Genomic DNA, 57,671 nt, shown 5'->3' with positions numbered 1-57,671 from the left:
TAGAAATGTTGGAAAAGACTCTCCATTAAAAATTGACAGAGGTTTAAATAAACTTTGGAAAGATGGTGGTTTACAATATGGAGCACCAATTAGATAAAAAAAGTAGAAATACTTATTTTATTTAATACAAAAGAAGAAGATTTTCTTCTTCTTTTAATGACAAGGTAAAAAAATGAAAAAAATAAAAAAAGAACCTCAGGAAAATGTAGCCTTTTATAACAATCCTGAAAAAAGAGCTATCATTTATCAAATACTTGCACTTGCAGGGATATTTATATTTACATATTTTATTTTAAATAATATGTTTATAAATATTGAAAAACGTGGGATTAATACAGGGTTTGACTTTTTAAGTAGTGAAGCCGGATTTGGAATCGTACAATCACTTATTGAGTATGATGAATCAAACTCTCATGGAAAAGTTTTTATTGTTGGGTTATTAAATACTATTTTAGTTTCTGCTATTGGTATATTTTTTGCTTCAATACTTGGTCTTTTAATTGGAATTGGAAGACTTTCTAAAAACTTTATGATTTCTAAACTTTGTATGGTATATGTTGAAACGTTTAGGAATATTCCTATTCTTCTACAAATACTATTTTGGTATAATGTTGTATTAGCTTCACTGCCTAGTCCTAGGCAATCAATCAATTATTTTGATTCTATTTTCTTTAATAATAGAGGTCTTTATATTCCTAAACCTATTTTAGAAAGTGGTTTTATAGCTGTTATCATTGCTTTTATTTTAGCAGTTATTGCATGTGCGTATTTAGTAAAATGGGCAAGAAAAAAACATGATGAAACAGGAGAAGAGTTTCCTGTTGCATGGACTTCTTTAGCTATTTTAATAGCTGCACCAACTTTAGTATTCTTTGTAAGTGGAACACCTGCAACTTTAGAGTATGCCGAACTTAAAGGCTTTAACTTTACAGGTGGTTGGACTTTAATTCCAGAACTTCTTGCACTTGCTTTTGCTCTTAGTATTTATACAGCAACATATATTGCTGAAGCAGTTAGAGCTGGTATTGAAGCAGTACCAAAGGGACAAAAAGAAGCAGCTCATGCATTAGGATTAAAAGAGCATATAATCTTAAAAAAAGTTGTTTTACCACAAGCACTAAGAGTTATTATTCCACCTGTGATTAATCAATATCTTAACTTGACTAAAAACTCTTCACTAGCCACGGCAATTGGTTATCCAGAGTTAGTAACAATCTTCGCAGGAACTTCTTTAAACCAAGTTGGACAAGCAATTGAAATTATTCTAATGACAATGGCTGTTTATTTAACAATTAGTATAGTTATCTCAATTATCATGAACTATATTAATGAAAAAATAAAGATTAAGGAGAGATAGAGATGGCAATTTATGAAACAAAACAAGCTCGTCCTGCTCCTTCAGGAACAAAAGGATTAGTTCACTGGTTAAAAGAGAATCTATTTTCAGATATTATTAGTTCTATTTTAACAATACTGTCTTTTATCCTTTTATATATAACAGTTCCACCTCTACTTGATTGGATGATTTTTGATGCAACATGGAGTGGAACAAAAGAAGAGATTACAAAAGATGGTGCTAGATGGATTTTTATTTATGAAAAATTCAATCAGTTTATCTATGGTTTCTATCCAGAAGAACAATACTGGAGACCAAACTTAGTACTTGCAATCTTTATTTTATATACAATTGGATTTAGAAATATAAATAATACTCTTGCTAGAGCATTTATTATTATCTCTTTTCCTATTATCTCAGTAGTTTTACTTTATGGTGGCTTTGGTTTAGAGATTATTCCTACAACTAAATGGGGTGGATTACTACTTACTATTGTTGTAGCTGCTGTTGGTATTATTGTTTCTTTCCCTATTGGTATTGTCTTTGCTCTTGGTAGACAATCAAATATGCCAATTATTAGAACAATAAGTGTTATGTATATTGAGTTTATTAGAGGTGTTCCTTTAATTACTCTATTATTCATGTCATCAGTTATTTTGCCACTATTCTTTCCAGAGAATATGGACTTTGATAAACTTCTTAGAGCATTAATTGGTATTACACTTTTCCAAGCTGCTTATATTGCAGAAGTTATTAGAGGTGGTCTTCAAGCTATTCCAAAAGGTCAATATGAAGCTGCTGATTCAATAGGATTAAATTATTGGCAAACGATGGGGCTAATTATTTTACCTCAAGCACTTAAAATTTCAATTCCAAATATTGTTGGTTCATTTATCTCTTTATTTAAAGATACAACATTAGTATTAATTATTGGATTATTTGATGTTTTAGCAATGGTTACATTAACATCAACAGACCCAAATTGGTTAGGATTTGAAACAGAAGGATATGTATTTGTAACCTTTATTTACTGGGTTATTTGTTTTAGTATGTCTAAATATGCTAAATCAATTGAAGAAAAATTTAACACAGATCACAAATAGGAAAACATAATGAGTGAATTAGAATATATGATAGAAATGAACAATGTAAATAAGTGGTATGGTGATTTCCACGTTTTAAAAGATGTTAATTTAAAAGTAAAAAAAGGTGAGAAAATTGTAATTTGTGGACCTTCTGGTTCTGGTAAATCTACTACTATTCGATGTATGAATAGACTAGAACAATTCCAAGAAGGACAAATTGTTATAAATGGTTTAGAATTAACAGAAGATGTAAAAAGAATTAGAGAGATTAGAACTCATGTAGGAATGGTTTTCCAACACTTTAACCTATTCCCTCACCTTTCAATCTTAGAAAACCTGATTCTTGCTCCAACGTGGGTATCTAAAAAACCTAGAAATGAAGCTATTGAAACTGCAATGCACTATTTAGAAAGAGTAAAAATTGCAGAGCAAGCTCATAAATATCCAAATCAATTATCAGGTGGGCAACAACAAAGGGTTGCAATTGCAAGATGTCTTTGTAATAATCCAGAGATAATGCTTTTTGATGAACCAACTTCAGCACTAGACCCAGAGATGATTGGGGAAGTTCTTGATGTAATGGTTGAATTAGCAGATGAAGGTATTACTATGGTTTGTGTTACACATGAGATGGGGTTTGCAAAAAAGGTCGCAGATAGAGTTATCTTTATGGATGCAGGGCAAATTGTAGAAGAAAATACCCCTGAAGAATTCTTTGAAAATCCTCAATCTGATAGATTAAAACTATTCTTAGAACAAATTTTAGATCATTAAAACTTAATTCACAAAGAGTTTTTCTTTGTGAATTAAACTATTTATTTCTTAGCTTTATTCCATTCTTTTTCATAAAAATTAGCCATAAAAACCAAAAAACAAATGTCACACCTAATGCTGCATAAATAGCAGGCATAGGGTCATCAAGTTTTGAAATAGAACCTGCATATGCAATCACACATAAATATGGAATAGTTCCTAAAGACCAAGCAAAAAAGAATCTTTTAAAAGACATTTTACAAGTTCCAGCTAAACATGAAGAGATTTCAGGAAGCATAGGAACAGCTCTTGAAAGAATTAAAACTAAAACTCCATATTTATTAAAAAGTTCTGTCATCTCTAACTTTTGTTCTTCATCACTTGAAAGTTTATCTAAAATCTTTTTACCATGTTTTCTTGATAAAAAGTAACCTGTAAAAGAAGCTGAAAAAAGTCCTAAAAAAGTATAAAACACAGCCAATTCAAAACCAATAAAATACCCTGCAAGGATAATAATTGTCATAGTTGGAACGGCAATAAATAAATCTACAAAAAGAAGTAAAACAATTAAACCTCCTAAAATATAAGAAGGTTGTGACTTCAATGTAGCGAAGATTTCTTTTATATCTTCAACAGTTAAAACTCCACTAAACTTTATAATAAGAAGTGTTGTTGTAAAAATAGTTGCTAAAATTAGAATAGATTTGATTAGTAGTTTCATTTTACTCTTAACTAGAAGCTAGCCAAATTCCTATTCCTATCATCATAGTTCCTGCAATTTTATTTATTAGTTTTACATTATTACTATTTTGCAAAAGTTTTCTAAGAGTTGTTCCACCACTTGCATAGATAATCAAACACATAAACTCTAAGAACAGTATTATTAAAAGAAGAACTGAAAGCTGTGGAGCTAATTCTAAATTTTTATCGATAAAAGGAGGAAGTAAAGCAATAAAAAATGCCCAACCTTTTGGATTTGCAATTGCTGTTAAAAACCCTTGCAAAGCTAAGTTCTTTCTTGAAACACTATAAGAGCACTCATCTAAACTAACAGCCATTTTTCCCTTTGACATCCACATTTGAATACCAAGATAAGCTAAATAAGCTCCACCACCATACTTTAAAACTAAAAATATAGTTGGGTATTTTAGCATTATAGTTGCAACCCCAATAACTGATGCACTTGCAACTAACCCTACGCCAATAAGTTCTCCATACATCATAAAAAATGTTCTTTTTAAACCAATACTCATTCCCATGCTTAAAGCTAAGGTCATACACATACCAGGAGTAATAGAAACAATAAAAAATGTAGGAATAAAAACAGCTAATAATGTTAAGTTTAATAAGTCAAACAGCATAAATCCTTTATAAAAAGGATATTATACTTAAAAAGTAATTTTCATTTATTTAAGATTTTATATTAATTAGAGTTTGAGTCATCTCATCATGAGACTTTAATGCTTTTAATTGAGCTTCTGCAAGTCTTGCTGCAAAATCTTCCTCTACAAAAGCAGAGGTGAAATCAGCACTTTGCTGTGGTGTTATAGGATTTTCTTTATCATAGGCTCGATAAAACCCTTCTTGTATTCTACCTTGTGCTTGCCCCATATAACTAAGACTATTTTTAAAACCTGAAAATAAATCGTGATAACCCATTCTTTTCTCCTATGTTTCAACTTTAAGGATATATTCTTGAGTTGTTTTATTATTGTGAATATCTAAAGACTTTAACATAACATCAGTAATATTTGTTTGAGTCTGAAGCTTCTTAAAACCCAATTGTCTTTTTCTACTATCTTTTATAGTATCTAATGCAAAATCAAATAAAGAGTCATATTTTTCAATTAGTTTCTCTTCATCCTCTGTAAAAGGAAGTTCATGATTTAGACTATTTTTATTTAGAATATGAAAATTGATAATATAAAGTTCATCCTCTTTTAGACCTATTTCTTTTAAAACTTTAAGTGTTTCAAGGTGAGCTTGTTTTTCTAAATCACTCATCGTATCAAGGGTGTCATCTAGTAACTCTTGATAATTAACATTTTCAAAAAAAGAAGAAAACTCCTCTTCATTTTTCTGTGAAGTTTCTTCTTTTGTTTTTTTATCAGGATTAAAAAAAGTATTAAATAAACCAGATACAAGACTCATAATATAACTTATCCTTAAATATATAATACTATATATTATGAAAATAAGTTTTTAAAGAAGCTTAAAAATCCTTTCTTTTCTTCATTTAACATATTGTAGGCTTCATTTATTGAATCAACTCTATTTGCTGCAAATAGTAAAATAGCTACATTTAGCTTAGCTAATTTAATTGTTTCTTTATCAGGATTTTGAATAAATGCTATTGCTTGCTCTAAAGAGATATCTTCAAATTTTCTTGTATAGTTGATATCTAATTGTTTTAAATCAACGCTTTTTTCTTCGATTTTTCCATTTTCATTTACCCAATATTTGAAGTTAGAGAAAACTTCTGTTGTACCTTCATTCCCTTTTAAAATTAAAAGGTTTTCATAGTTGCTTCCAAAAAGTTTTGTGTATTTCTCTACATATGGTTTATGAAAAGCTGATGTAATTGAGTATTTAGAGTTTGCAGGATTTAAAAGTTTTTCTGTTGTATTAAATACTGTTCTCATATAAAGTTTTTTTCTAAGTTCAGTTAAATCAGATAACTCTTTGAAATAATCTTTTCTATCAAAGAAATGAATATTGTCTTCTAACTCAATATTTGTAGCAATATCTTTTACAGTAATTCCCTCTTTTGCTGGTTGACAGAAATCTCCACTAATTACAATATCAAGTGGTTTTATATGATTGTTTTTTTCAAAAAACTCTTTTAATATCTTTCCATATAAAGGGAAAAGATAAGGTTGTTTTGTTTTTCCATCATATGAAAAACCTAATTCAATAGATTCTGGAATATTTTCTCTTTTAATATATTTGTCAAAGGATTGTAAACAACCAGCTAACTCTTCTTCACTTTCAAGTTTCACTCTTAAAAGCATTAAAAAAGCTGCAGCTTGTTCAGGTTCACATTTTTGTTCTAATATCCCTTGAATAGCTTCAATTATTTCTTCTTTTGTTAAATCTCTATTTGATTTTGGTCCCGTTCCAACGGCTTTTATATATTTAAAAAAATTCATAAATGTCCTAGATAAAATATTTTTTGTATTTTAACACAAAAAGTTAATTAAATCACAAAAAATATGCAATTATATTGTAGAATAAACCATTATGAAAGTTTCATTATTACTATTAATACTTATTGGCTCAATTTTTGCCAACTCTAAAATCTATAATGCTTATGCTTTAGCCATTTATGATAAAGATGGAAACAAAGAAATTATAAAAAATAAAAGAGTTACAAATAAAGACTACAAAAATATTTGTATAACTGAAGTCTTTGTAAACTCTAGATTTAAAACTGATATTCCCCACGTAACTATTGGAAATTCAAGAGGTCATTATCAATCTTCAAAATCAGTTTACAATAAAAATAATATTAAAGTGGGAGAAATAATGAAGTTCAAGCACTATAATGTCATGAAAGGTTATTTAATAATAACAATAAATAATAAAATATATGACCGCAAGACATACATAAAGTGATTATTTATAAAATATAACTAAAAACTAACGTTTAATTTTGATTTTTATTTTTATTTTTTGTAGAATGTTTGATACAAAATATAAAAAGAGTAATAATGGTCAATAAATTACAGTTAGAAAATCTAATAAATGAAGCTAAAGACATCAAAGTTCTTTACGTAGAAGATGATTATGAAGTTAGGTTAAATATAGCAAAACTTCTAGAAACAATTTTTCCAACTGTTATACTAACTGAAAATGGTCAAGAAGCATTAGATATTTTTAAAGAAGACCCAACAATTGACTTAATTATTACAGATATAAATATGCCTGTGATGAACGGAATAAGTTTTATAAAAGAGGCTAGAAAAATAAACTTCAATATTCCATCGATTATAATAACTGCACATAATGACAAAGAACTTATCAATGATGCTATTATTGCAGGGATAGATGGTTTTATACTAAAACCACTTGAACTAGACCAACTTTACAATGCCCTTTTAAATGTAATCAATAAATGTAATCTTATAAAAGAAAATGATAGAAATATCGCCATACTAAATCAATATAAAGATATTACAAATAAAAGTTCTATTATTTCAAAAACTGACCCAACGGGAATGATAACTTATGTAAATGATAACTTCTGCGAAATCTCTGGTTACTCTGAAATTGAACTTGTAGGAAGACCACACAATATAGTTAGGCATCCTGATAATCCAAAAGAGCTTTTTGCAAGTCTATGGAAAACAATAAAAAAAGATAAAAAACCTTGGACAGGTATTATTAAAAACCTAACAAAAGATGGGAAAAGCTATTTTGTAAAATCAACTATAAAACCAATTTTTGATAATAGAGGTGAAATAGTTGAATATATGGCTTTAAGAGATGATATCACACAAATAATGAGTGAAAAGAAACAGCTTATTGCTAGTTTAGAATCATGTAGTAAATCATTTTTAGCTCTTATTCAAATTGAAAACTTTGATATTTTAGATAAGTTTTATGATACAAAAAGTGTAGAAAAGATAGAAACAACCCTAGCAAATGCAATTGTTGCATTACTTCCAAAAGATGGACAGGTTTTTGAGAAAATCTACAAGCTTGGAGATGGTTTATTTGCTCTAAGTTGTGATTATACAAGACTAGATAAAGCACAAAAAAAGATAGAGAATATCTTAAGTGAACTAATTATAAATACAAAACAAGAAACAATAAAACTTGATAATATTGAATACGATATCTCTTTAATAGTTAGCTACTGTGTAGGAGAAAAAAACCTATTTGAAAATGCTAAATATGGTATTGAAAGAGCTGTTGAAACAAATATGAATTTAATCTTTGCAAATAATCTAGTAGATGAAGCTCAAAAGAATGCTCAAAAAAATATTGAGACTATTCATATGGTAAAAAAAGCCCTTGATAACTTCAAGATTATCTCATATTTTCAACCAATTATTGATAATCAAACAAAACAAACGATTAAATATGAATCTCTTGTAAGACTTATCAATGAAGAAGGTGAAACTGTATCACCATTTTTCTTCCTTGATGTATCTAAAAAAGGTGCATACTACACAAAAATCACAAACAGAGTAATTGAGAGTTCATTTAATGTTTTAGATCATATTGAGCACAATGTAAGTATTAATCTTTCTGTTTTAGATATTGAAAACAATGCTATTAGAAACAAACTAATAGAGCTTGTTTCAAAGGATAAATACAAAGGTAGAGTAACCTTTGAATTACTAGAAGATGAAAATATTAAAGACTTCAATACAGTTAAAAACTTTATTTCAGATGTTAAGAAAGCTGGAGATGTAAAAATTGCAATTGATGACTTTGGAAGTGGTTATTCTAACTTTGAAAGACTTTTAGAATACACACCTGATATTTTAAAAATCGATGGAAGTTTAATCAAAAATATTGAAACTGATAGTTTTAGTAGAAACCTAGTTGAAACTATAGTAACTTTTGCTAAAAAGCAAAATATTAAAACAATTGCAGAGTATGTAGAAAATGAAGAGATATACAATATCTTAAATGAAATTGGAGTTGATTACTCGCAAGGTTACTATTTTGGTAAACCTGAGAAACTAATCTAAATAAAAATGAAGTATCTCTTTTTAGTTCTTCTTTTTTCTTTATCTGCCAATGCTAATTCCTATGGAAGTTTACTTCTTGAAGGAAACTGTACAACATGTCATCACAAAACAAAAAGTATATCAGCACCATCACTAAAGATAGTTGTTACTAGATACAAAGAAGCCTTTTCAGAGAAAAAAGAGTTTGTTTCATATATGAGTTCTTGGGTTTTAAAACCAAAAGAAGAGACTTCAATTATGTTAGATATGATAAAAAAATATGAGTTGATGCCTGAGTTAGGCTATGATAAAGATACACTTGAAATAATTTCAAGTTATCTTTATGATATGAAGTTTAATGAAGAAAATTAAAGTTCTTATAAATACTTTTTAAGAACTTCAGGAATTGCTACTGTTCCATCTTCTTGTTGATAGTTTTCCATAATAGCTAATAAAGTTCTTCCAACAGCTAATGATGAACCATTTAATGTATGAGCTAATACATTTTTCTTACCATCTTTATATCTGATTTTTGCACGTCTTGCTTGGAATTCTCTTGTATTTGAAATAGAAGAGATTTCTCTATATTTATTTTGACCAGGAAGCCAAACTTCTAAGTCAATAGTTGTAGCAGCACTAAAACCTAAATCACCAGTACATAATTGCACCTTTTGATGAGCAAGTCCAAGTGAACTTAATAAATCACTTGCACAAGAAACCATTTTTTCAAATACTTCTTGAGACTCTTCTTGTTTTGTAATAGCAACCATTTCAACTTTGTCAAATTGGTGTTGTCTGATTAGTCCTCTTGTATCTCTTCCTGCACTTCCTGCTTCTTTTCTAAAACAAGGAGTATAAGAAGTTAACATTAAAGGTAACTCTTCTGCTGGAACAATTTCATCATTATAAAGGTTTGTTAGACTTACTTCTGCTGTAGGAATAAGGTATAAATCTTCACCTTCAATTTTAAATAAATCATCTTCAAACTTTGGAAGTTGTCCAGTTCCTTGAAGTGTATTAGAGTTTGCCATAAATGGAACATACCACTCTTCAAAACCTCTTTCTCTGTTAAAATCTAACATATAGTTAATAAGTGCTCGCTCTAATCTTGCACCCTGCCCTTTTATAGCAGAAAATCTTGATTTAGCTAATTTAACACCTCTTTCAAAGTCTAACCAACCATTATCTAAATCCCAGTGTTCTTTTGGTTCAAAAGAGAACTGAGGTTTTTCACCAATAGTTTCTAACACTACATTCTCTTCTTCATCTGCACCATCTGGAACATTTGCATCTGGAAGATTTGGAACACCAAGTGCAATAGAAGTTAACTTCTCTTCTAAAACTCTTACTTCATCTTCCATTGATTGTTTTTTAGATTTTAATTCATTAATTGAAGCTTGTAAAGGTGCAATATCAAGACCTTCTTTTTTGTATCTACCAAACTCTTTAGATAATTTATTTTGCTCAGCAGTAACATTTTCCATCTCTTGTCTTTTTGCTTTTGCATCTTGCGCTAATGCTTTTAAATTATCTAAAACCTCTTGTTCTACACCCTTTCTTTTAAGTGCAGTTGCCATAGTTTCAAAATCTTTTTGTAGTTCTCTTACATCAATCATTTTAATCTTTCGCGTTTAATTTTTCGTGATTATATCTAATTTTTTCTATGTGGTTGCTTTGCAAGTTTTTATTAAAGGAATTTATTTTGATTTCTAACTTTTTTCAAATTTTAATTATGATAATATTTCTCAAAATCAAAAAGGATTTTATTTAACGTGCTTCAATATTATCAAGAGTTAGTATATTATGTTCAAAGAATGGTAGGTGACAAGGATAGAGCAAAGGATGTTATCCAAGAAGCTTATAGTAGATTATTATATGTAAACAAAAGTTCAAATATTGATAATGAAAGAGCCTACTTATACAAAACCTCAAGAAATATTGTAATAGACCAGTCAAGAAAAGAGAAAAGCTCATCTGAAACTCTTTATGAAGAAGAGGAACATAGTATTCCTCAAGAAGAGCAACCCCATGAACAAGTAGTACAATCAAACCAATATGAACAAATGATGAAAATAGTTCAAAGCCTTCCACCAAAATGCCAACAAGCCTTTATTTTACACGTAATTGAAGGATACTCTAGAAAAGAAATCTCTTCAAAGATGGGTATAAGTATCGCTGCAGTTGAGAAAAATATTCTTAGAGCCAGTGAAAAAATCAAAAACAAAATGAACAATTATTAGGAGCCAAATATGAAAAGTATCCAACAAATAGCTATATCTTGGCTTACAAGAGAAGAAGAAGGTTTAAATGAAAAAGAAAAAAGTGAATTAAACTTTTGGTTAAACTCAAATGAAAATCATAAAAAAATATACGAAGAAAATAAATCTATTAGAAAGGCATTTAAATCTCTTCCTTCCCAATTAAAAGACGAATTGGCCTGTAAAGCGAAAAAAGGAGCAAAAAAAACAAAGATAATTGAAAAAGCAAAACCATTAGCAGCAGCTGCAATATTTATTTTAGCCCTTGGTTTTGGAAGTTTCAAATACAATGATTTTGTTTCTCCTACTTATTCAAATCATCTAGTTTCACAAAATAGTATTAATAATAATATTCTTTTACCTGATAATACAAAAATAGTTTTAGATAAAAACTCTGATATAGAAGTTAACTATTTTAAAAACAAAAGAGAAATAAAGTTTAATGAAGGCCGAGCAATGTTTTATGTTGCAAAAGATAAAACAAAAGTCTTTACTATAAAGGTAAACGATACTCAAATAAAAGTTTTAGGTACAGCTTTTGAGGTTGATAAATTTGATAAAAAGATTTCTATAAAAGTAAAAGAGGGGCTTGTAAAAATATCAAAAGAAAACAATAATAAGTATGAAACAATAGCTTTATTAAAAAAAGAGGATTCTCTTTTATTAGATGAGAATTCAAACATATTATCTTTAAATAAAATTCAAACAAATAAAATAGCAAACTGGGAAGAAGGATATATTTTATTTAATAACACTCCTTTAAAAGAAGCTATTAAACAATTTTCAAGATACAATAAAATCGAAGCTAGCTTTGAAAATTATGACATTTCACAAACTGCTATAACAGGGAGGTTCCAATTAAATGAATTTGATTCTTTTATTAAAGCTTTACCAAAAATTTATGCACTTAAAGTAGAAAAGAAAAACAAAAAAATAAAATTTTTTGAAAATTGATGTCTGATTTTTTTTATTCATCCGTCTTATTATCGAAAAGAATAATTTTAATAATCATTCTTAATACTAAAAAGAAACTAAAGGACACAAATGATTAAAAAGAAATCAACATTGATTGCACCAATGTTAGCTCTTGCTTTATCAACAAGCTTATATGCAAAACAATATTCAGTTGAAAACCTATCTTTACAAAAAGCAATTGAACAATTATCAAAAGACTCAAACATGTCATATATGGTTGATGCAAAACTATTAAAAAATCAAAAAGCATCAAACTTTAAAAATATAGAAGGCATTGAAAAAGCTTTTAAAGAACTACTAAAAGATACAAATCTTGAAGCAGTTATTGAAGATGAGACTATTTTAATTAGAAAAAAAAGAGTACATGAAAAAGAAAATAGTGCTTCAAACAACTTAGGACAAGTGGAAGTTCAAGGAGATTGGATTGGTAATTCAAGTTTTGAAGATGTAAAAACTTACAGTGGAGCAAGAACAATTATTGATTCTGCGACATTAAATAAAACAGCTGCAAAAAATATTGAAGACGCTTTAAGAGTTGTACCAGGTATTCAAATTCAAGATGAAACAGGAACTGGTGTTTTACCAAATATCTCATTAAGAGGATTAAAACCAGGAAGAAGTGCAAACTTAAATGCAATGGTAAATGGAATTCCTGCAGCAATCGCTCCTTATAGTCACTCTAGTTTTTCATTATTTCCAATTACAATGGAAACTTTAGAAACAATTGATATTGTAAGAGGTGGAGCAGCAGTTCACTATGGTCCAAATAATGTTGGTGGAGTTGTAAATTTTGTTACAAAACCTATTTCAACAAAACCTTCTTCTACAATAAAAGGAACAGTACACTCAGCTGATAATGGAAATATCTTAACTGATACTTATTTTAGAACAGGTGGTTTTATAAATGACAATTTAGGATTACAACTTCAATACAATAATATAAATGGAGAATCATTTAGAGACCACTCTGATACAAATGTAAATAACTACATTTTTGATTTAGAGTATTTCCCAACAGATAATAGTGAAATCAAATCAAATATCCAATACTACAAAGCTGATGCCAACTTACCAGGTGCACAACTTCCAAAAGATTATAAAGATGATAAAAGCTCTTCACAAAGACCATATGATGAATTTCATGGAAAAACAAAAAGAGCTTCTGTAACATATAAACTTAATCCTACAGAAGATACAGAGTTTTACTGGATGAACTATGCACAAAAAAGTGAAAGAAGATTTGATTGGGGTTGGAATACATCAGGTTCTTCATTTACTCCAGGAACAGCTGATTCTGTAAGAGTTGCCGATAGAGAAATTGATGTTTTTGGAACTGAACCTAGATTTACTTTTGAAAAAGCTAATCACAAAGTTACTTTCGGAACAAGATATGTAAAAGAAGATGTTGATTACTTATTACACCAAACAAAATTTAGCGATGGAGTTCAAGGTACTATTAGAGATTGGAAAATCAAAACAGATGCAGTAGCAGCTTATTTAAGTGATACTATCTCTTTAATGGATGGAAGATTAAAAGTTACTCCAGGTATTAGATACGAAAAAATTGATACTGATTTTGGTGATAACCTAAGTAATGACCCACTTGCAGATAAAAGAAAAGATATGAGGTCTTGGCTTCCAGGTTTAAGTATTGGTTATCAAGCAACAAATGACCTGTTTTTATTTACAAATGCACAAAGATCTCTTAAATCTCCACAAGTAGCACAAGTAAGAAAAGATGGTGATTTAGCAGCTGAACTTGCGTGGAACTATGAAGTTGGATTTAGATATGAACCAAATAGTAAATTTAGTATTGGAAGTACACTTTACAGAATTGACTATGAAGACCAAATTGAGTATGTAGCTAGCACACAATCTTTTAAAAATCTTGGAGAAACTAGACACCAAGGTATTGAAACTCAAATCAATTTTAAACCAAGTGATAATACACAGTTTGCACTAGGATATACATATCTTGATACAGAACAATTAACAGGTGATAATAGAGGAAATCAACTTCCTTGGGTAGCTAAACATCAATTTAGTATTTCATCTGATTATGAATACAATAAAAATAAATTCAACCTAACAGGTCTTTATATTAGTAAAGCATTTTCTGATAGTGCTAATACAAAAGAAGAATCAGCAAATGGGCAATATGGAGAGGTTCCTTCATATACTCTATGGAATGCAAAAGTTTCAAGGGAAGTTAAATTAAACAGTGACTTTACAGCAGATCTTAGCTTTGGAGTTAACAATATCTTTGATGAAGATTATTACTTTAGAGGTGTTGATGTAAGTCCAATTGGTAGAGTAGCAGGACAAGGAAGAACATTCATAGTTTCTGCACAAATTAACTTTTAAAATTTTTAGTTGAGTCTACACCTTGTAGTACTCAACTAATTACATCTAAAACTACTTATCATGATAGCTTTAGTATTAAGTATTAATTTAACTTAAATGATTATAATTCTCAAAATTAAATAAAGGTATTATTGTTGAATTCAAAATTTAAAACTATTTATAAAAATCTCTCAACACCTGAAAATAGCGGAAAAAAGATTGGCTTATTTAGAACTTTGTGTTCTATCTTTGGTGGACTATTAGTCTCTTATTTATTTATGACTTTATTAAGCTTTTTAACACCTGTTCCCTTAGGAGAGTCCCTTGTTATTCCTATATACCTTTATACTTTATTATGGGCAGTTCTCTCTTTTTGGATAGCCCTATCTCACACAAAACTGATTGCACTTAAAAGGGTTTTTATTCCTAGTTTAATATGTGCTATTGGTATTTTATTTTTTATTTTAGGAAGTTAATCTATGGAAAATGCAAGTAAATTATTTAAACAAAGACTTCAAAGAATACATGTAAGTGTAGGAATTAGTGCCTCATTATTTATGTACTTATGTGTTTTCTTTGGTATTTTTGCAATCTTTTTACCCTATATTCAAACATGGGAAAAACCTTCAAGACATTTTGAAGCTGCAAATATCAAAGAGATAAACTACTCAAAGATGATTGACCCAGTTATTAGTGACCCAAACTTTCCTACAAACAATATTATTATTGAACTTCCTGGATACTTTAATGACCCAGCCTTAAAAGTAAATCATATGTTTGTAGAACCAGTTGTTTTTAATCCAAAAACTATGGAAAAAGTAAATGATGAAGGTGACAATTCTCAGTTAGCAAGATTTTTAAATCATATGCACTATGGAAGACCTTTTATGAGTGTTGGATACTTTGTATTTGGTCTTGTTGCAGTTTCAGTTATGCTTTTAATTATTGGTGGACTTATTCAAGTTTATTATTTAAAATACAACAATAACCCCAAAAACCATCAAGGAAAATTTTCAAAATACCATAGAAAAGTTTTTATGTGGTTATTTGCTCCTTTTGTAATAGTTACTCTTACAGGAGCTTATATGAATATTGGATATTCAGGCTCAACTTTAATGACATATATCTCTTCAAAAGGTGAAATCTCAAATACTTGGCAAGCAGTTGGTCCAGTATTAAAGCCTCAAAGAGCTTTAGTAGAAAAAAACAATGAACAAGCTTCCATGCTTCCAATTAGTGAACTTATTCAAAAAGCTGAAGATGTAAATCCAAGTATCAACTTTGACAAAATAAAACTTATCAACTGGAAAGATAGTTCTGCACAAGTTGAACTTACGGGATATAATCCAAACTTTCCATTTCTAAATGGAGTATTTAATAACCCAGTTGTTGTTTTAAGTGGAGTTGATGGAAGTTTAATTGAGTACAAAAAAGTATTAGATGGAAACTGGACAAGTATGTTTGCAGATACTTTATATTTCTTACACTTGCTTTTTGGAGTTGATATTTTTGTAAGAACAATCATTGCTATTATCATGGCTATTTGTGGAGTTGCAATTGGTTTTGGAGTGATGCTTTTCTTAGAGAAAAAAGCTAAAAAGTTTGATAATAAAATTCCCTTTTATCACTGGTTTGGAAAACTATCTTTAACAGTTATGATTGGAGTTATACCAGCAACTGGATTTATCTTTTTACTTCAATGGCTTTTACCATTTGATATGCAAGATAGGATGTTTTGGCAAAAAGGACTATTTTTTATTGCATGGCTTAGTACTTTAACTTGGGCTTTTTATAGAATTTGTTCTTTTAAAGCGGCTAAAGAGTTTTTAGTTTTAGGTGCAATTTTATTTATGATAACACCACTTGTTCATTTTTATGTATCTGGATTTTCTCCTATTGAACTATTTACAAACAATATGTTTATCATCTTAAATGTTGATATTGCCCTATTTATTTTTGGACTTTTACTTCTATTTATAGGATTCAAAATACCAAAAGATAGAGAAGAATTTAAACTTCTATTTTCTAAAAAAAAGGATAAATAATGAAAATAAAATCAATACTTGTTTTTTTACTATTAAGTTTAAACCTAAGTGCTCATACTTTACTTATGGATGTTATTGATAATGAAGACAATACAATAACAGTAGTTGGAGCTTTTAGTACAGGAGAGAAAACTGTTGGTGCTTTAGTTAAACTTGAGTCACTAATTTCAGGAGAAGTGTTATATCAAAAAAGACTTCCAGATGAAAGTGAACTTACAATTGAGATTCCAAAAGAGCAGTACCAAGTAGTTCTTGATGGAGGACCTGGACATACTGTGGTAAAAGAAGGTTTTGCTCCCCTTGAAGGTTTTACTAAAAAAACATCAATGGAAACTTCAAGTAAAAAACTTTCTCAAAATCAACATGGAGCATTAATTAGCACTTCTGTTATTGTACTGTTTTCAATAGCCTTTGTTCTTCTTGCTCTTACTTTATATTTTAGTGCAAGAAATACAAAAATATTAACTGCTCAACTAAAAAAATAAAACTTACATTGAGATAGATAAATAAAAATCTAAATCAAGAGTCTTATCATTTGTTAAATAAAAATCATTTTTATATATAACAAATGAAGGCTCAGTATTTGCTTCATATCCACTATTTATCAACCAATCAAAATAAACCCAGAAAATAAAATCAACAAACTCTTTTTTACTACCTTTAAAACTAAACTTTGCACAAATTTGTTCCGGCATAGTAAGATAAGGAAAACTATCATCTACTAACTCTTTATCAAAAGTAAGAGCAGAAACAAAACGACTTTTTTCAAACTCTTTTAAAACTAGATTATCATGAAAAAAATTGATTTTATTAAAATTTTTGTAGCCTTTTATCAAAGCCCAAGTATTTAACTTATCCCAAGAATTATCAAACTCTTGTTTAGTTCCTGTATGTCTTATATAATATGCTTTTCGTGATTTAAACCTAAATATTTCTGGTTTTATTTGAAACTTTTTAAGGCTTTTTCTAAGAAATAGCTCTTTATATTCTCCATTTCTCCAACGCTTTGGTGTAGTTTTAAACATCTCTTTAAATACTCGAATAAAAGCTGCTTGGGAAGTATAACCACAATTTCTTGCAACATTTGAGATAGTTGAACTTTTATTTGTTAAAAGTAAACTTGCAGCTTTTTGAAGTCTGATTGCTTTTATTGTTTCATAAATATTTTGTCCGAACTCTTCTTTAAACACTCTATGCATATGAAACTTACTGATATTTAGATTTATACTTAATTCATCAAGATTAATATCAGTACTAATATATCTATAAATATAGTGCATAACATCATTTGCAATTTGACTATGTCTTTTTTGAGTATCTTTTTTCATAAAATCATTATAACTTAATAAAATTATTTTAAGCAAGAATAGTAAACTTTTTAATCAATAATAGTAAAGAATAAAATTCTATTTTTATCTATAATTCAAGCAAAAAAGGAATTTTAAAATAGATATGAAAAAGATTTTATATTTAATTATTGGTTCATTTATTATTGCTTATGCTGCAACGGCTTTTTTAAATCCAAATAGTATTGTAACAGGAGGAGGAGTAGGATTAGCCCAACTTCTACATGAGATATTTCCCTTATTTACACTTGGTGTATGGATAGCTATTGTTAGTGTACCTTTAATTTTAATTGGAATGAAATATTTTGGAAAGAACTTTGTATTTAAAACTTTAGTTTCTATCTCTCTTATCTCTTTATTTACTGATCTTTTAAGAGAAGTTCTAAAAATACAACCAGCAACAAATGAAATAATTTTAGCAGCTATTTTTGGAGGATTACTAATAGGTTTAGGAGTTGGACTTATACTTTTAGCTAAAGCTTCTACGGGAGGAACAACTATTCTTGCAGAAGTTATAGCCCAAAAAAGTAGATTTAAAACTTCGCAAATTCTTTTAGTGATTGATGGTCTTATTATGTTTTGGTCTATATTTGTTTATAACGACCTTGAAAAAGCTTTATTTTCTGTGATTGGAATATATATAACTTCTAGAATAATTGATATTTTAATATCAGGAAAACCCGCTCAAAAATCTGTAACAATAGTTTCAAATAATATAAGAGAATTAAGTAAAGACATAGATGCAAAACTTGGAGAACATGGAACAATAATAAATGGATACAATCTAAAACAAGAAAAAAGCAAAACTTTAATTCTTGTAGTTGTAGATATTTCAAAGTTGCAACTTCTAAAAAGTATTACTAAAAAACATGATAAAGATGCTTTTTTAGTTATTCAAGAAGCTTCAGAACTTTATGGTAGAGAGGATTAAACCTCTATCGTAAAGCAGGCACCTTCTTTTTTATTTTCAACTCTTAGTTTTCCTTTAAAGTGAGAGTTGATTATTGTTTTAGACATATAAAGCCCTATTCCACTTCCACTGTCTTTTGTAGTGAAATATGGCTCAAAAATCTTATTTAAATCAGCTTTTTTTATTCCACCTGCATTATCACAAACAGTAGTGAAAGATTTATCAAAATAGCTATCTATGGTGATTTTTATTTTCCCATCCTCTATTTGCCTTTGAACTAAAACGTCTTTTGCATTTGTAATTAAGTTTAAAACTACTTGAGAATACTCATTTTCATAGGCATAAATTTTTTTATCTTTTCTAATATCAAGCTCTAATTCTATATTCTCTTTTTCTAATAAAACAGCCATAATATCAACTGCTTGTTTTACAGCCTTTGATAAATAAAAGTTTTCTTTCTCTTTTTGTGGCTTATAAAAATCTCGAAAACTATCTATTGTACTTGACATAAACTCCAACTGTTTATTTGACTCTTCAATTTTCTCATCTAAATACTCTTTTGAAAGTTTCTCATCATATGAAGCCATTTGTAAATTCATATTTATAAAACTAAGATGAGTAAGAGGCTGTCTCCATTGATGAGCGATATTATTTATCATTTCTCCCATTGAGGCTAGTTTTTCTTTATGTATTAGAAGTTTCTCTTTTTCGTTTTTCTCTTTTACTATTCTTCTAAGAGCAAAAGCTAAGGCTAAAGTAAAAATTAATGACTCCATTGGAGCTGCAAAGTGAATAGTATAAATACCACTAAAAGGTATTAAGTCCTTCTCTGCCATATATACAAAGCTAGCCATAAAACTCCAACCAATAGTATAAATAATGGCATTTTTATTTCCATTTATAATTGAAAGTAAACCTAATAAAGAAGGAATCAAAAAACTTATATAAAAAGGCATATACTCATATAGTAAGGAGTAATTTATTAAAAGAATAACCCCTATATCAATTGTATTTATCCATAAAAAAAAGTTTATTAAACTACTTGAAAAAGATAACTTATTTTTTGCATTTAAAATCTCTTTTGCAAAAAGTAAAGTAAATATAAAACTCAAGTTTTCAAGTATATCTATTAGTGTTTGCGCAAATGTTGTTGGATATGGTTTAAAACTTACTATCATAAAACCTATCAAAGATAACAAAACAAAAAGTTGCATAATTGAGTAGTAAAGAAAGTATTTTTCTCTTATGGAAAAGTAGATTATAAAGTAGTATAAAAAAGCACAAAAAATTATCCCATAGGCTACTCCATAGATTATACCTTCATAGGGTAACAAGTTTTCATATTCACTTTGAGAGATAACTTTTACTCTAAAACCTGGTCTTTTAGGAGTATCATATTCATACTCAAAATATAAAATATCAGGAGCAGTTTTATCAAGTTTGATAAGCATCATATGATTATAGTTTTTATAAATAGTATTTGTATGAGTCATGTTCTCATAATCAGAAATAGCAGTTAGATAATAGTTTTTACCAAGATAGTTTTTCTTTTTTAATTTTACTTTTATAGCAAACTGTTTAACTTTTTTATCTTTATATTCAAGATAACTTGCATTTTTAAAACTATTTAAGTCTTCAGAAATCTTTACAGACTCAATAACATTGAACTTATCAGCATACAGAAAAGAGAAGAAAAAAAGAAAAGAAAGAACTATTTTCATCTGTAAAGTTCTATCTTATATCCAAGCTTAGATATATTTTTAATACAGTTTGTAGGTAGTTTTTTTCTTAAGTCTCTTATTAAAAGCCTAAGTGCATTTTCACTCATATATTCATCTTGCCAAATATCACTTTGTAACTGTTCATAAGTAGCAGGTTTAGGATGCTGTTTACATAGCAATTCTAAAAGAGATATTTCACTTTTTGTTAATTTTATCTCTTTTTCTTCAATTCTTAAAATACTTTCAAAACTGTCATAATAAGCAGTCTCAGTTAAATACTTTTTGTTACTTTCATCTTCAAAACTCTCTTTTGCACACTGTAGAAGTAAAGGAAAAATAGTGTCATGCTTGATTGGTTTTGTAAGATATTTTACTAAACCTAAATCAATGGCATCAAGTAAATAGTTTTTATCTGTAAAAGCAGAAAGGACTATAAATTGTGTTTTTTTATCACTTTGTCTAACTTTTCTAACCATATCTAAGCCACTTAATTTTGGCATTTTTATATCAGTTATTACCAAGTGAGGTTTCTGTTTTTCTATAATATCAAGTGCAGTAAAAGCATCATTTGCTTCATAAACATTTTCAAAAAATCTTTTTAAATATGAGACTGCATTTTCTCTAATAAAATCTTCATCTTCTACATATAGAACTTTTAGTTTTTTGTACTCTTCTTTTAACATGGAAAGAATTATACAATATTCTTATTAAATATTAATAGTTATTATCATAATTGGAAGTATAACTAAAAAGGAAAACTCCTTTTTAGCTAATTATTTTAGAAAGTGTATTTATAAGTTAATGTTGCATTTCTTGGCGTACCATAAATCATAAGGTTATTTCCAATTCCTTCATAGTACTCTTTATCAAAGATATTATTTACATTTAACTGAAGACTAGAGTTTTTGTCAATTTTATATGATGCCATAGCATTTGCAAGTGTAAATGCATCTTGCGTAATCTTTTGAGCATCTGAACCAGTATAGTATTTACTTTTATAGTTTAGCCCTGCTCCCAGTTGTAACTTATCCATTGTATATTTTGCAAAAAGATTTGCAGTTGTTCTTGAAGCTTTAGTATTAAACTTATTACCTTCTGCATCCTCAGCTTTGAAGTTTGCAACTCCCATACTTAAACTAAAGTTATCAGTTACTTGACCATGAATATCAAACTCAAAACCTTTACTTGTAACTCCCTCAACAAATGTATAAGGTTGATAACCATTTATTTGAGCTCCATCACTTTCAGTACCATCTTGCTCAATTCTAAATACAGATAAAGAAGCATTTAATTTACCATCAAAATACTCACCTTTAATACCCGCTTCATAGTTTTTACCTTCTAATGGGTCTAAATAATTTCCACTTCTGTCTTTTTTATCATCTGGCTTAAAGATACTTGTGTAACTTGTATAAATAGAATGATTTTCATTTAAGTCATAAACTAACCCTACATAAGGAGTTAATTCATTATCAAACTCTCTATCGTTTACTCCACCATCTTCTGTATATTTCCAATTTGTAAGTCTTGCTCCAGCTATTAATTTTAAATCTTCCATTAAAGAAAATTTACCAACTAAATAAGCAGCTGTTTGTTTAATCTTATTTGGTGTTCCTGAATAAGAAGTAAGATTATCAAAACTATCTAAATTGATATTATTAAAATTAATTAAAGGATTTGCTAATGAAGATGCTCCTCCACCAGAACCCTTTTGATTATCATACTTTTTACTATCTGTATTATATGTATATCCTAAGATTACTTCATGGTCTAAATTTGCAAGATTAAAAGGAACAGATACATAAGCATCAATATTGTTCTCTTTTTTATAATCCTCATTTTCATAAGCAGAAATACTTCCAATTCCTACTCCTGTAGCTTTATCAACAGTTCCACCAAAATATAATAAGTTTGATTCACTTTTATATCTGTTATGAGATAAAGATAAATTAAACAGTATATTGTTTGCAAAATATTGTTTAAAGTCTACAAAAACACCCTTTGTTTCAGCATTCCAATATGTATCTTTATTTGAAACAATATCAGAAGTATCAAAGTTAGTTCTAGAACCGTCAGAATAAAAAGCAGGTAAACCTCCCCATCTAATACCACTTCTATCTAAATCTTGATAATTTGCACCAAATGATAAAAATGAACTATCAGATAAATCAACATCAACTACCCCATAAAGAATTTTATTCTCTTTTTCATAATAGTCCATATATGAGTCATTATCTTCATATTTTGCAATCAATCTTCCTCTTACAGAACCACTTTCATTTAGTTTAGAAGATACATCTACCATCCCACTATAAGAATCAAAAGAACCAGTTTTTAATGTAATATCAGCTGCAAACTCTTTACTCTTAGCTCTTTTTCTAATAAGATTTATACTCATTCCAGGATTTCCAGCTCCTGTTAATAAACCATTTGCACCCCTTACAATCTCTACTCTGTCAAAGATAGAAAGGTCTAAATCTCTTTCATCATAACTAGTATAAGTTGGCATTCCATCAACTTTATAATAGTCAATTGTAAAACCTCTTGCACTTGAGTTTAATCTTTCATCCCATCTACTCATTGAAACTCCAGTAACAGAAGCTAAGATTTCTTGATAAGAAGTAATTCCTAAATCCTCAAGTTTTTGGTGGGTAAATACACTTACAGATTGAGGTGTATCTTTTAGTGATAAACTTAGTTTTGTAGCAGATTTTGTTGAGTCTAGTGTATAAGAGTTCGTTGATTCAGTATCACTAGAACTTACAACATCTACTGTTCCAAGAGATGTTTTAGTTGTATCATTTTCAGCTGCGAATACTGAACCATGGATTAAGAAAGCTGCACAAAGTGACAGCCCTAATATTTTTTTATTTCTTATTTTCACAATATTTCCTTTATTGATAGTAATTATTAAAATTAAGATAAGCGAATTATTTCCTATTTATTCTTATAGAAATATTACAAAGAAACCTTACATGATAAGCAAAAAATAACATTAGTTAAAATCAATTTTGTACACACACTTTTCACATCTTTTTTTTATAGAATTAGAAATGGAAAATTTTGATATAGATAATAATTATTATATGAGAAACAAAAAAATAGATAACTCAACTATTGAAAATATTTGCAAATGCTTTGGGGAAGACCTTACTGCAAGTGAAGCCTCGATGAGAGTAAATATCAGTAGAGTCACTATAAATAAGTACTATAAACAACTTCGTACATATATTACAAATACTCAAGAGATTTCAAATAAGCAAAAACCAAAACATTGTTATATTAAATATTTTACACTCAATAAAAACTTTGTATTTTATATAGAGTATGACAATAAAACTATTTTGCTTAAGGATTGTAACTTTCCAATTGAAGAGGAAGTTAAAAATAGTTTAATCAGAAACAAAAAAATCAACTGCGCAAAACTACTACTAAATAAAAACAATAATAAATATATTGTTCTAGGTTATATGAATACAAAAAATACTCTAAATGAGTTTATTAATACTAGACTAAAAAAGTTTAGAGGGATAAATAAAACAAATATTGAAACTCATATAAAAGAATCAATTTTTAGATTTAATAACTCTAACTCTTCTGTATTCACAAATTTAACAACAGTTTTCTTATAGCATAATTTTATAAATTATTTATGTAATTTTGTATAAGTTTAATTTTATAATAAAATGATTATAATTCTCAAAATTAATACTAAAAGGGTAGAAATGAATAAGTTATTTAATACTATTTTATTTTCATTAGTCTTATCAACTTCTCTATTCTCTAACGAGATAGACAAATCGCTAGATATAATAGAAAAGACAAATAACAAACTAAAAAATTATCAAAATAAAATAGATAATTTAGAGTACCAAAGAGAAGAGCTTCTTAGCAAATATAAATATACAAATGCTGAACTAAAAAGTACTAGAGTATACAATGAGCAACTAAGAAAAATCCTTCAATCACAAAAAGAAGAACTTAGCAATATCAATCAACAAATTGTAGATATTGAAAATACTCAAAAAAATATTTTCCCTCTTATGTTAAACATGGTTGATAGCTTAAAAAAACTAGTTCAAATGGACACTCCTTTCTTACTTGATGAAAGAACAACTAGAATCGAAAACATAGAAAAAAGCCTTGATAAAGCAGATATTAAAACAGCTGAAAAATATAGAATTATTTTAGAAGCCTTTAAAATTGAGTATGACTATGCAAATAGTATTGAAACATACCAAGACAAAATTGATGCTACTACATATGATTTTCTTAGACTTGGAAGAACAGCTTTATACTATCAAAGTTTAGACCTTAAAACTTATGGATACTGGAATAATGAAACTAGATCTTGGGTTGAAGTAGAAAGTTCAAATGCAAAAGCGAATATCAGAAAAGGTATCAAAATTGCTAAAAAACATCAAAATGTTGATTTCCTAAATCTTCCATTCTTAACATCAAAGGATAACTAATGATTAAATATATATTAGCAACACTATTAATTATAAACTCAAGTTTTGCCCTTGATTTAGAAAATTTACTACATAGTGTAAAGCAAACATCAAATAAAGAAATCATTGATGAGAAAAAAAGACTAAAAGAGTTTGTTGAAAATAAAAACCAACAAAAAGCACTTTTTCTTCAAGCAAAAAAAGATTTAAAACTAGAAAATATTGAAACAAAAAGACTTAAAAAACTTATTGAAGCAAATGAAGAAGTTCTAACTTCAAAAGAAGCCGAACTAAATGTAAAGATTGGTGATTTAGGTGAGATGTTTGGAAGTGTAAGACAAACTTCAGCAGACTTTTTAACAAACTACCAAAGAAGTTTTACAGCATCAGAGTTTCCACAAAAAGAAGAGATTTTCACAAAATTCTCAAACTCTAAAAAACTTCCTACAATCGAAGAGTTAACTTCTTTTTGGCACACAATGCTAGATGAAATCATTCAAAGTGGACAAGTATCAACTTATCAAGCAAATGTTATTTTACAAAATGGTGAAAGAAATATTCAAGATGTAACTAGAGTTGGTGTATTTTCAGCCTTCTCAAATGGTAACTTCTTAAAGTATTCAAATGATATAAACTCATTAATTGAATTATCAACACAACCATCATCAGCATATACATCAAATGCACAAGATTTTGAGGAAAGCTCAAATGAAATAAAATCTGCACTAATTGACCCAACAAGAGGAACTCTTTTTGAAATGCTTGGTAACAATCCAACAATCATGGATAGAATTAACCAAGGTGGAATTGTAGGATATATTATTATTACTCTTGGTGTTTTAGGTTTATTATTTGCAGCATATAAAATTGTGTTTTTAAATCTTATTCATACAAAAATCAAAAAACAACAAAAGAATTTAGAAAACTACGATGATTCAAACTCTTTAGGAAAAATTGCAGGAGTATTTTATAAAAATGTAAATGACTCTATCAATGACTTAGAAATCAAAATTGGTGAAGCAATTTTAAAAGAGACGAATCATATCAAAAAAGGTCAAAGCTTTGTAAAACTTCTTGCAGCTGTAACTCCATTACTTGGATTACTAGGAACTGTTACAGGGATGATTGCAACTTTCCAAGCTATTACTTTATTTGGTACAGGTGACCCAAAACTTATGGCAGGTGGAATTTCAACTGCTCTTATTACAACTGTTTTAGGTCTTGTAACAGCTATTCCATTACTTTTTGCATATACATATATCTCTTCAAAAGCTGAAGCTATTGTATCTGTATTAGAAGAGCAAAGTATAGGAATGTTAGCAAAAACACTTAAATAACATGATTGATTTATATATAGATAACTTCTTTAACTTTTTTGACAAAGGTGGTTTTGTTTTATATATCGTATTTGCAATTGCCCTATTTCTTTGGGCATTGCTTATTGAAAGATATATTTACATTAGCTTTGAATATAAAAAATATGCAAAAGCTTTAAAGCAAGATTTATCACAAAAACAATTCAATCAAAAGTTTAAAGAAGAGATAAAAAAGTATTTAATTGAAGATTCAAATATCAAACTAAAATCAGGTCTTAGTTTTATCAAGACTTTGATTATTGTTTGTCCATTAGTTGGTTTATTAGGAACTGTTACAGGAATGATTGAAGTATTTGATGTAATGGCACTAAATGGTACTAGCAATGTAAAATCAATGGCAAATGGAGTATCAATGGCAACAATTCCAACAATGGCAGGAATGGTAGTTGCACTTAGTGGAATACTATTTGAGAAAAAATTAGAGCTATCAATAAAATACCATACAGATAAATTGTATTTAGAAATATCAAAGGTTTTATAAGATGAGAAGATTTTCACAAAAAAACAATAAAGAAGAGACTGAAATAAACTTAACACCAATGCTTGATGTTGTTTTTATTATGTTAATTTTCTTTATTGTTACAACCTCTTTTGTAAAAGAAGCAGGTATAGAAGTAAATAGACCAAGCGCAAAAACAAGTCAACAAAAAGCAGAAGCAAATATTTTAATAGCTATTAAAAATAATGATGAGATTTGGATTGATAAAAGAATGGTTGACATAAGAGCAGTTAGGTCAAACATAGAGAGACTAAAAGCTTCAAATACTCAAAGTAGTGTTGTAGTTCAATCAGACAAAGATGCTAGAACTGGTGTACTTGTAAAAGTCATGGACCAGGTAAGACTAGCTGGTATTACAAATATTTCTATTTCTACACTAAAGAACTAAGATGAGAATATTAATAGCTGTATCCGTATCTCTTGTTATCTCAATTGCGATGTTTGTGTTAATGCAAAAAATGACATCAACTCAAAGTGAGCATATAAAAAAAGAAACAAATCCCGTTCAGTTAACTTATTTAAGAGATAAAAAAGATACGGTTATTGAAAAGAAAAAAAGAGTTAAACCAAAAGAGCCTATTAAAAAAGTTGAGCCTAAAAAGCTAGAATTAAAAACAAAATTAAATCAACAACTAAATAAAAACGTAAAAATCAAGCCTTTAGATATTAGCCAAAATATTGATATCTCATCAATAAACTCTTTATCAGGAGCTAAAATAAATATTGGTTCAAATCTTTTAGATGCAAATATGTTAAATGCCCTAAAAAGAGTAAATCCAAGATATCCAAGACGAGCAAAAATAAGAAGACAAGAAGGTTTTGTACAACTAACATTTAAAATCGATTCTGGTGGTTTTGTATCAGGAGTTCAAGTTGTTGAATCAAACCCAAAAGGTGTATTTGAAGATGAAGCAGTAAAAGCAATAAAAAGATGGAGATTTAGACCTTCAAAAAATGATGTTGCAGGAAGCTTCAAAAATGCAACAATTACATTTAACTTTAGATTAGCAAGGTAGGAAATGATGTTAAAAAAAATATTGTTAATAATGTTCCTTTGTTTTTATACTAGTGCATTTGCCAAAATGCATATGTCAAAAAGTACATATAATAGCTTAATGAAAGCACAGAAACTAATAGAAAAAGATGATTATAAAACATCTAAAAAGATACTAGAAGAGTTGCTAAAAAGTGATTCTAAAAATGATTATGAAAAGTCATATATTCTACAAACACTAAGTAATATTTATATTCATGAGGACAACTATAAAAAAGTTGCAAAAGCTTATAAGCAAATCATTAAATATAATGCCTTTGAAAAAGATAGTATTGATAAAATCAAGTTCTCTTTATCAAAGATTTACTTATCACTAGAAAAATACAAACCTAGTATCAAGCTTTCAAATGAGCTTTTAAATAGTAAAGTTTTAAAGAAAAATGATGTTTATGAAACACTGATTTTGGCTTATTATTATGAGAAGAAATATAAAAAAAGTATCAGCTACTCAAAGAAATATTTCTCTTCTAAAAAAGAGATAAAAGAGTCATGGTATAAAATTCTTTATTCTTCTTATGTTGAAATCAAAGATTATAACAATGCCATAAAAACTATGGAAATCATGGTTAAACTTTTTAGTAAAAATGAAAGTTATTGGGTTCAACTTGCTTCTTTATATCAAGAAAAAAATAGACTAAAAGACTCTTTAGCAACATTAGAATTAGCCTACAAAAATGGTGTATTAAAAAACAAAAACAATATTTTATATTTTATAAATATCTCTTTACAAAATGGTGTTTATAAAAAAGCAAATGACTTACTTACAAAAGCTGTAGAAACTGGATTAGTAAAAGAAGATAAAAAGATATTTGAATTACTTGTTTCAACACATGTAAATGCAAAAGATATTGACCTAGCAATCAAAAAAATCAAATCTTCTGAATATGGAAAGGAGAATAAATACAAACTTATTCTTGCAAACTTATATTATCAAAAACAAGAATTCAAAGATAGTATTGCTATTTTAGATACTATGAAAACAAAAAGAAACACTAAAACTGCTGGAGAAAAAGAGCTTTTAAAAGCCTTATGTTTTTATGAATTAGATGACAAAAAAACTTCTATCAAAATTTTAAAACAAGTAGTTAAAAACCCTTATCAAAAGAAAAGAGCAAGAAGTATTTTAAAAAGCCTTGAGAGTTAACTCTCAAAGCTTATTATAAAACTAGTATTATCTTCTTGACACTTAGCGTTTAACTTTCCACCCATATTTTTTTCAATAATCATTTTTGACATATAAAGTCCAAGTCCTGTTCCCTTTGAATTAAACTTTGTAGAAAAATATGGTTCAAAAATCTTTTCTAAAATCTCTTCTTTTATAGCTCCACCATTGTTTTTTATTTCTATGATAATTTTTTCAGCTTTATATACTTTTATCTCTATAAATGGATTTTCAGTCTTATTTTGAAGGATTGCATCTTTTGCATTATTTAAAATATTTATCAATACTTGTTCTAGTTGACTTTTGTATGAATTTAACTCTAGGCTATCATCAATATCTAGTTTTAACTCAATCAAGTTATCCTTTAATGCACTTCCAACTATATTAATAGTACTTTTTATTGCACTATGTATTTTAAACAACTCTTTATTTTTTGTAGGTGTAAAAAAGTCTCTAAAATCATCTATTGTTTTAGAAAGATACTCTATTTGATTTTGAAGTTTAGAAGAGATTTCATCTACTTTCTCTTGGTCTAACTGTCCATAGGCAAACTTATATTTTAAGTCTGTAGATACTAGGTTTAAAATATTTAATGGTTGTCTCCATTGATGTGCTATATTTGAAAGCATTTCACCCATTGAAGCTAATTTTGATTGTTGGATTACTAAATCTTGCTGTTGTTTTATTTCTGTAATATCTTTTGCTATAAGTAATACTTTGTTTTGTTTTTTTATTTTGATTAAATTTACAAATAAGATTAGACTCTTATTTTTTATAGGCAAAATAAACTCAAACCTTTGTGTACTATTTTTTAAACTATTTTCAAAATTTGAAATAAACTCTTCACGCCCTACTTTTAAAAACTTATCAAGCTTTTCATGTATAAGCTCTTTTTCTTCAAAACCTGAAATATCAAAGGTAGCTTTATTTGAAAACTCAATAACTCTATTTTTATCTAAAATCATTACCATATCATTTGTAGTATCTAAAATAGTAGTAAACTTTTCATTTAATATATTTAGCTTTTTATTTAACCTTTTTGTATCATTTAAATTTTTATATAAGTTTTTTATTATCTTTAGGATAAAAAAACCAACAAGATAAGTTAAAGATAAAACCAATAAAGAAGTAAATATATACTGTAGGTTTTGACTTCTATTTAAACCAGTTAAATACTCTTCTTTAGGTTTTAATATCAAAATAGGTTCATTTGCAATAGGAACATCAAGTTTTCTTGAAATAAGAGTTCCACTTGTATAGTTTTTGTTTGTTAAAACCTCTTTATAGTTTTCATACTCTTGCTTAAAATTATAAGGCTTTTCTAAAAACAATCCCCAACTTCTTTTTTCATCATAATGAATCAAAGTATTACCATCTTTATCAACTAAAATCATGTTGTATAAAGTAATATCTTCAAAAGCTTTTAAAAACTCATCCATAAAAAAGTTTATGATTAGAATCCCATCAAATTCACCCTTATAAACAATTGGTAAAACTGCTCTTAAAGTTGGTTTATAAGGTTTTTCCACTTGTGCATTTTCTATATTTAAATCAAGGTTAGAAAACCAAACCTTTGCAGTGGGATTGTTTTTTGAATCAATAAAATAGTATCTATCTGATTTGTTTTGTAAGTTTGTTGATAAAAAGCTTTTAGTATTTTCTGATTGTTTATCAACCCTTACAATTTCATTTCCATTTTTGTCAATATATCTCAACTGCATAAAACTTGAATGAATATTTGAAGTTAACAAAAACATCTTTTTTAAATGCTCTAAGTTCTTTTCATTTGGTTCTTGTAAATACTTAGTAAAAACTTCTGTAGTACGAAGATTTTTTAAAACAAGTTCAGACCTATCAATAAATTTCTGAAGAAGTTTTTCTCTTTCGTCTATTTGATCTTTTCCATTTTTAACTATGAGGTTATTTATACTATTGTAGAAAAATATTTTATCAATTGCGATAAAAGCAACAAGTATAAATATTGAATATAAAAATAGTATTATTCTTGTTTTTATATCTTTTAATTCGGAGTTTTTTTTTATCAAGTGGCATCTTTAAAATTAATAAATAGTAATATAATTGTACAAAAAAACATTTTAAAAAATTATTAATTTCCATTCCCTTGGAATCGGCTTGGTCTTTAATAAAAACTTAACTAAAACTTTAATAAAATCTGTAATTTTTTTTTATAGGTGTATAGAAAGTGTTCAATAAAAAATTCAATATCTCTTTACTTTATGTTGAAGATGATATTCATACAAGAGAAGAGTTATCTTCTATTCTATCTTATCACATAGATGATTTACATATTGCAGAAAATGGAGATGAAGGCCTTAAACTTTTTGAAGAGAAAAAACCCGATTTAGTTTTAACAGATATCAAAATGCCACTTTTAGATGGTATTGCAATGAGTAAAAAAATTAGGGAACTTGATTCTAATGCCAAAATTATTTTATTAACTGCTTTTAATGAACCTGACTACTTAGTTGAAGCTATAAAAATGCATATTGACTCATATATCACTAAACCTGTAAATATTCAAGAACTACTTGAAAATATTGAAAAGCTAACAACACACATTGAACTAAAAAAAGAAAAAGAGAATATTGGAAACCTTTTAGAAGAGTACAAAAAAACAGTTGACTTAAGTTCTATTGTTTCAAAAACCAATGCAAAAGGAGTTATCACTTTTGTAAATGAACAATTTGAAACAATTTCAGGATACAAAAAAGAAGAGCTAATAGGAAAATCACACAATATCGTAAGACATGAAGATACTCCAAGTGAAGTCTTCAAAGATATGTGGAATACAATTAGAGTTTTAAAAAAGCCATGGCATGGAAAGATTAAAAACAAGAAAAAAGATGGTAGTCCTTATTATGTACAAACTGTAATAAATCCTATTTTAGACATAGATGATAATATCATAGAGTTTATTGCTGTTCGTTCTGATATTACAGAACTAGAAGAGACAAAACTAAAATTAGAGCAAGAGTACCAAAAGACTTCAATAAAATATAATGAGGCTTCATCACTATCAAGAATATATGAAGATGCTTTTGATAAGAGTAGTATTATTCTTAGAGTTACAAGTGATATGAAAATCAAATATATCAATGATATGTTTTGTGAACTAACAGGATACTCAAAAGATGAACTTGTAGGAAAATCTTACTGGACTATGACACACCCTCAAACGCAAAAAGAGCTTTTAGAAAAAGCTTTTGTTTATGCAAAAGAGAATGGCGTATGGAAAGGTCAGTTAAAAGGTATTACAAAAGACAAAAAAGATATTCACTATATTTCAACAATAGTTGCAATTAAAGATGTAAATAATAACCTACTAGAGTATCTTGGAATAAGACTTGATATTACAAAAGTAATTGAACTACATGAAGAACTAGAAGAGACTCAAAGAGAAGTAATTTATACAATGGGTGAAATTGGGGAAACAAGGTCAAAAGAGACTGGTTTTCATGTAAAACGTGTTGCAGAATACTCAAAACTACTTGCTCTTAAATTCGGTTTATCAAAAGATGAAGCAGAGATTTTAAGACTTGCAAGTCCTATGCATGATATTGGAAAAGTTGGTATTCCTGATTCTATATTAAATAAACCAGGAAAGCTTACAGCCCAAGAGTATGAGACAATGAAAGAACACGCTCAAATAGGTTATGAACTTCTTAAAAACTCTACAAGAGATATATTAAAAGCTTCAGCTATTGTTGCGTATGAACACCATGAAAAATGGGACGGAAGTGGCTACCCTAGAGGTTTAAGTGGTGAAGACATTCATATTTATGGAAGAATTACTGCTATTTGTGATGTTTTTGATGCCTTAGCCCACGAAAGACCTTATAAAAAAGCTTGGGAACTAGATAGAATTATTGCTCTATTTAAAGAAGAGAGAGCTAAACATTTTGACCCTACTTTAATTGATTTATTCTTAGAAAACTTGGATGAGTTTTTAGAAATTCAAAATGCTTATGAAGGAAGAGTTTAATAATACTTCCTTCTTTTTACTAAGTCTTTAGGTAACACACCAAAATACTTAAAAAAAGCAGTTGAGAAGCTTTGCTGATATTTGTATCCAATTATTTTTGAAACTTCTGAAATATTGTACTCTCCAGTACTTAGTAAAACTTTTGCTTTTTCCATCCTAGTTTTTAAAACTAAAGCCCCAGGAGTTGTATCAAAAAGCTCTTTAAAACCAAACTTTAATTTAAACTCATTTATTGCTACTTTTTTACAAAGCTGTTCTAAACTATAAAATTCATCTGCTTTTTCTATTAACTCTTTTGCTTTGTATAAAGCAAGCTTATCCTCATAATTTATTTTTGAACATCCACAATCACATAAATTATTATGCTCATTTACGATAGAGTTCAACTCTTCATATATTAACTCAAAAACTTTACTTTGAATATACAGGTTATTTAATTCCCCTTCAAAAGGTGAGTTATATAGCTCTTTTGCAAGAGAAACAATCTTATAGTTTTGAAACTGTTTTTCAAAGGTTGTTGAAACATTGTTTCTATAGTTTTTAAATAACTCATCTGTGTTTTCAATTTTATTTAAAAAGTATTTCTCTAAAAACTCATCCCTTAAAATAAGGCATAGGCTATTATTTTTTGAGTTTTTATCAAAATCCAATACAGAATCATATTCATTTATATATTTAGTGATTATTCTATTTTCTTTTATATTCAAAGTTTTATTGTTACTTTTATCTAGATAGTTAAACTTTCCTCCTAAATTAACAACTATAGAAAGACCTGAGACAAAAGACCTAGAGCTTAATGTTAATCTTTCATTGAAACTAGTCTCTGTTTTAAACATAAGAATGTCTTTACTTACAATCTCTTTTTTACTTACGAAAGAACCAAGATTCTTAGGTAGCTTAAAATTTATTGTTTCGGAACTATTTGATTCAAGCATAAACTCATCAAAATTTTCAAGATTTACTTTATATGACATTAAAAATACCTTTATATTAAAAAAAAATCCTTTTATATTAACTTTTGATTTGTTTTTAATTATGATTATCATTATAATTCTAGCATTTTAAAACATAATACATAATAAGACAAGGAAAAATTATGAGAAGAACTAAAAAGCTAGTATTTTTATCTTTAGTTTGTAGTACTTTACTATATGCAAACAATACTAAAAATACAAATGCAACAAATCTTGATAGTATTACAGTTACTGCAAATAAAGTAGAAGAAAATATCAAGGATGTTCCCCAAAGTATCACAGTAATTGATGGTACAGTAATTGAAGAAAAAGGGATTAAAAAAATCTCTGAAGTAATCAAGGAAATCCCAAATATGAATTTTCAAAACTCTACAAATGGAGGAATGAGTTCTTTTAGAGGGCTAAATACTTCAATGTTTACAAATAACAATCCCGTAGTAATATATGTTGATGGGGTGCCATATTATGATAGAGTTGACTTTAATCCATCACTAGAAAATATTGAAAGAATTGAAGTATTAAGAGGTCCACAAGGTACACTATATGGTAAAGATGCAATTGGTGCTGTTATTAATATCATAACTAAAGCTCCAACAAATGAATGGAGCGGAAGTCTTCTAGCAGAGTATGGAAGTGACAACCTTTATAAAACTTCATTCAATACTAGTGGAGCTATTATTGAAAATAAACTTTTTGCAGGGATTAATGGTTCTTTTAAAAAAGAGGATGGTTGGATTACAAATAATTATTCAGGAATGGATGAAGATGCAAATAAAAAAAGTGATAGAAAAACAAGTGCTTTCTTACTTTTTGAACCAAATGAAAAATTCTCTGCAAAAATAACTATGACAAATAATTATGAAAAAGACTATTTTATGGATGGTTTTAGTGCTGACCCATCTATTGATATAAATAAACTAAAACGAGAAGATGCTGAAAATGTAAGTTTTGATGTTCCAGCTTACGAAAGAACAAAGGTAAAATCAGAGAATTTAAACCTAAGTTATGAGTTTGAAAAAATGAGACTTGAATCAATAACAACACATAAAAGAGTTGATTTTGATGGAGAGTATGATACTGATAATTTTTCAAATACACCAAGTGATGGATTAGGTCAGTTTAACTATACTGAACTAAAAACATGGACTCAAGAGTTAAGACTTTCTAGTAAAAATCAGGATATCAAATGGATTACTGGTTTATATTTTGATAAAGAAGATAGATCGCAAGGTCCCTATGGAGCAGAACAACTATATATGGGAGGAGTTTTTACAGGGGATGCTAACTCTAAAGCAAACAGTAAGACACAAGCTATTTTTGGACAAACAATGATTCCTTTAGGTGAAGACTTTGAGTTAACTTTAGGAGGTCGATACCAAAAAATAAAAAAAGATATTGATGTAACAGCTAAATCTAGTTGGTCAGGTATGGCTAATCCTGATGTTAATTACAAGGATGAAAAAACTTGGAATACATTCTTACCAAAGCTTGCATTAATGTATCACATAAACAATGATACTACAAGTTATATCTCTGTTTCAAAAGGATATATGCCAGGAGGATTTAATTACTACCCTTCTAGTGATGATAGTTCTCAAAATAGCTTTGAAGCACAAAAATCAACTAACTATGAAATCGGTTTAAAACACTTAGGTGAAGACTATGCTATCAATTTTGCAATTTTTAAAATGGATATAAAAGATATTCATGTTTACAAACAACTTATGGGAGGAACTGTATTTGCTACAAGTAATGCAGAAAAAGCCCACTCACAAGGAATTGAGCTTGATGGTTCATACTATATCACAGACAACTTACAATTATCAGCAGCCTTTGGTTTAATAAATGCAAAATACGATGAATATGATAATGGAACAAGAAACTATGATGGAGAAAGAATAGAAGGAACACCTAGATATACAGCAAGCCTTGGTCTTGCATATATGCAAGAAAAAGGTCTGTATGGAAGACTTGATATTCATGCTCGAGGGAAAACAGCTTTTATTGATGGAGCAGATAATGACAATTTAGTTGAAGCAGATGGAGGAATCACTTCTAATATAAAAGTTGGTTACAAAACAAAAAGCTTTGATGTATTTAGTTATATCAACAATATAACAGATGAAGATTATGTAAGTTCATATATGTCTAAGCCCGGTACATCTTGGGTTGGATTTAATGAGCCTAGAAGATTTGGAATCGGTATTAAATATAGTTTCTAATCAATACCTCCTATAAAAATCATCCCACATAACTAATAGATATTGATAGGTTTATCAATATCTATTAAGCTCAAAACAATCTTAGGAATCAATAATGAATAAACAAACAAATAAAAAACATGGACTATGGGCTATTATGAAACCTGTAATGTTTGAGATACGTTTAGCAATGCTTTTAGCAGCAATTGGAAGCTTATCTTTAATTGCTACACTTATCATTTTATCTTTAACTTTAACAAATATTATGCAAGGCACTCCCCTAGAAATCTTTGATATAAAACTTGACCTTGTAAATACAATTGTATTATTAGCAATAATGACAAGTATAGCTTTTGTATCAAGATTTTATGCTTTTGTAGTTTCTCACTTAGGAGCATTTAGATTAGAACAAATTTTACGTACTAAACTAGCCCAACATTTAGCAGAAGTTCCTTTGGGATATATTATTTCAAATGGTTCTGGAACACTAAAAAAAGTAATGCAAAATGATGTTAGAAGTTTACATACTTTTGTAGCGGACAGTGTTCCTATGATAGCAAAAAGTGTACTTGCTCCTATTACAACACTAATAGTTCTATTTATAATAGATTTTAGACTAGCCCTTGCTAGTATCTCTATTTTAATTCTTGGTTGGCTTGCTATGGCTTATGCTATGAGAGATTCAAAAGAACTAAGAGAAAAATATGACCAAAGCCAAAGTGATATCAATAAAGCAGTAATTGAGTTCGCACAAGCTATGCCAGTAGTAAGAACTTTTGATGATGGAACAAGTTCTTTCAAACGATATAATAACTCACTTCATGCATATAAAGAGAACTTAAATAATTGGATGAAAATAAGTGCAATTCCTGCAAAACTAGGAATGATAATCTTAAGTCCACTTCCTACACTTTTAGCCGTTTTATTTACAGGAGTTATTCTTTTAAACGCTGGGTCATTAGAACTTTTTGCTTTAATTTCTGCACTTTTTTTAAGTACTGGTATGGCAGATGCCATGATGCCTTTAATGTGGCTTCAAAACTTTATCAAAAAATCTCAAGCCTCAGCATTAAAGATTCAAGAAGTATTAGATATCCCTACTTTGCCTGTATCTAAAAATGTACAAACTCCAACAAGTTTTGATTTAGAGTTTAAAGATGTATTCTTTAAATATGAAAATGTAGAAAAAAACTATGCTCTAAAAAATATAAACTTTAAAATAGAAAGTGGAAGTGTCACAGCTTTAGTAGGTCCAAGTGGTGCAGGAAAAAGTACCATTGCAAAACTTATTCCTAGATTTTGGGATGTAAGTAAAGGAGAGATTTGTATAGGAGGAGTAAATATTAAAGATATAGAGCCACAAGTTTTAATGAATACTGTCTCTTTTGTATTTCAAGATACCTTTCTTTTTCAAGACACAATCTACAACAATATTAAAATAGCAAATCAAAATGCAACCAAAGAAGAGGTAATAAAAGCAGCAAAAGCAGCCCAAATACATGATTTTATTGAAAGCCTTCCAAAAGCTTATGAAACTAAAGCAGGAGATAGAGGAACAAACCTTTCAGGGGGACAAAAACAACGTATCACAATAGCCCGTGCAATTTTAAGAGACACTCCTATTGTAGTACTTGATGAAGCAACTGCTTTTGCAGACCCAGAAAATGAAGAAGAGATAGTTAAAGCCTTAGCAAACCTAACTGTAAATAAAACAGTTATTATGATAGCTCACCGCCTTTCAACTATAAAAAATGCTGACCAAATAGTAGTGTTTAACCAAGGAGAAATAAGTGAAATAGGCAAACACGAAGAGCTATTAGAAAATAAATCTATCTACAAAAAGTTATGGGATAACTATGAAAAAGCAAGTCAATGGAACTTAGAAAAAGGAAAAGAAAATGAATAATGAAAAAGTATCTTCATTTAAAGAATCTTATGAGACAACTATCAATATAGCAGGAAAGAACGATAGATTAGTGAAAAGAAGTTTTTTATATTTTATTCTTGCTTATGTTTTTCAAGGTTTAGCTTTTGCTCTATTTTTCCCTTTATTAAATAATATTTTTACAAGTGAATTTAGTATAAAGAAAAGTCTATTTTGGCTTGGAGCAATTTGCATACTTAGTTTAATCTCTTTCTTTTTTCGGTGGTTAGGTTCAGGTTTTCAATACTCAAAAGATATTGTACAAATAACCCATGAACTAAGAATAAAACTTGGAGAAAAAATAAAAACTATGCCTCTTCAAAATCTATACAAATATAGAACTGGAGAATTAAACTCTATTTTAGCACAAAATGTTGATGAATCAATTCTTCATATGGGAATAGTTTCAGGAATGTTTTTTGAAGTTCTTATTGTGCCTCTTGTGATAATTTTAGCAACATTTTTTATAGACCCTAGTATGGCATTAGCTCTTCTTATTGCTATTCCTTTTGCTATTCCTGTTTATTATTGGAGTAGAAAAAAAACAAAATGGGATAAAACAGAAGGAATAAAAGCTCATGCAAAACTTGAAGCAGATACTATTGAATATATTCAAGGTTTACCTATTTTAAGAGCTGTAAACCAAGTAGGTGAAAATGCACAAAACCTTCAAAAATCTATAACTAATTTAAGAGAAGTACAAAAAAAAGGTGTTTTTGCTTCTACTCTTCCAATGATTATAATGAATACTCTAATTGAGTTTTTGTTTTTATTTGTTCTTGTTTTAGGAAGTATTTATATTACTAATGAAGAGTTTAGTATAGGAGCTTTAATTGCTTTACTTATTATTTTAGGAAGACTATCTGAACCTTTAGCAAACTTTTTAGCAGTTGCAAGTGTTTTAGATATTATGGAAGCTTCTTTTAAACATATTCGAAAACTTTTAGATATAAAAGAGTTTTTTATAAAAGAACCAAAACAAAAACCTAAAAAATTTAATATTAACTTTGAAAATGTAGATTTTGCTTATGAAGGAAATACAAAAAATAGTTTAGAAAGTTTAAATCTTGAAATCAAAGACAACTCACTTACTGCAATAGTTGGACCATCAGGAAGTGGTAAGACAACAATTACAAAACTAATTATGAGATATGATGACCCACAAAAAGGTCTAGTAAAAATTGGTGACGTAGATATTAGAAGCATGAAGCAAACTACTTTAATGAGTTATATCTCTGTAGTATTTCAAGATGTCTATTTATTTGATGACACTATTTTAAATAATATTCGTATGGGAAAACCAAAGGCAAGTGATGAGGAAGTATTAGCTGCTTCTAAAGCTGCATTTTGTCATGAGTTTGTTTCACGTCTTCCCCATGGATATGAAACAAAAGTTGGGGAAATTGGTGGAAGTTTAAGTGGAGGAGAACGTCAACGTATTTCTATTGCAAGAGCTATTTTAAAAGATGCACCTATTGTAATACTTGATGAACCCACCTCAGCACTAGACACAGAAAGTGAAGTAGCTGTTCAAAATGCTTTAGATGAACTTATCAAAGACAAAACTGTAATTGTCATAGCCCATAGACTTTCTACTATTGCCCATGCTGATAATATCCTAGTAGTAGAAGATGGTCATATTAAAGAACACGGTACCCACCAAGAATTATTTAACAAAAAAGATAAATATTATGCCATGTTCCAAGCGCAACAAAGAGTAAAAGAGTGGGATGTAAAAAGTAGTATCAAATGAAAAAAAAACTAACTTGGAATACTATATTTTTATTGTTTAGTCTTTATACTACTCAATTCTTAGGTTTAGGCTTCTTTATTGAAGCCTTCATTGGGATTTTAAGACAAAATGGAGTTTCATTAGAAAACCTTGGTTTTATATACATGCTAGGTCTTTTTTGGGTATTTAGGTTTTTATGGGCTCCATTTATAGATAAGATATACTTTAAAAAAATGGGGCATTATCGTGCTTGGATTCTTATTTTCCAGTCACTGATGGTTATTACACTTCTTTTTATTGCTTTATTACATATAGATAAAAATCTACCTCTAATAATAATTCTATCTGTATTTTTCGCTTTTTTTGCAGCATCACAAAATATTGCTTTAGATGCCTTTGCATTTAAAGTAACCTTTAAAAGACAACGCTCTTTAATAAATGGAATTAAAGCTGCGGGTGGACTTATTGGAATGATTTTAGGTGGAGGCTTTGGTTTAATTCTTTATTCAAAATTAGGCTGGCACCCTACTATGTTTATTATGGCTATATTAACAGCAATCTCTCTTATTCAAATATTTATTTATTCAGAACCAAAGATGAAACATGCAAACTTTATTGAGAAAGTAGATTATAAACAATATCTTACTTTTTGGAAAACAAAAGAAAAAAAACTATGGTTTATTTTACTTTTCCTTTATCCAATAACTATCTCTTCAGCTTTTGGAATAACTACTCCTTTACTAGTTGATTTAAATTGGAGTTTAGACAAAATAGGTTTTGCTGTTCACATTGTAGGTTATGGAATAGGTTTTTTAGCCTCATTTGCCACTTCCTTTTTAATAAACAAATTTGGAAGAAAAATCATCTTGATAGTTGCAGCAATAGGACAAATAGTTGGTATCTTAATGCTATTCTTAATTTTTAAATACCATGAAAATGAGTTCCTTGTGATGTTTATTGTAGGGTTTATATTTTTATTTTATACTCCATCACAAGTATTAATGACAACCTTAATGATGGACTTATCTTCAAATAAATCTCCCGCCTCACAATTTGCAATACAACATAGTATTTATATGTTCTCTGGAATTTTCTTTAGCTCTATGTCTGTTTCTTTATCAGGTGTTCTAGGTTATGAAAAGGTAATTATAATTTGTGCCTTTATAGGCTTATTCTCTATTTATTTTTCTACAAAAATTGAATTTATTTTAAAAAGGAATAAAAATGAAAGAAATCAAGCCTTTAATGGCAGTTAATATTTTATGTGTATCTTCTATGATGGCTTTTTTAGCTGTCGTAGGACCAATAATTAGAAAGTTAAATCTACAAGAGTGGCACGCAGGACTTATGGTCGCTCTTGCAGGAGTTGCTTGGGTTTTACTTTCAAGATTTTGGGGTAAAAAAAGTGATTATTATGGAAGAAAAAATATTCTAGTCTTTACAATATTTGGATTTTTTCTTTCTTACTTATTTTTAGCAGGCTTTGTAAACTATGCCATGATAACTCCACCTACTGTTATTATTTCACTTAGTGCTTTAGTTTTTGCCAGAGTTATGATTGGAGTATTTTATTCTGCTATTCCTCCTGTTTCAAATGCTTTAATTGCAGATAAAGTTGAACCTAGAAAAAGAACTTCTTATATGGCAAGCTTAGGAGCAGCAAATGGAATCGGAATGATTATAGGACCAATGGCTGGGGGAGCACTTGCTATATATGGATTAACTACACCTTTATATTTTGCAGCTATTTTGCCTCTAGTTGCTGTTGTAATTATATACTTTAAATTAGAACCAAGTAAAAAAAGAGAAAAGACTCAAGAAAAACCTATTCATTTTTTAGATAAACGATTAAGACTTCCTATGATAACTTCATTTTTTACTATGTATAGTATCGTAACCTCACAAGTTTGTATTGGCTTTTTTATACTTGATAAATTCTATTTAGGAGAGATTGAAGCAGCAAAAAGTACAGGATATATTTTAGCCGTTATTGGTGTTGTTTTTATAATAACACAAATTGCTGTTTCAAAATTAAAAAATATTTCTTCTTATACTTGGCTAACACTAGGCTCAATTCTTTGTGCTAGTGGTTATTTTTTAGTTAGCATTATTACAACACAACTTCAACTAACAATTGCATTTAGTATTGGAACTGTTGGCTTAGGAATGTTAATGCCTGCATTTTTAGCAATCACTGCAAATAGTGTGCAAGAACATGAGCAAGGAGTTGCAGCAGGAACAGTTTCTGCTGCACAAGGATTAGGAATAATTATAGGACCATTATTAAGTACATTACTTTATGAAATAAAACCTGAAATACCTTTTTTATTTTCAGCAGTTACTTTTTTACTTTTGACTATAATTTCACTTTCTTATAAAAAAGAGGACCTTATAAAATGTTAGAAGTTATTATCTTAAGTATTGCACTTAGTATGGATGCATTTGCTGTTTCTATTGGTTTAGGAATAAAAAACAAAGAAAAGATAAAAAGCCTTGCAATTGTTGCAGGTTTATATTTTGGTATCTTTCAAGCTTTAATGCCATTTATTGGTTATGCAGGTGGTGTTGGTTTACAAGATATTATTGGTGGCTATGATTTTTGGATTGCCTTTATTCTTTTACTTATAATTGGTGGAAAAATGATTTATGAAGCCTTTTCAGAACCAGTTGAAGAAGAGATAACAAAAGTTTCACACAAAATATTATTAACCCTTGCTATTGCTACAAGTATTGATGCTATGGCAGCAGGTTTTTCTTTACACTTATTTAATCTAAATGTATATTTATCATTAGCAATTATTGGTATTACTACTTTTATCTTTAGTATTTTAGGTGTTTACTTAGGAGTAAAAGGTGGAGCAAAATATGAAAGTAAAGCCGAAATTCTGGGTGGAGTTATTCTAATCATCATTGGATTTAAAATTCTATTACAAAACCTATTAGTTTAAAAAAGAAAAGAGGCTTTGCCCTCTTTTTATTTTTGTGTTTCTAAGTTATAATAATAAAAAATAATTAAGAGAAATACAAATGAAATATAAATTTTTTACAATCTCAATTCCTATTCTTTTACTAGTTATTGCTTCTTTTTATGTAACATCTAAATTTATTAAACCACCTCCCAAAAAAGAGATCACAATAGCTACTGGTTCTAAAAGTGGAAACTACTATAAAACAGCCCTAATTTACAAAGAATTATTAGAAAAAGAGAATGTAAAAGTAAACCTTTTAACTTCTGCTGGTTCTATTGAAAATATAAACTTACTAAAAGAGAATAAAGCTGATATAGCCTTTTTACAAAATGGAACTATCAAAAACAACCAAGAAGGAATAAAATCCTTAGCCTCTATATATTATGAACCTCTGTGGGTTTTTTATAGAAATGAAGGTTTCCCTATAAATTATGTTATTCAACTAATCTCAAAAAAAATATCAATTGGAAGAGAAGGTAGTGGAACTAAAGACTTGGCTTTAAAAGTTTTAAAAGACAATGGCATAAATCAAGACAACTCTCAAATTTTCAATTATGATGCAAGTAAAGCAAGAGAAGAGCTTGAAAAAGGAAACATCGATGCAATGTTTGTTGTTTCTTCTCATAAATCAGATACCATAAAAGAGCTACTTGCAAATCCAAAGATAAATATTTTAAGCTTTAAAAGAGCAAAAGCCTATAGTAGAAAATATCCATTTTTAGAGGCTCTAAATCTATATGAAGGAACCTTAGATTTATATAAAAACTTACCAGATGAGAATATTGGTCTTCTTTCTACAACTGCAAATTTAGTGGTTAAAGATGGTTTTTCTGAAGAGTTAATTAGACTAGTTCTAAAAAAAGTAAAAGAAGTACATAATAAAAAAGACCTTTTCGCAAAAGCTGAACAATTTCCAAATGCTTTAAATATGCAACTTGAAATGCACGAAGAAGCCCAAAGGTATTTTGAGTATGGAGATACTTGGCTTGAAAAGATTTTTCCTTATTGGATAGCTTCAAATATAGATAGGTTAAAACTTCTTATTATCCCTTTACTTACTTTACTTTTCCCACTATTTAAAGGTTTTTTCCCACTATTTAAAGGTTTTTTCCCACTATACACATGGACAATGCGTTCAAAAATATATAGATGGTATGAGGAAGTTAAAAACTTAGATAATAGTATAGATAGTTTAGAGTCTAAAGATTTAAGAGTTCAACTAGAAAAGGTACAAAAACTAAGACAAGAAATTCAAAAGGAGACAAAGGTTCCCCTTTCTTTTATGGGTGAATATTACAATTTGCAACTACATCTTGATTTGATAGAGAACAAAATAGAAAAGAAGCTTTCTTAATAGTTTAAAAAGCTATTATATTTACTTTAGTTATAATGCGTGTTTAAATAATTTTAAGGAAGTATAAATTGAGAATATTATCTGGAATTCAACCAAGTGGAACTTTACATATTGGTAACTACTTCGGAGCGATTAAGAAAATGGTTGAGTCACAAGACCAAGGTGATTTATTTGCATTTGTTGCATCATACCATGCTTTAACAACAGTTAAAGAAAAAGAGCTTTTAGAAAAAAACATTTTTGAAGCAGTAGTTAACTTTTTATCATTAGGAATGGACCCTGAAAAATCAACTTTTTGGGTACAAAGTGATGTAAAAGAGGTACTTGAATTATACTGGATATTATCAAACCATACATCTATGGGACTTCTTGAAAGAGCACACTCATACAAAGATAAAGTAGCAAAAGGTATCAATGCTAATCATGGATTATTTTCATATCCTGTTTTAATGGCTGCTGATATTTTACTTTATGATTCAAATATTGTTCCTGTTGGAAAAGACCAAATCCAACACGTAGAAATGACAAGAGATATTGCTAATAGCTTTAATCACCACTACAACACAGATATTTTTGTTCTACCTGAAGCAAAAGTTGATGAAGTTGTAGCAACAGTTCCAGGAACAGATGGAGCTAAAATGTCTAAATCATATGGAAATACTATTGATATGTTTGGAACAAAAAAAGGTGTTAAAAAACAAGTTATGGGAATCGTAACTGACTCAAAAGAGCTTGATGAACCAAAAGAGTGGGAAAACTGCAATATCTATAAACTTTGTGAACTATTTATGAATGATGATGAATTAAAAGAGTTACAAGGAAGATATGCAACTCCTGGTGAAGGTTATGGACACTTCAAGTTAACACTACTTGATAAAATCAATGAACACTTTGCACCATACCAAGAAAGAAGAGAACACTTATTAAACAATCCAAAAGAAGTTCAAGAGATTTTAGATTTTGGAGCAAGTAAAGCAAGAAAAGTAGCAAGTGCAAAAATGGAGCAAATTAGATCAATAGTTGGTCTGTAAGGATAAAAAATGATACCTGAAGTATTAGATATAGCAATAAAAGATATTGTTACTATAGATTCAAATAAAACACTTGATGAAGCTGTTCAAAAAATGGCAGCTTCAAATCTTAGAACAATAGTTATAACTGATACTTCATCCTACAAAATTCTTACTACAACTCAATTAATTGATTTTAAATTAGAAAGAGTAGACCACGGCACAAAACTTAAAGATTTAGGATTAAGAGAGGTTAAGGTTATAAATAAAAGCCTTAACTTAATCAATCTTCTAAACCAAATTAACTCTACAGAAGAGTATATGGTAATTGTCGATGAAAACAATAAACTAGAAGGAATCCTTTCTTATACTGATATAATCAATAATATTGACCCTCAAATGTTAATGGAGAGACAAACTCTTGGTAATCTTATCTTAAACTATCAAGCTGTTTTTGCCTATGAGGATTCATCTGCACTTCATGCTGTTAAACTTATAAAAAATAGTGGAAATGATGCTGTTATAATTAAGAATAATGAAGAAAAAGCAGTGGGGATTTTTACTTCAAAAGACTTTATAAATCTTATACATTTAGATTGTAATTTAACACAAAAGATTTCAAACTTTATGACAAGTCCTATTAAAACTCTAAAAGAGCACTCAACTATTGCAGATGCTTTAGCATTTATTAGAAAACAAAGGTTTAAAAGAATTATTATTGAAAATGATAAAGGTTATGTAACAGGTATCATCTCTCAAAAAGAGCTTTTAAGAATTGTTTATAATAAGTGGATAGAGCTTATGAAAAAAGAGGGAAGTAAAATCTCTAAAACAAATGAAGCTTTAATTCAAACACAAGCAGAACTAGAAGAAATAGCTTCAACAGATTATCTAACTAAAATCTACAATAGACAAAAATTTGAGTCATTTTTAGAGTATGAGATTAAAAAACTTGATAGATATGAAAATGGTATCTTTACAATTTTATTAGTTGATATTGACCACTTTAAAAAAGTAAATGACTCATATGGGCACCTAAAAGGTGATTCTGTATTACAAGAGTTTTCTAAAATATTAACATTTAGTTCAAGAAAAAGTGATGTTGTAGCTAGATGGGGTGGAGAAGAGTTTATAGTACTTCTTCCTCATACAAATATTGAAGAAGCAATTTTAGTTGCTGAAAAAATACGTTCTACTGTTGAAGTACATGATTTTAAAGATAACCTAATGTTAACTTGTTCTGTGGGAATCTCTCAATATCATAAAAATGATACAAAAAGAGAGATTTTTAATAGAGCAGATAATGCTTTATATAAAGCAAAAGCTCTAGGAAGAAATAGAATTGAAATAGAAGTTTTAAGCTGTAACGTTTAACTTCTATTTCGTACAGATATAGATTTGTTTATCTGGCTTTTCATCACTATGAAGATTAAAGTCTCGTAAACTTTCAACCTCAAAGCCAATCTTTTTTAGCATCTTTTTTAGTCTATCTTTACTATGATAATATTGAGTTATAAAATCATTCTCTTTTTTAAAGTTACCATCTTCTAACTTTGTAAACAGAGTTAAATCAGTAACTAGTTTTTCATCTTCATAAATAGCATCAATAGCAATGAATTTATCATCTAAATCCATTGTAATACAACCTTGTGCTATCTCTTCAAAACCATAAAGAGTATTTACATCAAAGATAAAGTATCCTTTATCATTTAAAGCTTTATAAACATTCTCAAAGAACTCTTTTAAACTATCCTTTGGAATATAGTTAATCACATCAAAGATAGCCGTTGCACAGTCATATTTTTCTTTTACATCTTTTAAGTCAATGCATGCAACATTTTCTACACCTCTTTGTTTACAAGCTTCAATTTGCTCGCTACTTAAATCAATTCCATAAGCATTTTTTTGATTTAAGTTTAGACTCTCAATAAAAAAACCTTGTCCACAACCTACATCTAAAATATTGTCTAGTTCTTTATCAAAAACAATAGACATAAACTCATTATGTAAGTTATAAACCTCATCTTGAAAGTCTAAATAAGGCTCTATCTTAGAGTATAAATTTAATCCCATTGAATAACAGCTTCTAACTTTTCTTTTAAATCAAAAATCTTATCTTTTTTTGCATAATAAGCATTTTTGTTTGCAATTAAGTGTGCGCTACTTTCCATAATTGTAGGCCCTACTTCTAAACCATTTTGTTTCATTGTTGCACCAGTTTCAACGATATCAACAATACAATCAGCAAGGTTTACTAAAGGAGCTAATTCAATAGAACCATATAGTTTGATAATATCAACTGCCATTGCTTTTTCTTCAAAATATCTTTTTGCAATTTTCTCATGTTTTGTAGCAACAGTGATTTTACTCTTTGTCATATCTAGTTCTTGTCCTTTGATAAGACCAAAGGCAACTTTACAATATCCAAGTTGTAAATCAAGTAGTTTAATTAAGTCATACTCTTTTTCTTCTAATACATCAAGTCCAACTACACCTAAATCTGCTGCTCCATGCATAACATAAGTAGGTACATCTTGATTTCTTACATTTAAAAATCTAAATCCAGCTTTTTCTAAAATAAGTTTTCTATCTTCAAATACAAACTCTTCATCAAATGCTTTTTCAAACTTAGAAAGAGTCTCTTTTGCTATTCTTCCCTTAGGTAATGCAATCGTTAGCATTAATTATCCTTCTCATATTTTCAAAAATTATGTCTTTTTTATAGATGCTATTGTCAAAGTATTTACTCAAAAACTTTCCATCTCCACCAGTAAAAGTAATCTGCTTTTTTTTGCTCACTTTTTTAATTGGTTCTATAATTGATTTTAATATAGCATAAGAGATTGCATCTTTAGTACAAAGGGGGATTTTATCTAAATTTACCTTTGTATTTAAATCAACATCTAATTTATGAGAAATTTGAGGGTAAATATCCCTAAAAGCTTTTAGTCCAGGAAGAATGAATCCACCTTTATGTTTGCCTTTTTTTATAATATCAACAGTAATTGCACTTCCTGCATCAACTATTATTCCATCTTCAATAAAACAACAAGCAATCTTTCTATCTAATCCCATACCAACATATTTTGTTTTAAATTTTATATATGGTTCTAAATCAACTATATCATCATTTGTAAGTTTTAATTTTGCAGTTGCGTTATCATTTACAGAGACATAATAAACTCTTTGTTTAAAATCAGGCACATGGGAGTTTACTAAATATCTTTGTTCTTTTCCATCTATATTAAAGTGAAAAGTTGTATTCCCAATATCACATAAAATCAACTCTTACTCTCCATTTATTCTCTTCAAGTAATTTTTTAGCTTTTGAACATAAAGGTGAAGAGATAATTAGCTCTTTTTTCTTAAAATTGTGTTCTTTATAGTCTGCTAATAAAGCTTCCATTTGCATTAAATCTTCTGCATTTTTTCTTATGAATCTACTTTTTGAATCTACTATAAATATTGCATAATAATCTTTATTTGTTGAAGTTGCCACAAATATCTTAATCTTTTTTCTACTTTTTAACTCTTTTGGACTTACTTCTTCAATCTCTTTAAATAAAATCTCTTTATCTAAATAGTATTTTGTAATATCTTTCAAACTTTCCCTTATATTTTCTATTTAGAACTATTATATACAAAGGATATTTAGTATCTATTGAATATAAAATAATACTATTTTCTAAACAGTCATTTATTACTAAGTTATTTTTTTCTGATATAATACTTTCACAATCAAAGTATAGTGGATTAAAAATGTTGAGATTTAAAACAGTATTTGCTCTTTTCTTGTTTTCATGCTTTTTATACGCACAACCATTTAAAAAAAGTTTTACAATCTCTTATGACCCAAACTATGCACCTTTTTCTTATATTGAAAACAACAAACCCCAAGGACTTTTAATAGACTACTGGAAACTTTGGGCAGAAAAAAACAACTATAAAATAAAATTTGTAAATGGAAAACTTTGGCAAAACTCTATTGAGCTAGTAAAGAATAAAAAAGTAGACTTTTTTTTAGGAACAGAAGTTTATGAATCTTGGATGAAAGGTTCAAATCCTTTTTATCAAAATAAAACTGCTCTTTTTATTCATAAAGAGACTAGTAAAAACTTTGCAAAAGATGCTTCATATGTAATTGGAATTATAGGTAAAGACTACAAAGAGCCTATTAAAAGTAACTTTCCTAACTCAATAATTGTAGTCTATAAAGATTATGATAAAGCAATAGAAGATTTAGTTTCAAAAAAAATTGATTTACTCTATGATGATAAAATTGCTATTGAATTTTATACCTTACAAAAGGGTCATTTTCATGAAATCAAACATATAAACCTATTATCTGAATTTTCAGATGTTCAAGCCATTGCTTTAAAGCAGGAGTTAATTGATACATTTAACAAAGGCTTTCAAAAAATATCAAAAGAAGAGCTTTATGATATTGAAAGTAAGTGGATTATTAATGAAAAGTTTAAATTCTATGATCAATTTAAACCTACAAATCTAACAAAAGAAGAATCAAATTTTATAAAAAATACAAAAATTAATGTCTCTGTTTCTAGAGCATGGAAACCTTTCTCTTTTGAGTCAAAATCACATACTCCTACAGGTATCTCTTCTGAAGTTTGGAAACTACTTGAAGAAGATTTAAATCTAAATACAAAATATACTTTCTTCAATGACTTTACAAAACAGCTTGAAAGTATAAAACAAAAACAACAAGATGTGATTTTTAGTACAGGAAAAACAAAAGATAGAGAAAAGTATGCTATTTTTACAAAACCATATATCTCTTTTCCTATCTCAATGGTTACACTAAAAGATGAAAATTTCATTGAAAATATAGAACAAATAAAAGATAAAAAAATAGCAGTGGGAGAAAACTTTACAGCCCATAAACTTTTAAAAGAGAATTACCCTAATTTAAACTTACTTCTAGTAAAAAGTATAAAAGAGGGTCTTGAAGCAGTTGAATGTAAAGATGCTTTTGCTTATATTGATATAAAGCCAAACCTAGCATATAATATTGGTAAATTAGGATTAGAAACTCTTAAAATATCTGGAAATACAGATTTAAACTTTGCACTTAGAATTATGATGAGAAAGGATTACCCTCTTTTGCATAGTGCTTTAAATAAAACTATTGAGTCTTTAGATAAACAAAAAATAGAAAACATAATCAACAAATGGGAAAATGTACAGTTCGAAGATAATTTCAACTACAATAGACTTTGGATTGCCTTGTCTGTTATCTTTACAATTGTAATTATTCTTATATTTAAAAATCAATCAAATATAAAACAAAATAAACTTTTAAAAGAGAAAGTTGAAGAAAGAACTAAAGAGTTAAAACAACTAAATGAATCTTTAGAGATAAAAGTTGAAGATAAAACTAAAGAGTTAAAAAGAGCTAACTACCTTTTAGATGAAGCACAAAAAATTGCCCACTTAGGAAGTTTTCAATATGAGATAAAAAAAGACGAATTATATTGGAGTAATGAACACTTTAAAATGTTTGGTTTCTATCCAAATCAAATAAAACCTACTGTTGATTTACTATTGTCTTATGTACATGAAGATGATAAAAAAATAGTAAAAAGTCACCTAAATAAATTAGTCTCTTCTAAAAACAAATTAGTAAATGAGTTTAGAATTGTTATCAATAAAAAAACTATCAAGTACTTACAAATCACTTCTAAAATCACTAAGTTTGATGAAAAAAATAATCCTTTATTAATAATTGGAACTATTTTAGATATTAGTAAAATCAAAAAACTAGAACAAGAGAAAAGAGAAAAAGATACAATCTTAGCTCAACAATCAAAAATGGCTGCAATGGGAGAAATGTTAGAAAATATAGCCCACCAATGGAGACAACCTTTATCAATAATCTCTACAGTCTCTACAGGAATGCAATTAAACCTTGAGATTGATAATGAAATGCCAAAACAGCACTTATTGGATAATGTAAGAGCTATTAATGAGCATACTCAATATTTATCTAAAACAATTGATGACTTTAGAAACTTTTTTAATCCAAATAAAGAGAATACTACTTTTGACGTAGCTTCTTGTATTGATAAGTCTTTATACTTAATCACATCAAAAATCAAATCTTCAAATATCAATTTAACAAAAAAGATATCAGATATAGAAATTACAACTTTAGAGAGTGAATTAACACAAGTACTATTAAATATTTTTAACAATGCAATAGATGCTTTAAACCAACAAGATATAAAAGACAAACAGATATATATCTTAGCGACAAAAGAGAACAATAATATTATCATCTCTATTAAAGATAGTGCAGGAGGAGTTCCTGAAAAAATCCAAACTAGAATCTTTGAACCATATTTTACTACAAAACATAAAAGCCAAGGAACAGGAATTGGTCTTTATATGTCTTCTCAAATTATTACAAAACACCTAAATGGAAATATAAACCTATCAAACGAACAATTTATTTTAAATAATAAATCATATTTTGGAGCCAACTTCAAGATTATCTTCCCTCAAAATAGTTAAACAATAGTAATTTATCTTAAAATTAGAGTATAATTATAGATTAATTTATACTAAGGATAAAAAAATGCATGTTGCGTTTATTATTGAACATTGGGACAATATTGAACCAGTAAAAAGTACTACACTTGCGATTATAAAAGAGTGTATGCAAAGAGGACACAAAGTCTCAATACTTTATACAAATGATTTAACTGTTAGAAACAATATTGTACATGGTTTTGCTAAAACAATTCTATTTGAAGGTAAAATTCCAGACTCAATAACGTCATTTTATAAAAAATGTGAATTTCAGGTTAAGCTAAAAGCTTTACATGCTTTTGACTGTATTATGATAAGAAAAGACCCTCCTATTTCACCTATAGTTTTCAACTTCCTAGATTCAGTAAAAGATGAAACAATAATTATCAATGACGTAGATGGTATTAGAAAAGCAAACAATAAATTATATACAACAACTTTCCATGACCCAACAAATAGTTACTTACCTAAAACTCATGTTTCAGGAAGTAAAAAATATATAAAGAAAATTATTGAAGAATCACATGAAGAGAAGATGATTTTAAAACCCCTTGATGGTTCAGGTGGTAGAGGTGTAATTGTATTAGAAAAAAATGCAAAATCAAATATTAACTCTTTACTTGATTTTTATATAGATAGCTCAGGTGAAAACTATGTTATCTTACAAGAGTATATTCATGGTGCTGAAGATGGTGATGTAAGAGTTATGATGCTAAATGGTAAAGCAATTGGTGCATACCATAGAAAACCAGCAGATGGAGAAGTAAGAGCTAATATTCAAGCAGGTGGAAGTGCACACAAGTATAATTTAACAGAATCACAAAAAACTATTTGTAATAAAGTAGGTAAAAAACTTTTAGCTGATGGTATCTATTTTGCAGGATTAGATATGATTGGTGATAAAATCTTAGAGGTTAATGTTTTAAACCCAGGTGGAATCACAAATATTAATAAACTATCAAAAGTTAGACTACATAAAAATGTAGTTGATTTCCTAGAAGAGAAAGTTCATGAAAAAGTTGAAAAAAGAGCTGAGTTAGAGTATCTTCTAAAAAGACTAAGTGAGTTAAGAGAATAGTTTCTCTTAGCTACTTTTTTTGTAATATTTTATCAGCCAACCTTGCTAAGTCTAACTGAGACAATTTTAAAGTTTGTTGCGAAAGTTTAGCAATAGTTATATTGTTTTGAATCATTAAATTTGCTGCTTCTTCAAAGTTAACTTCTTTTTTTATAAGATAAACAATCCTACTAATCACTTCATTCATTACTTATTTACCCTTTTTTAAAATCATTAAATCTGCTAACTTGATAAGGTCAGGAAGAGGTAGTCTTATACTTCTTGAAACTATATCTTCAAGATTTATATTATTCTCTTTAATAAGATTAATTGCAGATTCATAATCATGTTTTGTCTTAATAACAGTAATAATGTTATACACTATTCTATTGATTGCTGATTCTTCTTTAAAACTATTTATTGTATTTGTTACATATTCTTGCATAGTGAAATCCAAAAATAAAATATTTTTTTATTATTATAGTATATATACTAAAGTTTATATCTAAAATATACCTTAAGCCAATGTTACATTTAACAAAACCCTTATTTCATGGTATTGTTTATAGGTAACAGTTAAATTTAACTTTTTAAAGTTTAATACATTCGTTATGATAATTAGTATAAAATTTCAGAAAATAAGGCAACTAAAACATATGAAAAACTTTTTTACAATCCTACTTCTTCTTACTTTTTGTCAAAACCTTTTTGCAAAAGAGAAAGTAATAGCAAAAATCCCTGAGGCTTCAGGTATAGTTTATAGTGAAAAATCAAATACTCTTTTTGTAGTAAATGATGAAGGAACTATCTATGAACTATCTTTAAAGGGTAAAATTAAAAGAGAAAAAAAACTAGGTGATTTCGACTTAGAAGGTATAACTATAGATGAAAAGAAAAATATACTACTTCTTGCAAATGAAGAGAAAGATGAAATTATACTTCTAAATAAAAAAGATTTTTCAATAATAAAAGAGATAAAAATTAAAGGTAAATACAAAGGCAATAAAATTATTAAAAAAGGTAAAGATGGGATTGAAGGTCTAACTTTACACAATGGCAAAATCTATGCCTCTAATCAATCAGATAAGCCCTACCCTAAAGATGACTCTTCTGTTATAGTTATTTTAGATTATAAAAAGAAGAAAAAACTAGAGATAAAAGATGTTATTGACCATGGCTATAAAGATATTGCTGGTTTAGCTTTTTACAAAGATTTTTTATATTTAGTAAGCGATGATGCCAATTTGTTAATTAAATATGATATAACTTCAAAAAAAGTAGTAAAAGAGTATAAGTTATCAAAAAAGTATGCACAAGAGGGAATAACTTTTGACAAAAAAGGAAACCTATACATTGCAGATGACAATGGAAAGATTTTAAAACTAAAAATAGATGAATAATATTACATACGAAGAACAAACAAAAGTTACAAGAGCGATAATCAAAGCAGCTGTTTTAATGCTTGAATTTGGTGCAGAAAGTAAACTTATAGAAGATACAGCACAAAGACTAGGAAAAGCTTTAGGCGTTGATTCTGTTGAAGTTTCTCTTATTCCTTCTGCTATTGTTTTAAGTACTTTAAACAATAATCAAACACAATCAGTAACTACAACAAGAAGAGCTCATCACAAACCTATAAATATGTCTATTGTTTGTGATGTTCAAAAGATGTGTATAGATGTTGAACGAGATAAAAAAGATGTTGATTATGTTTTTAATACTATAAAAGAGATTCAACCAAATCATTACAATAGATGGCTAGTTGTATTTATGGTTGGTCTATCTTGTGCTTCATTCTCATATCTTTATGGAGCAGATTTAAATGGGTTTTTTATAACTTTTATTGCTGCTAGTGTTGCTATGTATGTAAGACATGTTATGGCTAAAAAACAGTTTGTCTTAATCATTAGTTTTGGACTTACAGCTTTTGTAGCAACACTTATTGCAAGTACTTCACAAATATTTGAGTTAAGCTCCACACCAAATATAGTGATGACTTCTAGTGTAATTTTACTAGCTCCTGGATTTCCCTTTGTAAACTCAGTCTTAGATGCAGTAAAAGGATACCTTTCTATGGGTTGGGGTCGTTGGATGCAAGCACTACTTTTAAGCGTTGCTACTTCAATAGGTATTATTCTAGCTTTTGCATTACTTAGTATGAGAGGTTGGTAATGGATAGTTTATTAGCTACATATATCTTAAATGCAATCTTTGCAGCTATTCCAGCTGTTGGTTTTGCTATGGTTTTTAATGTTCCAAGAAATGCCTTAGTATATTGTGCAATTGGTGGAGCTATAGGATATACAACTAGATTTGTACTTATGGATTTAAATATTCCCATTGAACTTGCTACTTTTTTAGCTTCTACTTTAGTTGGAGTTATCGCTTTATATTGGTCAAGAAAATATATAGTTCCAAGACCTGTTTATACTATTGCTTCAATTATTCCTTTACTTCCAGGGACATATGCCTTTACAGCAATTATAAACCTGCTTCAGATGAATGCCCAAGGGGTTTCTCCTGAGCTTATTACTTTGTTTATTGACAATGGATTAAAAGCAGTGATTATTTTAAGTGGAATTGGCTTTGGATTAGCAATTCCTTCCTTAGTATTTATGAGATATAACAGGCCAATTATCTAAATAATTAGGCCTGTTTCATATTAAAAATAGATTTTATAAACCAATATAAAATAAATAAAAATAGTATAGGCAGAAATATAGTTTGAAAAATAAAAACTATAATCAAATCGATAATATACTCACTTGAATTATCCACAGCATCTGTATACTCTTGAACTTTTTTACTATAATATTCACTATCAAATTTTTCAACTATCTTATCAAAGATAGAACTCTCTTTTTTTGCTTGTAAAGTCTCTTGATTGACCTTACTAACATCTTCTTTAACTTTAACAATATTTTCATTTAATCTTTCAATATTGTACTCTTCTTTAACAAAGTAGTTATAAGAAATATCATTTACATAACTTATCATAGGAATTGCAAAACGCAAAAACAGCAATACAAACACTACTTTAAAAAAGATATCTCTTAACTTATTGTCATTTCTAAATCTTTTATACAACCATATATTTAAAACTATCACTAATACAAGAAGAAGATAGTTATATATTTCATTGGTTACAAAGTTTAAAAATATCTTTTGAATACCAAGAGAAGTCATACTAGCAAGCATTACTAAAGAGAACTGCTCTACCAAATCATTTACAGGGTCTAGTACTTCACCAATGGCAACTACAAAAAAAGGTAGTGAGAGTTCTGTTCCTTGGGCTAGAGAGATAACAGCATTTAAAGCTTTTGCACTTCCAAAAACTATAATTGCCTGAGAAAAAGAGTCATCAACCAAATTTTTAGCAGTAGTATCAACGGCAAAAGTTATTGCTATAAAAACAGCACTAATAGTAAAAATAGAAAGTAGTAGTTTATTCCAGTTTCTTAAAATAAAACTTTTCATTTTAAAGCCTCTTCTGCTTCAATTTTTCCTATTTCAATCATCTTAAAAGCTTCATTAAAAGCATAGAATTCACAAGCGTATTTAGAGATATTAATCTCTATATCTGCACTATGTCCGGCTAATTTATACTTCATAATAGTATTTTGCATAGTGTCAATGGTATGCCAAATAATACTATACATTCCCATATCTTCTGGCTCAGTTTCTAAGTTTGTATCTTTTTTATTTTTATTTTTTTTGAAGAACTTTAAAAACTTTTTGTTTATCTTTAAAAGCTTTTTCTCTTCTTTTTTAGACATATCTATTTTATACTTTTTTTTACTATCACTATAAAGTCCAACTGTAATAGTTAAGTCTGTATCATCAGGGATTGTAGGAGAAACAGGTAATGGATTTAAAATACCTCCATCAACTAAAAAATCTGCTCCTATTTTTTTGGGAGTAAACATAGTTGGAATTGCAATTGAAGCTCTTATAGCATCAATTAGTTTTCCCTTTTGAATCCATACTTCTTTTTGTTTGATAATATCAGAAGCCACAGCAGTAAAACTAATATCTAAATCCTCAATACAAATATCACCTATTAACTCTTCAATCTTTTCAAAGATTTTTTCGCCTTTAATAAGTCCTGTTTTAGAAAAAGATAAATCAAGTAGTTTTAATATCTCTAAAGGGTCGATTGTAAGAACCCACTGCTTAAACTCATCAAGTTTTCCACAAGCATAAAGTCCACCAATCAAAGCTCCCATTGATGTACCAGAGATTGATTTTATTTCATAATTTTTTGAAAGAAGTGTTTCTATAACACCAATATGAGCGTAACCTCTAGCCCCTCCACTTCCAAGAACTAAAGATACACTTTTTTTGTTTTTTGTTTTCATTTATTAAGTTTAGCAACTTTCAATGAAAAAAGAGTTAAATAATTAGTCTATTTCTTTTTTCTTCTATAGTACCAATATCCCATTGCTGCAAGTCCGATTAGAATAGCAATAATGATATATCTTAAATACTCTTTGATTAAAGCTTCATTTCCACCAATAAAATAACCAAGCATTGTTAAAATAACAACCCAAATACCTGCACCTAAACTTGTATAAATAGAAAAAGTTAGCAGATTCATTTTTGCTAAGCCTGCGGGGAAAGAGATATATTGTCTAACAGCAGGAATAAGTCTTCCTGAGAAAGTTGAAATATGACCATGTTCTTTAAAGAAAACTTCCACTTTTGCAATTGTTTCTTCACTGATGAAAAAGTATCTTCCATATTTAATCAAAAAGGCTCTTCCGTATTTTATTGCTAAAAAGTAGTTAAATAATGCTCCACCTAAACTTCCTGCTATACCTGCAAAAATTGCAGCAAACATATTCATTTCACCTTTATATACTAAATATCCTGCTGGAACCATTACTACCTCACTAGGAAAAGG

The 57,671-nt window shown here is 28.3% G+C and carries 57 protein-coding genes (2 of these 57 cut by a window edge); 36 read left to right on the top strand and 21 right to left on the bottom strand.

The genetic code is table 11. The features are described 5' to 3' along the window. The 4 genes from CRV03_RS11800 to CRV03_RS11785 all read left to right on the top strand — a co-directional run. Nucleotides 1–97, top strand: the 3' portion of a protein-coding gene (locus tag CRV03_RS11800; RefSeq protein WP_129085344.1) for an amino acid ABC transporter substrate-binding protein. The gene continues 920 nt to the left of window position 1, outside the view; the window shows 97 of its 1,017 coding nt (coding positions 921–1,017); the start codon falls outside the window, past its left edge; its stop codon occupies nt 95–97. Nucleotides 98–172: 75 nt separating this feature from the next. Then, the gene (locus tag CRV03_RS11795) at nt 173–1,357 is read left to right on the top strand and encodes an amino acid ABC transporter permease (RefSeq protein WP_129085343.1); all 1,185 of its coding nucleotides are present in this window, start codon (nt 173–175) and stop codon (nt 1,355–1,357) included. A gap of 2 nt (nt 1,358–1,359) precedes the next feature. Next, nucleotides 1,360–2,439: an amino acid ABC transporter permease gene (locus CRV03_RS11790; protein ID WP_129085342.1), complete on the top strand. Its 1,080-nt coding sequence runs from the start codon at nt 1,360–1,362 to the stop codon at nt 2,437–2,439. Between the two features lie 27 nt (nt 2,440–2,466). Further along, nucleotides 2,467–3,195 carry an amino acid ABC transporter ATP-binding protein gene (locus tag CRV03_RS11785; RefSeq protein WP_258239084.1) on the top strand — a complete coding sequence of 243 codons (729 nt, stop codon included), beginning with the start codon at nt 2,467–2,469 and terminating at the stop codon, nt 3,193–3,195. A gap of 37 nt (nt 3,196–3,232) precedes the next feature. Here the strand turns inward: CRV03_RS11785 and CRV03_RS11780 are convergent, their stop codons facing one another. Genes CRV03_RS11780 through CRV03_RS11760 form a run of 5 tightly spaced genes read right to left on the bottom strand, consistent with a single transcriptional unit; the run spans nt 3,233 to nt 6,323 of the window. Then, nucleotides 3,233–3,895 carry a VTT domain-containing protein gene (locus CRV03_RS11780; protein ID WP_129085340.1) on the bottom strand — a complete coding sequence of 221 codons (663 nt, stop codon included), beginning with the start codon at nt 3,893–3,895 and terminating at the stop codon, nt 3,233–3,235. A gap of 7 nt (nt 3,896–3,902) precedes the next feature. After that, nucleotides 3,903–4,535 (bottom strand): LysE family translocator, encoded by a 633-nt coding sequence (locus CRV03_RS11775; RefSeq protein ID WP_258239083.1) that lies wholly within the window; start codon nt 4,533–4,535, stop codon nt 3,903–3,905. 49 nt (nt 4,536–4,584) lie between these two features. After that, nucleotides 4,585–4,833, bottom strand: a complete 249-nt coding sequence (locus CRV03_RS11770; protein WP_129085339.1) for a hypothetical protein — start codon at nt 4,831–4,833, stop codon at nt 4,585–4,587. A gap of 9 nt (nt 4,834–4,842) precedes the next feature. Beyond that, nucleotides 4,843–5,325, bottom strand: coding sequence for a hypothetical protein (locus CRV03_RS11765; RefSeq protein ID WP_129085338.1), 483 nt, complete (start codon nt 5,323–5,325; stop codon nt 4,843–4,845). A gap of 35 nt (nt 5,326–5,360) precedes the next feature. Beyond that, complete coding sequence (locus CRV03_RS11760; protein ID WP_129085337.1) at nt 5,361–6,323, bottom strand: glycosyl transferase; 963 nt, start codon at nt 6,321–6,323, stop codon at nt 5,361–5,363. Between the two features lie 91 nt (nt 6,324–6,414). On the opposite strand from CRV03_RS11760, the gene CRV03_RS11755 reads away from it, so the two are divergent. The 3 genes from CRV03_RS11755 to CRV03_RS11745 all read left to right on the top strand — a co-directional run bounded on the left by CRV03_RS11755 (nt 6,415) and on the right by CRV03_RS11745 (nt 9,227). Further along, complete coding sequence (locus tag CRV03_RS11755; RefSeq protein ID WP_129085336.1) at nt 6,415–6,789, top strand: hypothetical protein; 375 nt, start codon at nt 6,415–6,417, stop codon at nt 6,787–6,789. Between the two features lie 95 nt (nt 6,790–6,884). Continuing rightward, a complete protein-coding gene (locus tag CRV03_RS11750; RefSeq protein WP_129085335.1) occupies nt 6,885–8,876 on the top strand; it encodes an EAL domain-containing protein in 1,992 nt (663 codons plus the stop codon). A gap of 6 nt (nt 8,877–8,882) precedes the next feature. Then, nucleotides 8,883–9,227 (top strand): cytochrome C, encoded by a 345-nt coding sequence (locus CRV03_RS11745; protein ID WP_258239082.1) that lies wholly within the window; start codon nt 8,883–8,885, stop codon nt 9,225–9,227. 5 nt (nt 9,228–9,232) lie between these two features. Here CRV03_RS11745 and serS read toward each other — a convergent pair whose 3' ends face one another. Next, nucleotides 9,233–10,471: a serine--tRNA ligase gene (gene serS, locus CRV03_RS11740; protein WP_129085334.1), complete on the bottom strand. Its 1,239-nt coding sequence runs from the start codon at nt 10,469–10,471 to the stop codon at nt 9,233–9,235. Nucleotides 10,472–10,627: 156 nt separating this feature from the next. Between serS and CRV03_RS11735 the strand changes: the two genes are divergently transcribed. The 6 genes from CRV03_RS11735 (at nt 10,628) to CRV03_RS11710 (ending at nt 16,961) form a co-directional block, all read left to right on the top strand. Beyond that, nucleotides 10,628–11,095 carry an RNA polymerase sigma factor gene (locus CRV03_RS11735; protein ID WP_129085333.1) on the top strand — a complete coding sequence of 156 codons (468 nt, stop codon included), beginning with the start codon at nt 10,628–10,630 and terminating at the stop codon, nt 11,093–11,095. Nucleotides 11,096–11,104: 9 nt separating this feature from the next. After that, entirely contained in the window at nt 11,105–12,067 is a 963-nt protein-coding gene (locus CRV03_RS11730; protein ID WP_129085332.1) for a FecR family protein, read from the top strand. A gap of 90 nt (nt 12,068–12,157) precedes the next feature. Beyond that, entirely contained in the window at nt 12,158–14,452 is a 2,295-nt protein-coding gene (locus CRV03_RS11725; protein ID WP_129085331.1) for a TonB-dependent receptor, read from the top strand. A 134-nt stretch (nt 14,453–14,586) separates the two neighbouring features. Continuing rightward, nucleotides 14,587–14,907: a hypothetical protein gene (locus CRV03_RS11720; RefSeq protein ID WP_129085330.1), complete on the top strand. Its 321-nt coding sequence runs from the start codon at nt 14,587–14,589 to the stop codon at nt 14,905–14,907. Between the two features lie 3 nt (nt 14,908–14,910). Continuing rightward, nucleotides 14,911–16,476 (top strand): PepSY-associated TM helix domain-containing protein, encoded by a 1,566-nt coding sequence (locus tag CRV03_RS11715; protein WP_129085329.1) that lies wholly within the window; start codon nt 14,911–14,913, stop codon nt 16,474–16,476. Beyond that, the gene (locus tag CRV03_RS11710) at nt 16,476–16,961 is read left to right on the top strand and encodes a hypothetical protein (RefSeq protein WP_258239081.1); all 486 of its coding nucleotides are present in this window, start codon (nt 16,476–16,478) and stop codon (nt 16,959–16,961) included. Before CRV03_RS11715 ends, CRV03_RS11710 begins: the two co-directional genes overlap by 1 nt. 3 nt (nt 16,962–16,964) lie before the next feature. Here the strand turns inward: CRV03_RS11710 and CRV03_RS11705 are convergent, their stop codons facing one another. Then, nucleotides 16,965–17,804 (bottom strand): GyrI-like domain-containing protein, encoded by an 840-nt coding sequence (locus CRV03_RS11705; RefSeq protein ID WP_129085328.1) that lies wholly within the window; start codon nt 17,802–17,804, stop codon nt 16,965–16,967. 124 nt (nt 17,805–17,928) lie between these two features. Between CRV03_RS11705 and CRV03_RS11700 the strand changes: the two genes are divergently transcribed. Then, on the top strand, nt 17,929–18,753 hold the full coding sequence (locus CRV03_RS11700) for a YitT family protein (protein ID WP_129085327.1): 825 nt from the start codon (nt 17,929–17,931) through the stop codon (nt 18,751–18,753). On the opposite strand, the gene CRV03_RS11695 is transcribed toward CRV03_RS11700, so the two are convergent. The 3 genes from CRV03_RS11695 to CRV03_RS11685 all read right to left on the bottom strand — a co-directional run bounded on the left by CRV03_RS11695 (nt 18,750) and on the right by CRV03_RS11685 (nt 23,337). Next, nucleotides 18,750–20,453, bottom strand: a complete 1,704-nt coding sequence (locus CRV03_RS11695; RefSeq protein ID WP_129085326.1) for a sensor histidine kinase — start codon at nt 20,451–20,453, stop codon at nt 18,750–18,752. The two genes, CRV03_RS11700 and CRV03_RS11695, sit on opposite strands and share 4 nt — an antisense overlap. Beyond that, on the bottom strand, nt 20,450–21,136 hold the full coding sequence (locus tag CRV03_RS11690) for a response regulator transcription factor (RefSeq protein WP_129085325.1): 687 nt from the start codon (nt 21,134–21,136) through the stop codon (nt 20,450–20,452). The genes CRV03_RS11695 and CRV03_RS11690 overlap by 4 nt, the downstream gene beginning before the upstream one ends. Before the next feature lie 95 nt (nt 21,137–21,231). Then, nucleotides 21,232–23,337: a TonB-dependent siderophore receptor gene (locus CRV03_RS11685; protein ID WP_258239080.1), complete on the bottom strand. Its 2,106-nt coding sequence runs from the start codon at nt 23,335–23,337 to the stop codon at nt 21,232–21,234. Nucleotides 23,338–23,506: 169 nt separating this feature from the next. On the opposite strand from CRV03_RS11685, the gene CRV03_RS11680 reads away from it, so the two are divergent. The 7 genes from CRV03_RS11680 (at nt 23,507) to CRV03_RS11650 (ending at nt 28,977) form a co-directional block, all read left to right on the top strand. Continuing rightward, nucleotides 23,507–24,085 (top strand): hypothetical protein, encoded by a 579-nt coding sequence (locus CRV03_RS11680; protein WP_129085324.1) that lies wholly within the window; start codon nt 23,507–23,509, stop codon nt 24,083–24,085. A 93-nt stretch (nt 24,086–24,178) separates the two neighbouring features. Next, nucleotides 24,179–24,925 (top strand): DUF3450 domain-containing protein, encoded by a 747-nt coding sequence (locus CRV03_RS11675; protein ID WP_164968661.1) that lies wholly within the window; start codon nt 24,179–24,181, stop codon nt 24,923–24,925. Next, complete coding sequence (locus CRV03_RS11670) at nt 24,925–26,241, top strand: MotA/TolQ/ExbB proton channel family protein (RefSeq protein ID WP_129085322.1); 1,317 nt, start codon at nt 24,925–24,927, stop codon at nt 26,239–26,241. Before CRV03_RS11675 ends, CRV03_RS11670 begins: the two co-directional genes overlap by 1 nt. A 1-nt stretch (nt 26,242) precedes the next feature. Next, nucleotides 26,243–26,761 carry a MotA/TolQ/ExbB proton channel family protein gene (locus tag CRV03_RS11665; RefSeq protein ID WP_129085321.1) on the top strand — a complete coding sequence of 173 codons (519 nt, stop codon included), beginning with the start codon at nt 26,243–26,245 and terminating at the stop codon, nt 26,759–26,761. Between the two features lies 1 nt (nt 26,762). Continuing rightward, nucleotides 26,763–27,167, top strand: coding sequence for a biopolymer transporter ExbD (locus CRV03_RS11660; protein WP_129085320.1), 405 nt, complete (start codon nt 26,763–26,765; stop codon nt 27,165–27,167). Nucleotide 27,168: 1 nt separating this feature from the next. Continuing rightward, nucleotides 27,169–27,795: an energy transducer TonB gene (locus CRV03_RS11655; RefSeq protein ID WP_129085319.1), complete on the top strand. Its 627-nt coding sequence runs from the start codon at nt 27,169–27,171 to the stop codon at nt 27,793–27,795. A gap of 99 nt (nt 27,796–27,894) precedes the next feature. Then, nucleotides 27,895–28,977 carry a lipopolysaccharide assembly protein LapB gene (locus CRV03_RS11650; RefSeq protein ID WP_129085318.1) on the top strand — a complete coding sequence of 361 codons (1,083 nt, stop codon included), beginning with the start codon at nt 27,895–27,897 and terminating at the stop codon, nt 28,975–28,977. Here the strand turns inward: CRV03_RS11650 and CRV03_RS11645 are convergent. Continuing rightward, a complete protein-coding gene (locus CRV03_RS11645) occupies nt 28,974–31,040 on the bottom strand; it encodes a PAS domain-containing sensor histidine kinase (protein ID WP_129085317.1) in 2,067 nt (688 codons plus the stop codon). The two genes, CRV03_RS11650 and CRV03_RS11645, sit on opposite strands and share 4 nt — an antisense overlap. A 158-nt stretch (nt 31,041–31,198) precedes the next feature. On the opposite strand from CRV03_RS11645, the gene CRV03_RS11640 reads away from it, so the two are divergent. Then, a complete protein-coding gene (locus tag CRV03_RS11640) occupies nt 31,199–32,998 on the top strand; it encodes a PAS domain S-box protein (RefSeq protein ID WP_129085316.1) in 1,800 nt (599 codons plus the stop codon). On the opposite strand, the gene CRV03_RS11635 is transcribed toward CRV03_RS11640, so the two are convergent. Next, nucleotides 32,995–33,972, bottom strand: coding sequence for an AraC family transcriptional regulator (locus CRV03_RS11635; protein WP_164968660.1), 978 nt, complete (start codon nt 33,970–33,972; stop codon nt 32,995–32,997). The two genes, CRV03_RS11640 and CRV03_RS11635, sit on opposite strands and share 4 nt — an antisense overlap. Nucleotides 33,973–34,094: 122 nt before the next feature. Between CRV03_RS11635 and CRV03_RS11630 the strand changes: the two genes are divergently transcribed. From CRV03_RS11630 to CRV03_RS11590, 9 genes are all read left to right on the top strand, one after another. Beyond that, entirely contained in the window at nt 34,095–36,194 is a 2,100-nt protein-coding gene (locus tag CRV03_RS11630) for a TonB-dependent receptor (RefSeq protein WP_129085314.1), read from the top strand. A gap of 94 nt (nt 36,195–36,288) precedes the next feature. Next, on the top strand, nt 36,289–38,079 hold the full coding sequence (locus tag CRV03_RS11625) for an ABC transporter ATP-binding protein (protein WP_129085313.1): 1,791 nt from the start codon (nt 36,289–36,291) through the stop codon (nt 38,077–38,079). Then, nucleotides 38,072–39,850: an ABC transporter ATP-binding protein gene (locus tag CRV03_RS11620; RefSeq protein WP_129085312.1), complete on the top strand. Its 1,779-nt coding sequence runs from the start codon at nt 38,072–38,074 to the stop codon at nt 39,848–39,850. Before CRV03_RS11625 ends, CRV03_RS11620 begins: the two co-directional genes overlap by 8 nt. Beyond that, entirely contained in the window at nt 39,847–41,085 is a 1,239-nt protein-coding gene (locus tag CRV03_RS11615; protein ID WP_129085311.1) for an MFS transporter, read from the top strand. The genes CRV03_RS11620 and CRV03_RS11615 overlap by 4 nt, the downstream gene beginning before the upstream one ends. Then, nucleotides 41,054–42,232 carry an MFS transporter gene (locus tag CRV03_RS11610; RefSeq protein ID WP_129085310.1) on the top strand — a complete coding sequence of 393 codons (1,179 nt, stop codon included), beginning with the start codon at nt 41,054–41,056 and terminating at the stop codon, nt 42,230–42,232. The genes CRV03_RS11615 and CRV03_RS11610 overlap by 32 nt, the downstream gene beginning before the upstream one ends. Beyond that, nucleotides 42,226–42,777 carry a manganese efflux pump MntP family protein gene (locus CRV03_RS11605; protein ID WP_129085309.1) on the top strand — a complete coding sequence of 184 codons (552 nt, stop codon included), beginning with the start codon at nt 42,226–42,228 and terminating at the stop codon, nt 42,775–42,777. Before CRV03_RS11610 ends, CRV03_RS11605 begins: the two co-directional genes overlap by 7 nt. Before the next feature lie 79 nt (nt 42,778–42,856). Then, a complete protein-coding gene (locus CRV03_RS11600) occupies nt 42,857–44,152 on the top strand; it encodes a TAXI family TRAP transporter solute-binding subunit (RefSeq protein WP_129085308.1) in 1,296 nt (431 codons plus the stop codon). A gap of 68 nt (nt 44,153–44,220) precedes the next feature. Further along, entirely contained in the window at nt 44,221–45,183 is a 963-nt protein-coding gene (gene trpS, locus CRV03_RS11595; RefSeq protein WP_129085307.1) for a tryptophan--tRNA ligase, read from the top strand. A gap of 9 nt (nt 45,184–45,192) precedes the next feature. After that, a complete protein-coding gene (locus CRV03_RS11590; RefSeq protein ID WP_129085306.1) occupies nt 45,193–46,536 on the top strand; it encodes a diguanylate cyclase in 1,344 nt (447 codons plus the stop codon). Between the two features lie 3 nt (nt 46,537–46,539). Here CRV03_RS11590 and CRV03_RS11585 read toward each other — a convergent pair whose 3' ends face one another. The 4 genes from CRV03_RS11585 to CRV03_RS11570 are packed head-to-tail and all read right to left on the bottom strand — an operon-like array spanning nt 46,540 to nt 48,766. Then, entirely contained in the window at nt 46,540–47,235 is a 696-nt protein-coding gene (locus CRV03_RS11585; protein ID WP_129085305.1) for a class I SAM-dependent methyltransferase, read from the bottom strand. Next, complete coding sequence (gene hisG, locus CRV03_RS11580) at nt 47,226–47,843, bottom strand: ATP phosphoribosyltransferase (protein WP_129085304.1); 618 nt, start codon at nt 47,841–47,843, stop codon at nt 47,226–47,228. Before hisG ends, CRV03_RS11585 begins: the two co-directional genes overlap by 10 nt. Continuing rightward, nucleotides 47,821–48,447: a type III pantothenate kinase gene (locus tag CRV03_RS11575; protein ID WP_129085303.1), complete on the bottom strand. Its 627-nt coding sequence runs from the start codon at nt 48,445–48,447 to the stop codon at nt 47,821–47,823. The genes hisG and CRV03_RS11575 overlap by 23 nt, the downstream gene beginning before the upstream one ends. Next, nucleotides 48,434–48,766 carry a hypothetical protein gene (locus CRV03_RS11570; RefSeq protein ID WP_129085302.1) on the bottom strand — a complete coding sequence of 111 codons (333 nt, stop codon included), beginning with the start codon at nt 48,764–48,766 and terminating at the stop codon, nt 48,434–48,436. The genes CRV03_RS11575 and CRV03_RS11570 overlap by 14 nt, the downstream gene beginning before the upstream one ends. 155 nt (nt 48,767–48,921) lie before the next feature. On the opposite strand from CRV03_RS11570, the gene CRV03_RS11565 reads away from it, so the two are divergent. Continuing rightward, the gene (locus tag CRV03_RS11565) at nt 48,922–51,693 is read left to right on the top strand and encodes a transporter substrate-binding domain-containing protein (RefSeq protein ID WP_129085301.1); all 2,772 of its coding nucleotides are present in this window, start codon (nt 48,922–48,924) and stop codon (nt 51,691–51,693) included. A gap of 64 nt (nt 51,694–51,757) precedes the next feature. Next, nucleotides 51,758–52,789 carry a glutathione synthase gene (gene gshB / locus CRV03_RS11560; RefSeq protein ID WP_129085300.1) on the top strand — a complete coding sequence of 344 codons (1,032 nt, stop codon included), beginning with the start codon at nt 51,758–51,760 and terminating at the stop codon, nt 52,787–52,789. A 10-nt stretch (nt 52,790–52,799) separates the two neighbouring features. Here the strand turns inward: gshB and CRV03_RS14140 are convergent, their stop codons facing one another. Next, a complete protein-coding gene (locus tag CRV03_RS14140) occupies nt 52,800–52,976 on the bottom strand; it encodes a hypothetical protein (RefSeq protein WP_164968659.1) in 177 nt (58 codons plus the stop codon). Nucleotides 52,977–52,979: 3 nt separating this feature from the next. Further along, on the bottom strand, nt 52,980–53,213 hold the full coding sequence (locus CRV03_RS11555) for a hypothetical protein (RefSeq protein WP_129085299.1): 234 nt from the start codon (nt 53,211–53,213) through the stop codon (nt 52,980–52,982). Between the two features lie 211 nt (nt 53,214–53,424). On the opposite strand from CRV03_RS11555, the gene CRV03_RS11550 reads away from it, so the two are divergent. Genes CRV03_RS11550 through CRV03_RS11540 form a run of 3 tightly spaced genes read left to right on the top strand, consistent with a single transcriptional unit; the run spans nt 53,425 to nt 55,410 of the window. Then, a complete protein-coding gene (locus CRV03_RS11550; protein ID WP_164968658.1) occupies nt 53,425–54,168 on the top strand; it encodes an SdiA-regulated domain-containing protein in 744 nt (247 codons plus the stop codon). Beyond that, the gene (locus CRV03_RS11545; RefSeq protein WP_129085297.1) at nt 54,161–54,940 is read left to right on the top strand and encodes a threonine/serine exporter ThrE family protein; all 780 of its coding nucleotides are present in this window, start codon (nt 54,161–54,163) and stop codon (nt 54,938–54,940) included. The genes CRV03_RS11550 and CRV03_RS11545 overlap by 8 nt, the downstream gene beginning before the upstream one ends. Continuing rightward, nucleotides 54,940–55,410: a threonine/serine exporter family protein gene (locus CRV03_RS11540; RefSeq protein ID WP_129085296.1), complete on the top strand. Its 471-nt coding sequence runs from the start codon at nt 54,940–54,942 to the stop codon at nt 55,408–55,410. The genes CRV03_RS11545 and CRV03_RS11540 overlap by 1 nt, the downstream gene beginning before the upstream one ends. Before the next feature lie 4 nt (nt 55,411–55,414). Here CRV03_RS11540 and CRV03_RS11535 read toward each other — a convergent pair whose 3' ends face one another. The 3 genes in view from CRV03_RS11535 to CRV03_RS11525 are tightly spaced (at most 47 nt apart) and all read right to left on the bottom strand, a layout consistent with a single transcriptional unit that may run on beyond the window. Further along, on the bottom strand, nt 55,415–56,245 hold the full coding sequence (locus CRV03_RS11535) for a hypothetical protein (RefSeq protein ID WP_129085295.1): 831 nt from the start codon (nt 56,243–56,245) through the stop codon (nt 55,415–55,417). Next, on the bottom strand, nt 56,242–57,126 hold the full coding sequence (locus CRV03_RS11530) for a patatin-like phospholipase family protein (protein ID WP_129085294.1): 885 nt from the start codon (nt 57,124–57,126) through the stop codon (nt 56,242–56,244). The genes CRV03_RS11535 and CRV03_RS11530 overlap by 4 nt, the downstream gene beginning before the upstream one ends. Before the next feature lie 47 nt (nt 57,127–57,173). Next, a protein-coding gene (locus CRV03_RS11525; protein WP_129085293.1) for a DedA family protein crosses the window boundary here: on the bottom strand, nt 57,174–57,671 show its 3' portion. 96 nt of this gene lie beyond the right edge of the window; 498 of the gene's 594 nt are visible here — the last part of the coding sequence; its start codon lies beyond the right edge, outside the window — the gene reads right to left on this strand; it ends in the stop codon at nt 57,174–57,176.

The organism is Arcobacter sp. F155 (assembly GCF_004116455.1).
GTDB lineage: Bacteria > Campylobacterota > Campylobacteria > Campylobacterales > Arcobacteraceae > Halarcobacter.
This window is presented reverse-complemented; position numbering and strand designations above follow the sequence as displayed.

Coding starts and splice junctions, on each gene's coding strand:
- CRV03_RS11615 (WP_129085311.1), top strand. CDS start 39,847: ATGAAAAAAAAACTAACTTGGAATACTATATTTTTATTGTTTAGTCTT.
- CRV03_RS11745 (WP_258239082.1), top strand. CDS start 8,883: ATGAAGTATCTCTTTTTAGTTCTTCTTTTTTCTTTATCTGCCAATGCT.
- gshB (WP_129085300.1), top strand. CDS start 51,758: ATGCATGTTGCGTTTATTATTGAACATTGGGACAATATTGAACCAGTA.
- CRV03_RS11780 (WP_129085340.1), bottom strand. CDS start 3,895: ATGAAACTACTAATCAAATCTATTCTAATTTTAGCAACTATTTTTACA.
- serS (WP_129085334.1), bottom strand. CDS start 10,471: ATGATTGATGTAAGAGAACTACAAAAAGATTTTGAAACTATGGCAACT.
- CRV03_RS11590 (WP_129085306.1), top strand. CDS start 45,193: ATGATACCTGAAGTATTAGATATAGCAATAAAAGATATTGTTACTATA.
- CRV03_RS11660 (WP_129085320.1), top strand. CDS start 26,763: ATGAGAAGATTTTCACAAAAAAACAATAAAGAAGAGACTGAAATAAAC.
- CRV03_RS11710 (WP_258239081.1), top strand. CDS start 16,476: ATGAAAATAAAATCAATACTTGTTTTTTTACTATTAAGTTTAAACCTA.
- CRV03_RS11625 (WP_129085313.1), top strand. CDS start 36,289: ATGAATAAACAAACAAATAAAAAACATGGACTATGGGCTATTATGAAA.
- CRV03_RS11565 (WP_129085301.1), top strand. CDS start 48,922: ATGTTGAGATTTAAAACAGTATTTGCTCTTTTCTTGTTTTCATGCTTT.
- CRV03_RS11775 (WP_258239083.1), bottom strand. CDS start 4,535: ATGCTGTTTGACTTATTAAACTTAACATTATTAGCTGTTTTTATTCCT.
- CRV03_RS11705 (WP_129085328.1), bottom strand. CDS start 17,804: ATGAAAAAAGATACTCAAAAAAGACATAGTCAAATTGCAAATGATGTT.
- CRV03_RS11690 (WP_129085325.1), bottom strand. CDS start 21,136: ATGTTAAAAGAAGAGTACAAAAAACTAAAAGTTCTATATGTAGAAGAT.
- CRV03_RS11760 (WP_129085337.1), bottom strand. CDS start 6,323: ATGAATTTTTTTAAATATATAAAAGCCGTTGGAACGGGACCAAAATCA.
- CRV03_RS11655 (WP_129085319.1), top strand. CDS start 27,169: ATGAGAATATTAATAGCTGTATCCGTATCTCTTGTTATCTCAATTGCG.
- CRV03_RS11770 (WP_129085339.1), bottom strand. CDS start 4,833: ATGGGTTATCACGATTTATTTTCAGGTTTTAAAAATAGTCTTAGTTAT.
- CRV03_RS11680 (WP_129085324.1), top strand. CDS start 23,507: ATGGAAAATTTTGATATAGATAATAATTATTATATGAGAAACAAAAAA.
- CRV03_RS11795 (WP_129085343.1), top strand. CDS start 173: ATGAAAAAAATAAAAAAAGAACCTCAGGAAAATGTAGCCTTTTATAAC.
- CRV03_RS11725 (WP_129085331.1), top strand. CDS start 12,158: ATGATTAAAAAGAAATCAACATTGATTGCACCAATGTTAGCTCTTGCT.
- CRV03_RS11555 (WP_129085299.1), bottom strand. CDS start 53,213: ATGCAAGAATATGTAACAAATACAATAAATAGTTTTAAAGAAGAATCA.
- CRV03_RS11730 (WP_129085332.1), top strand. CDS start 11,105: ATGAAAAGTATCCAACAAATAGCTATATCTTGGCTTACAAGAGAAGAA.
- CRV03_RS11765 (WP_129085338.1), bottom strand. CDS start 5,325: ATGAGTCTTGTATCTGGTTTATTTAATACTTTTTTTAATCCTGATAAA.
- CRV03_RS11540 (WP_129085296.1), top strand. CDS start 54,940: ATGGATAGTTTATTAGCTACATATATCTTAAATGCAATCTTTGCAGCT.
- CRV03_RS11700 (WP_129085327.1), top strand. CDS start 17,929: ATGAAAAAGATTTTATATTTAATTATTGGTTCATTTATTATTGCTTAT.
- CRV03_RS11670 (WP_129085322.1), top strand. CDS start 24,925: ATGATTAAATATATATTAGCAACACTATTAATTATAAACTCAAGTTTT.
- CRV03_RS11600 (WP_129085308.1), top strand. CDS start 42,857: ATGAAATATAAATTTTTTACAATCTCAATTCCTATTCTTTTACTAGTT.
- CRV03_RS11530 (WP_129085294.1), bottom strand. CDS start 57,126: ATGAAAACAAAAAACAAAAAAAGTGTATCTTTAGTTCTTGGAAGTGGA.
- CRV03_RS11610 (WP_129085310.1), top strand. CDS start 41,054: ATGAAAGAAATCAAGCCTTTAATGGCAGTTAATATTTTATGTGTATCT.
- CRV03_RS11535 (WP_129085295.1), bottom strand. CDS start 56,245: ATGAAAAGTTTTATTTTAAGAAACTGGAATAAACTACTACTTTCTATT.
- CRV03_RS11755 (WP_129085336.1), top strand. CDS start 6,415: ATGAAAGTTTCATTATTACTATTAATACTTATTGGCTCAATTTTTGCC.
- CRV03_RS11635 (WP_164968660.1), bottom strand. CDS start 33,972: ATGTCATATAAAGTAAATCTTGAAAATTTTGATGAGTTTATGCTTGAA.
- CRV03_RS14140 (WP_164968659.1), bottom strand. CDS start 52,976: ATGAATGAAGTGATTAGTAGGATTGTTTATCTTATAAAAAAAGAAGTT.
- CRV03_RS11585 (WP_129085305.1), bottom strand. CDS start 47,235: ATGGGATTAAATTTATACTCTAAGATAGAGCCTTATTTAGACTTTCAA.
- CRV03_RS11605 (WP_129085309.1), top strand. CDS start 42,226: ATGTTAGAAGTTATTATCTTAAGTATTGCACTTAGTATGGATGCATTT.
- CRV03_RS11650 (WP_129085318.1), top strand. CDS start 27,895: ATGAAAGCACAGAAACTAATAGAAAAAGATGATTATAAAACATCTAAA.
- CRV03_RS11750 (WP_129085335.1), top strand. CDS start 6,885: ATGGTCAATAAATTACAGTTAGAAAATCTAATAAATGAAGCTAAAGAC.
- CRV03_RS11675 (WP_164968661.1), top strand. CDS start 24,179: ATGAATAAGTTATTTAATACTATTTTATTTTCATTAGTCTTATCAACT.
- CRV03_RS11695 (WP_129085326.1), bottom strand. CDS start 20,453: ATGAAAATAGTTCTTTCTTTTCTTTTTTTCTTCTCTTTTCTGTATGCT.
- CRV03_RS11715 (WP_129085329.1), top strand. CDS start 14,911: ATGGAAAATGCAAGTAAATTATTTAAACAAAGACTTCAAAGAATACAT.
- hisG (WP_129085304.1), bottom strand. CDS start 47,843: ATGCTAACGATTGCATTACCTAAGGGAAGAATAGCAAAAGAGACTCTT.
- CRV03_RS11550 (WP_164968658.1), top strand. CDS start 53,425: ATGAAAAACTTTTTTACAATCCTACTTCTTCTTACTTTTTGTCAAAAC.
- CRV03_RS11665 (WP_129085321.1), top strand. CDS start 26,243: ATGATTGATTTATATATAGATAACTTCTTTAACTTTTTTGACAAAGGT.
- CRV03_RS11630 (WP_129085314.1), top strand. CDS start 34,095: ATGAGAAGAACTAAAAAGCTAGTATTTTTATCTTTAGTTTGTAGTACT.
- CRV03_RS11790 (WP_129085342.1), top strand. CDS start 1,360: ATGGCAATTTATGAAACAAAACAAGCTCGTCCTGCTCCTTCAGGAACA.
- CRV03_RS11545 (WP_129085297.1), top strand. CDS start 54,161: ATGAATAATATTACATACGAAGAACAAACAAAAGTTACAAGAGCGATA.
- CRV03_RS11620 (WP_129085312.1), top strand. CDS start 38,072: ATGAATAATGAAAAAGTATCTTCATTTAAAGAATCTTATGAGACAACT.
- CRV03_RS11785 (WP_258239084.1), top strand. CDS start 2,467: ATGATAGAAATGAACAATGTAAATAAGTGGTATGGTGATTTCCACGTT.